Here is a 57671-nt window from a genome sequence, read left to right as displayed (position 1 = left end):
TTGAGGCTGGGCACCATCACGAGAAAAAGGGTTTTTTCGGCTGGTTCAACCGGGGGTTCTCGCGCACCGCAAAAAGCTATGAAAGCATGGTCGCGCGTATTCTCAAACGCGCCGCACGTTACCTGGTGATCTATGTGGCCATCATTGCCGCTGTGGCGGTGGTATACCTGCGTTTGCCCACATCCTTCCTGCCCAATGAAGACCAGGGCAACCTGCTGGTGAACGTGCAGTTGCCGCCGGGCGCAACTTACGAGCGCACGCTTTCGGTGATGGAAAAAGTCGAGGGTTTCATGCTCAAGCAGCCGGAAGTCGAAAGCATGGTCGGCGTGCTTGGCTTCAGCTTTTCCGGCCAGGGCCAGAATGCCGCGCTGGCGTTCGTGACGCTCAAGGACTGGAACGAGCGCGACGGCGAAGCGCATTCGGCCTCAGCGATAGCAGGACGGGCTTTCGGCGCCCTCATGGGTGTGCGTGATGCCTTCATCTTTCCGCTCAGCCCCCCACCCATTCCCGAACTGGGCACGGCCTCGGGCTTCAGCTTCCGCCTGCAGGACCGCGGCGGTGCGGGACATGATGCGCTTATCAACGCACGCAACCAGCTTTTGGGCATGGTTGCCAAGAGTCCGGTGCTCACACAAGTACGGCCCGATGGCCTGGAAGATGCGCCGCAGCTGCAGCTCGACATTGACCGCGACAAAGCCAATGCGCTGGGCGTGCCGTTTGACGCGATCAACGCGGTCCTGTCCACCTCGCTGGGTTCCAGCTATGTGAACGACTTCCCCAACCAGGGACGCCTGCAGCGCGTGGTGGTCCAGGCCGACGCGCCTTCGCGCATGCAGCCCGACGACCTGCTCCGGCTCAACGCCATCAACAGCCGCGGCCTGCCGGTTCCGTTGTCGTCGTTTGCCAGCACGCGGTGGATCAAGGGTGCCATGCAAACGGTGCGTTACAACGGCTACCCGGCCGTGCGTATCAGCGGCAGCGCTGCGCCAGGCTACAGCTCGGGCGCAGCGATGGCCGAGATGGAAAAACTCGCAGCGCAACTGCCGCAGGGCTTCGGTTTCGAATGGACGGGCCAGTCGCGCGAGGAAAAACTCGCAGGCGCGCAGGCCATGCTGCTCTACGGCTTTGCCATCCTCGCGGTGTTCCTGTGCCTTGCCGCCCTGTACGAAAGCTGGAGCATTCCGCTCGCGGTGATCCTGGTGGTGCCGCTAGGCGTGATCGGTGTGTTGCTGGCAACGCTGCTGCGCAGTTATTCGAATGACGTGTACTTCCAGGTGGGGCTGATCACCATCATCGGCCTGTCGGCGAAGAACGCGATTCTGATCATCGAGTTCGCCAAGGACCTGCAGGCGCAGGGTAAAGGTGTCATCGAGTCGGCGCTGGCCGCCGCGCATCTACGGTTCCGTCCCATCGTCATGACGTCGCTGGCCTTCGGCCTGGGCGTGCTGCCGCTGGTACTGGCTTCCGGCGCCGGCTCCGCGAGCCAGCGCGCCATCGGCACCGGCGTGATCGGCGGCATGATCACCGGCACGATCCTGGCGGTGATTTTCGTTCCGGTGTTCTTTGTGGTCGTGCGCGGCCTCTTCAAGGGCAGCGAGCGGCAAAACAGGATGTATTCGGAGCATGCCAAAGCAGCAGGCATCACCGGAGAAGAAGGAAGTGAGGGTAAAGCCCATGAATAAATCCAGCATGAAACCCAGGTTTCCGCAGCTTTTGGCGGTTGGTGCTGCGGCACTGCTGGCCGGCTGCTCGATGATCCCGAAGTATGAGCGCCCGGCTGCGCCTGTTGCAGACCAGTGGCCGGCTGTTTCCGGTTTCACCACCGGTTCCGCGAAGGCGCAGCCTGCTGCTACCGCACCGGCTCCGACTGTCGCTGCGGCCGACATCGAGTGGCAGGCTTTTTTCAGCGACCCCAAACTGCGGCAGCTGATCGAGGCCTCGCTGCGCAACAACCGCGACCTGCGCATTGCCGTGCTCAATATTGAGCAAGCCAGGGCCCAGTACCGGATCCAGCGTGCCGACCAGTTCCCCACGATCAATGCCGGCATCACCGGTTCGCGCCAGCCCAATGCCAACGGTAACGGCAGCATCACGAGCTCCTACACCGGCGGTTTGTTGATGCCGTCCTATGAGCTCGACTTTTTCGGCCGGGTCTCCAGCCTGAAGGAAGCGGCATTGGCGCAGTACCTGGCTACGGAAGAAGGTCGCAAGACGGCACAGATCAGCCTGATTGCGTCGGTGGCCAACACCTACCTCAGCCTGCTGGCCGACGAAGAACTGCTGGCCATCACGCAGCAGACGCTGGCTACACGGGAAGAGTCCTTCAAGCTCAGCAAGCTGCGCTTTGACAACGGCGTTGCTTCCGAGCTGGATTTCCGCCAGGCCGAGTCATTGACCGAAGCCGCCCGTGCATCGCTGGCCCAACTGGTGCGCCAGCGTGCGCTGGACCAGAACGCCCTGACCCTGCTGATCGGCCAGCCCCTCAGCGGTGACCTGGCGGTGGCCTTGCCTGCCGGCAAAGGCCTGGCCGACGCACCCATGATGGTGGACGTGCCGGCGGGGTTGCCGTCTGATTTGCTGGAACGCCGCCCTGACATCCGCCAGGCTGAGCAACAGCTGCTGTCTGCCAACGCCGACATCGGCGCTGCCCGTGCGGCTTTTTTCCCGCGCATCTCGCTCACGGCTTCTGCCGGCAGCGCCAGCTCGCACCTGTCGGGCCTGTTCAAGAGCGGATCCTACGGCTGGACGCTGGCGCCGCAGCTGATCCTTCCGCTTTTTGATGCAGGCCGTAACCGTGCCGGGCTGGATTCGGCCAACGCCGGGCGTGACATTGCCATCGCCCAGTACGAAAAGTCCATCCAGACAGCTTTCCGTGAAGTCGCCGATGCGCTGGCGGGCCGCGACACCCTGGGCGAGCAACTGCGTGCCCAGCAGGCGCAGGCCAATGCCGAGGCGACGCGTTTCAAGCTGGCTGATCTGCGCTACCAGAACGGTGTGGCCAGCTACCTGGACCAGCTCGATGCGCAGCGTTCGCTGTTCGCCGCACGTCAGGCAGTGGTGCAAACCCGGCTGGCCCAGCTGCAAAGCCAGGTCACGCTGTACAAGACCCTGGGTGGCGGCTGGAAAGAGCCGCCTGAGGAAGCCTTGAGCCTGAAGGCGTCCACCCAGCTCAGCCGCTGAGCGGGTGCGCGGCGCCTGAGGGCGTCTGCGGGGATCAGACACGCGTGCTACAAGATTGATAGCTGCTTGCGCACATGGTTATTGGGCTGGCAGCTATTTTTGTATGAATTCTCACAAAAAGCAGGACAGCCGGTTTTCTTCCGGCACCCAAAATTCAGGTGATTTGTGCCTGCAAGCCAATCATCGTGGGCGCAAGCAGCTATCAAAACAATAGCAACCCTGCGGACACTCGCCATGGCGTCAGAAGGCGCCGCCACTTCGCCGCCGGAATTGCATGAAGGCTTGAGCCAGGCACTGGCTCCAGCCGTGCCGCGATGCACGGCTTGAATCGCGGTACCTGCCCGTGCCCGGTGGCTGCCGCGTCCTGTCGCCTCGCTCGTTCAATTGTGAGCAAGTGTTCCCTATGTATCCCCCTGACTTCCGCGCCACCCATGGCTTCGTGAAGGCACGTTAATTGCTGAAGGGTTACTCCCTACGGGGCCGCACCTGACGCGGCGGTATATTCGCGCCGACTGACAGGCAAACGGGGGCTCCTCTCACGAGAGGGTCCCCGTTCCATCAACCATGGCGGGCCACAAGCCCGCCAATTTTCTATTCGGGAGTGCAACAGGCATGAACTCAAACTGGACGATGAAGGCGCTGACAAGCGCCGTGCTGCTGGCCTTGGCCGGCCTGGCTGGCCTGGCGGCTGCGGCCACGGTGCCCGCGGGCGTGAAGCTGCACGAGACGCAGGAACTGGTCCGCAACAATGGCTCCGAGCCTGAAACCCTGGATGCGGCACTGGCGACTGGTGTTCCGGCCAACAACGTGATCCGCGACATGTTCGAAGGGCTGGCTGCTGCCGACCAAAACGGCAAGATCGTCCCTGCCGTAGCGGAGAGCTGGAAGCAGGTCGACCCTCTGACCTGGGTCTTCAAGCTGCGCAAGAACGCCAAATGGTCCAACGGCGACCCGGTGACGGCTGAAGATTTCATCTACAGCATGCGCCGCTTCGTCGATCCGGCGACCGCCTCCAAATACGCTTCCACCTACGGCGTCTTCCTGCTCAATGCCAAAGAAATCATTGAAGGCAAGAAGCCCGTCACCGAACTCGGCGTCAAGGCCATCGATCCCTATACCCTGGAGATCAAGACGCCTTTCCCGGTCGGTTTTCTGCCCGAGGTCGTCTCCAATCCCCAGCTCGCGCCCTTGCATAAAGCCACGATCGAGAAATTCGGCAAAGACTGGACCCGGCCCGCCAACATGGTGAACAACGGCGCCTTCTCGCTGAAAGACTGGCAGGTCAACAGCAAGATCATCCTGGTCAAGAACCCGTCGTACTGGGACGCGAAGAATGTCCAGCTCACCAAACTCACCTATCTCTCTGTCGAAGACGGCAATGCCGATGTGAAGCTCTATGAGTCGGGCGAGAACGACTGGGTCTACCAGCTCCCGCCCGGCACCTTCGACAAGTACAAGGCGCAATACCCCAAGGAAATCCGCAACACCGACATGCTGGGCCTGCGCTATTACTCGCTCAACAATGCAGACCCGGCACTCAAGGACATCCGTGTGCGCAAGGCGCTGTCGATGGCGCTGGACCGCGACATCCTCGCGCAGCGCGTGACGGCCGACGGCCAGACCCCTGCTTACGGCGTGATCGTCAAAGGCACCTCGGGCGCCGACGTCACCTCTTACGATTGGGCCAAATGGCCCGCCGACAAGCGCATCGCCGAAGCCAAAAAGCTGCTGAAGGAGGCCAACCTTCCGGCCGGCACCAAGCTGAAGTTCTCCTACAACACCAGCGACTATCACAAGAAAATGGCCATCTTCGCGGCCTCGGAGTGGAAAACCAAGCTGGGCCTGGACGTTGAACTCGAAGCGATGGAGTTCAAGGTGCTCATCAAGAAGCGCACCGACAAGGATTACCAGATCGCCCGCAACGGCTGGATCGCCGACTACAACGACGCCACCACCTGGCTCACGCTGGTGCAGTGCGATTCTGACCAGAACTACCACAACAGCTGCAACCGCAAGGCCTCCGCGCTGATCGACGAAGGCAACCAGTCGATGGACCCGGCCAAGCGCAAGGTGCTGCTGACGCAAGCCGCAAAGATGATCATGGAAGACTATCCCATCATCCCTTTGCTGCAATACACCGTACCGCGGCTGGTCAAGCCTTATGTGGGTGGCTACTCGACCACCAACGCGCTGGACCGCTACCGCGGCAAGGACCTGTACATCGTCAAGCATTGATGTCCGTCCGGGCAGGTGCCCTGTGTGCCTGCCTGTCCTTGATCTGCTTTTCACCGCCTTTCAATGTTTTTTCTGATGCCTCGCAGGTCTTTCAGGGCTAAGCTGTGCCTGGCCGACGCGCTCAGGCGCTCACACTGACATAGACCTAGCCCGGAGATATTCCCCATGTGGTCCTACACCTTCAGGCGCATCCTGGCGACGATTCCCACCTTGCTGGCCGTCGTCACCGTCTGCTATCTCCTGCTGCACGGCACGCCCGGCGGGCCTTTCGACGACGAACGCAAGGTGTCCGCTGCGGTGCTGGCCAACCTGCAGGCCAAGTACCACCTCGATCTGCCACTGTGGCAACAATACCTGTATTACCTCAACAGCCTGCTGCACGGCGACCTGGGCGCTTCGTTCCGTTATGCCGACTGGTCTGTCAATGAACTGGTGGCCAACGCGCTGCCGGTGTCCGCGGCGATAGGTGGGGGTGCCATCGTCATCTCCTTCTTTCTGGGTGTGTTCCTGGGCACGGTGGCCGCCGTGCGCCAGAACAGCGCGGTCGACTACCTCGTGATGCTGCTCGGCAACGCCGGGCATGTGTTTCCCTCGTTTGTGATCGGCCCAGTCCTGATTCTGGTGTTCGCCGTCTGGCTGAAGTGGGCGCCGGCCGGGGGCTGGAATGATTTCGCCCCGCGTTTCATGATCCTGCCCATGCTGCTGCTGATTTTCATCAACGTGGCCACCATCGCGCGCGTCATGCGCGGCAGCCTGATTGAGGTGTTGCACAGCAACTTCATCCGCACCGCGCGCGCCAAGGGCCTGCCCATGCGCGTCGTCATCCTGCGCCACGCCCTTAAGCCCGCGCTGCTGCCGGTGGTGTCTGTCATGGGCCCCCTGGCGATCTCATCGATCACGTCGGCTATCGTGACCGAGTCGGTGTTCTCCCTGCCGGGCATCGGCAAGCTGATCGTCAATGGCGCCGCCAACCGCGACTACACCCTGGTACTGGGCCTCGTTGTACTGGTGACCGTGATTGCCGTCACGCTGAACCTGCTGGTGGACCTGGCCTACGCCTTGCTCGACCCGAAGATCCGGTACTGAGCAGAGGCCTGCATGTTGTTCGAACAAAAAACCAGACAAGACCAGCTCGCTGCGGCTGTCGGCCAGACGCTGGCCGACGCCGAGATCCACGGCCGCAGCCCCTGGGCAGATGCGCGCGTGCGCTTCATGCGCAACAAGGCCGCGGTGTTCAGCCTGTACCTGCTGGCATTCATCACGCTTTGCTGCATCGTCGGGCCCTGGTTGCTGCCGCATGCCTTCGATGCGGCCGACTGGGACGCGATGAGCCTGCCGCCCACGCTCAAGAATGCGCATTTTTTCGGTACCGACGAGTCGGGCCGCGACCTGCTGGTGCGCAGCCTGGTGGGCGGCCGCGTCTCGCTGCTGGTGGGTTTCCTGGCGACGCTGTCGGCCGTGACGCTGGGCATTGTGTGGGGTGCGACGGCGGGCTTCATAGGCGGCAGGGTAGATGCCTTCATGATGCGCGTCGTCGACATGATGTATGCCGTGCCTTACCTGTTGATCGCCATCCTGATGGTGACCATATTGGGGCGGGCTTTTTACCTGGTGGTGATCACCATCACGGTGTTCTCCTGGATGAACATGGCACGCGTGGTGCGCGGCCAGACGCTGTCGCTGCGCTCCAAGGAGTTCATTGAAGCGGCCCGTGCGCTGGGCGTGCCCACGCGGCGCATCATCTTCCAGCACATTGTTCCCAATCTTCTGGGCATCGTCGCGATCTACACCACGGTCACCGTGCCGGCCGTGATCCTGGTCGAGTCCGTGCTGTCATTCCTGGGGCTGGGCATCCAGGAGCCCATGACAAGCTGGGGCGTGCTGATCCACGACGGTGCATCCGTCATGGAGGTCTCGCCCTGGATGCTGCTGTTTCCGGCGGGGATGCTCTCGCTGACGCTGTACTGCTTCAATTACATCGGGGACGGCCTGCGTGATGCGCTCGACCCCAAAGACCGCTGAGCCGCACCATGAGCCTGATTGAAGTCAATAACCTCGGGGTTCAGTTCCAGACCCAGGACGGGCTGATCTACGCCGTCAACGGCATCAACTTTTCGCTGGAGCGCGGCCAGACCCTGGGCATCGTCGGCGAGAGCGGTTCTGGCAAGAGTCAGAGCGTGCTGGCCATGATGGGGCTGCTCGCGGGCAATGGCAAAGCCACCGGCCAGGCCTTGTACAAGGGCCAGGATCTGCTGGCCATGAAGCCGGCCGAGCTCAACAAGATACGCGGCAACCGCGTCGCGATGATCTTCCAGGACCCGATGACTTCGCTGAACCCTTACCTGACGGTAGAGCGGCAGATGACTGAAGTGCTGCAGTTCCACAAGGGCCTGGACCGGAAGTCCGCCCGCGCCAGGTCGGTGCAACTGCTCGATGCGGTCAAGATCCCGGAAGCTGCCCGCCGTATCACCATGTACCCGCACGAGTTTTCGGGCGGCATGCGCCAGCGCGTGATGATCGCCATGGCCTTGCTCTGTGAGCCCGAAGTGCTGATCGCCGACGAGCCCACCACGGCGCTGGACGTGACGGTGCAGGCGCAGATCATCGCCTTGCTGCGCGACCTGCAGCGCGACTTTGGCACCGCAATTGTCATGATCACGCACGACCTGGGCGTGGTGGCCGGTCTGTGCGATGAAGTCATGGTGCTGTACGGTGGGCGGGTGATGGAGCAGGGCAGTGCCAACAGCATTTTTTATGGTGCCTCCCATCCGTATACCGTGGGCCTTCTGGGCGCCATACCGCGCCTGGACGCGGATGAGGAAGCGCTTGTGGCCATCCCCGGTGCACCGCCCAACATGGCGCGGCTTCCCAAGGGCTGCCCGTTCAGCGAACGCTGTACGCTGGCCAGTGACCAATGCCGTGACGTGATGCCCGCGTTGCTGCCGGCCACGCACAACCCGGCGGTGCTGAGGGCTTGCCACAAATCCAGCGAGGCTGTGTCTGAACTTGCGGCCAAGGGAGCCGTCCATGCGTGATGCATCTCAACCCATTTTGTCGGTGCGCGACCTGAAAGTGCACTTCAGGATCAAAAGCGGCGCCTGGCCCTGGTCGCCCGCCCGCACCCTGAAGGCCGTGGACGGCATTTCCTTCGACATCCATGCGGGCGAAACGCTGGGCGTGGTGGGTGAGTCGGGCTGCGGAAAATCCACCTTGGCGCGTGCCGTGCTGAACCTGATTCCTGCCACCGCCGGCAACATTGTGTGGATGGGGCAGGAAATGACCGGCGCCTCCCCCCGGGCCTGGCTGGGCGTCAGGTCAGACATCCAGATGATCTTCCAGGACCCGCTGGCTTCGCTGGACCCGCGCATGACCATCGCGCAAATCATTGCCGAACCTTTGCGCACGCATCGGCCGCGCATGCCCGAGGCCGAAGTGATGCAGCGCGTTAAAACCATGATGAGCCGCGTCGGCCTGATGCCGCAGCAGATCAACCGCTACCCGCATGAATTTTCAGGCGGCCAGTGCCAGCGCATCGGCATCGCCCGGGCGCTGATCCTGGAGCCCAAGCTCATCATCTGCGACGAGCCGGTGTCGGCGCTGGATGTCTCGATCCAGGCGCAGATCATCAACCTGCTCAAGGCCCTGCAAAAGTCCATGGGCCTGGCGCTGATCTTCATCGCGCATGACCTGGCGGTTGTCAAACACATCAGCGACCGCATCCTGGTGATGTACCTGGGGCATGAAATGGAAGTGGCGAAAAAGAAAGCGTTGTATGCCGCGCCGCGCCATCCCTACACGCAGGCGTTGCTCTCGGCGATCCCGATTCCCGATCCGGCGCTGGAGCGAAAGAAGGTGATTCAGTTGCTGCAAGGCGACCTGCCGTCGCCCATGTCGCCGCCCTCGGGATGCGTGTTTCGAACGCGCTGCCCGCAGGCCATTGCGCGTTGTGCCGAAGAGGTGCCCGAGCTTCGCCGCCTGGACGACCAGACAGAAGCGGCTTGCCTGCTGGTTTGAGGGGTTTTATGGCTGCAGCCTAATAAGGGAAGGCGCGAGCAGCTATCAAAACAATAGCAATAAGGTTCAGGCCCGAAGAACGCAGAGGTACGCGGCGAACACCGCGGCGAGCCACACGGTTTCTACCAGCATCAACGCCATGGGCCGCCAGCCCAGCCGCACCAGTTCCTCGAACGAGGTTTTAATGCCCAGCGCCGAAATGGCGATCACCAGGCAAACCCGGGAGACATGGCTCAGCGCGTTTGTGAGCTGCTGTGTGACCACGCCCGCGCTATTCAGCAGTACCAGCGCCATGAACCCCATCAGAAAAAAAGGCAGCAAAGGTGCACGCCGGCCGGCATTGCCTGGTGTGCTGATCTGGCGCCGCCAGTAATATGCAAGCACCGCTACCACCGGCACCAGCAGCGTGACACGGAACAGCTTGACGATCACCGCCACATCGCCGGCATCATGGGAAATCATCAGGCCTGCACCCACCACTTGCGCCACGTCATGGATCGTGCCGCCCAGAAAGATGCCGGCGCTGGTTTCGTCCAGGCCCAGCACCTTGACCAGCAAGGGGTAGACCACCATTGCCAGCGTCGACAAGCCTGTTACGCCGACCACGGTGAGCAGCGTGTGGCGCTCGTTCTCCTCGGTTTTCGGCATGACGGCCGCAACCGCCAGTGCCGCCGACGCGCCGCAGATGGACACGGCTGCACCGCAGAGCAGGCCGAAGTCGGTGGCAAGGCCCAGGCGCCGCGCCAGCCAGGCGCCCAGTGCAATGGTGCTGGCAACCCCCAGCAGGGCGGTGGCCAGCGGACCGATGCCGAGCTGGCCGATTTGCGCCAGCGTGATGCGCGCGCCCAGCAGGGCCACACCGATGCGCAGCAGGGTTTTGGCGCAGAACTCAATGCCGGGTCGGCAGCGTTCGTCCTGGTGCAGGAAGTGAAAGGCCAGACCGAACAGCAGGGCGTACAGCAGTTGTGGGCCGCCGTAATGTTCAGAGACAAAGGTAGCGGCCAGCATGATGAGCAGCGGCGAGGCGATGCCCGGCCAGAGGCTGCGGGTGCGTTGGAGCCAAAGGTATGCGTTGCTGGGCATGGTGATGCAAACCGGAAGGAAAAAGGCAGGCAAGGGCCGCCGCAGAGGGCGGATGAAATCGAATGGGGGAGAGGAAAGGGGCTGGGGGTGATGCGAAGGGCAAGGGCGCAGAGGTAAAACCCTCAGGCCGCCAATGCGGCAAACCCCTGCTGCAAGTCGCTCACCAGGTCGGCCGGGTCTTCCAGCCCGATGTGCAAGCGCACGATCTGGCCGTGGCCCGACCAGTCGGTCACGCTGCGGGCACCGCGCATGTTGGTCAGCGTGACCAGGCTTTCATAGCCGCCCCACGAAGCGCCCAGGCCGAACAGCCGAAGGCCGTCGATCAGCCGCTCGGCGGCGGTCTGGTCGAAGGCGGGCTGAAGCTCGAAGGACAACAGGCCGTTGGTGCCCTTGCAGTCGCGTTGCCAGATGGCGTGGCCTGGATGGCCGGGCAGGGCCGGGCAGAACACGGTCGCCACTTCACTGCGTGTTTGCAGCCAGGCAGCCACCTTCAGGGCGCCGCGTTCATGCAGGGCCAGGCGCGCGGCCATGCTGCGTGTGCCGCGCAGCACCAGGTAGGCATCGTCGGGGCTTACCGTCATGCCGAAGGCATCGCTGCGTTCGTTCAGCGCCTGCCAGGCGGCTTGCGTGGTGGCTACGGTGCCCATCATCACGTCGGAGTGGCCCGACAGGTATTTGGTGGCCGCCATGATGGACACGTCGGCGCCCAGCGCCAGCGGCCGGTACTGGTAGCCGGAGCCCCAGGTGTTGTCGGCCACCAGCAGCAGGCCGCGTGCACGGGCGATGCCGGCCAGGCGCGGCAGGTCGCACATTTCATACACCAGCGAACCCGGGCATTCGGCATAAATCATGCGCGTGCCGGCCTCGATTTTTTCTTCCACGTCGCTGCCGTCGGCCGCGAAGAAAGTGCAGCGGATGTTGTAGGGCGTGAGGAAGGACTCCACCAGCTTGCGCGCCGGTTCGTAGACGCTGTCCGACATCAGCAGGTGGTCACCGGGCTTGAGGTAGGACAACAGCGTCATCGCGATGGCGGCCAGGCCTGTGGGAAAGAGCCGGGTGCGCCAGGCGCCTTCCAGCTCGCTGACCATGTCTTCCAGTGCGTAGTTGGTCGGGTTGCCGCGCGCCCCGTAGGTGAACACGCGCTCATCGCCGCGGCGCAGGCGCATCTCGCGCTGGTGCGCTGTGTTGTCAAACAGCACGGTGCTGGCGCGCACCACGGCCGGGTTGACCGGCCGGCCTCCGTCATAGGCCGGCTGCTTGCCGGCGTGGACCAGGCGGGTCAGGGGTGACGCACTGGGTGCGGTGGCCGGTGGTGTTTTTTTGCTCATGTCGGGGCGGTTTGATGAATCCGGGGTCAGTCTAGCTTGGCGCCCGAGAGCTTGACGACGCGCGACCAGCGGGCAATGTCCGCCTTGAGCTGCGCGGCAAAAGCCGCCGACGTGTTGCCCACCACTTCGCTGCCGCCGTCGGTGATCAGCTTGCTGACTTCCGGCGACTTGAGCGAGCGCACGATGCTGTCGTGCAGGTAAGCCACGCGTTCGGGTGGCGTGCCCGCCGGTGCGAAGAAACCGTACCAGTCTTCAAAGGTCGTGTTCTTGTAGCCCAGCTCTTCCAGTGTCGGTACCTTGGTGAACACGCCGATGCGGCGCGGGCTGGTGACGGCCAGGGCGCGCATCTTGCCGTTCTGGATGAAACTGGACACCGAGGCGGTGGAAGTGATGAGCACGTCCACCTGGCCGCCCAGCAGGTCGGTGATGGCCGGCGCCGCGCCCTTGTAGGGCACGTGGGTCATGCTGATGGCGCTGTCTTTTTCCAGAACCACGCCGACGAGGTGCGAGAGTGTGCCATTGCCGGGCGTGGCATAGGTAACTCGACCGCCTGCGACTTTGGTCTGCGCGGCGAGGTCGGCAAAACTTTTCAGGGGCGAGTTGCTGGCCACTACCAGCACCAGCGGTGCGGCATTGATCTGGGTGATGGGCAGGAAGTTTTTCAGCGGGTCAAAACCCGGCGAGGCATACAGCGAGGGATTGACGGCCATCAGCGAGACCTGGCCCGTGAGGACGGTGTAGCCGTCGGGCTTGGCATCGGCCACGGCCTTGGCGCCTATGTTGCCGCCGGCGCCGCCGCGGTTGTCAACGATGGCGGTCTGGCCGGTGATGTCGGACAGGCGGCTGGTCACGAAGCGCGTGGTGGCGTCATTGCCGCCGCCGGCCGGAAAGGGCGACACAAACTTGATGGCCTGGTTCGGGAAGCCGCCGACCTGGGGCATGGGTTGGGCTGTGGCGGCGCCGTGCACGGCGAGGAGGGCGCAGCACAGTGAGGCGGCGGTGAATTTCAGCTGGACAAGCATGGGGGCTCCTGAAGGGATGGATGCAAAAAAGAGAAGAAGATGGGGTGGCCGGGCCGCAGACTCAGGCGTGTGTGTGGGCTGCTGTGGCATCGGGCAGCTGAAACGCCTTCAGTTCAAGCGCGTCCAGTTGGCCGATCAGGTTCACTTCCCAGGCCAGGTACTGGCGGGCAGCTTCCTTGTTGCCGTCGTGCCGGTCATGCACGAAGAACAGGTAGTCGATGCAGTCGCTGTCGGCCGGAATGTTGTCAGTGGCCTGCAGCGCAAAGCCGGCGGCGCGCCAGGCGTCGAGGCCGCCTTCGAGCAGGCTGGCTTTCAGGCCCAACGCCTGGAGGTCAACGGCCGCGCAGGCGGCCGCAGCGGGCTCGTCGGCAACCAGCACCACCGGGCGGTGTTCACCGGCCAGAGCCTGTGCCAGGCGTGGGCGGATGGACCAGCGTGTACCCGCGATATGGTTTTGGCGAAACTGCATGCTGGGACGCAGGTCGATGGCGACCACGGTGCCATCGGCCAGCCCGGCCGACAGGGCCTGCGCGGTGGTGGCGGGCAGCGCGGGCAGGGCCACGGGCGCCGTGGCGGGCAGCGCCAGGCCACTGGCCAGGCCCTGGTCCAGCACGCTGGCGTCGTGGCCCAGCTGGCGCAGCCAGCTGGCGACCGTCAGCGCGCGTATGCCGTCCGTATCAAACAGCACCAGCCGGGCCTGGCGCACGCCCACATACTGGTCGGTGGCCTGGATCAGCTGGCCGCCCGGCGTGTGCTGCGCGCCGGGCAGGCTGCCGCGTGCAAATTCTTCGGGGCTGCGGACATCGCACAAAAAGAGCGTGCGCTGCGCGTCGCCGGCCCAGCCGCGTACAGTCTGTGCGTTGACGACAGGGACATCGAAACGCTTTGCCAGCGCCTGGGCTGCCGCGCGCATGCCGGCGGGCTCTGTGGGCTGGGCCGAGTCCTTGTAGCGGCGCGTGCCGCCGTGCTCGAGTTTGAAGTCTGCCAGGTACCAGCCCTGGGTACCGTTTTCCAGCGCCGATACGGGGTTGCGCAAGCCGAGGTTGATCAGCGTTTGCGCGCCGATGATACTGCGCGTGCGGCCTGCGCAGTTGATCACGATGTGCGTGCTTTCGCTGGGGACCAGGTCGCGGATGCGCAGGGCCAGCTCGCCGTTCGGGCAACTGATCGCCGTCGGGATGTTCATCTTGCGGAACTCCGAAAACGGCCGACCGTCGAGCACCACCACGTCGTCTTGCCGCTCCAGCATGGCTGCAAGTTCAGTCGCACTGACGCGGGGCGTGTGATAGACCTGCTCGGCCAGTTCGCCGAAAGTTTTGGACGGCACGTTGACGCCGGCAAACAACGGGAAGCCAGCGACTTGCCAGCCGGCTGTGCCGCCCTGCAGCACCTGCACATCGCTGTAGCCGAGTGCACTGAAGCGGCGCGCGGCCAAAGGCGCTGCGCCGCTGCCGTCGTCGTCATACACCACCAGCCGCACACTGCGGCGCGGCGCCAGGCGCGGTGCGTCCAGCTCAAGCCGGCTGTAGGGCAGAGGGATGCCGTAAAACAAATGCGACTGGCCGTACTGGCCGTGCTCGCGCACATCAAACAGGGCGATTTCCGCGCCGTCGTGCAGCCAGGCTTTCAGCGTGGCCGCGTCTACAAAACGTGTCATGGGATAGGGGCGTGTAGGTTCGGAAATTCAGGGAAGGGGGTAAGGGCGCGCGGGTGTTCAGCGGCGCGTCTGCACGCCGATGCCCATGGTTTCGTACGTACCTTTTTCCAGGTCGTAGCCGGTGCGCGTGTTCAGCGTTTCAAGCGCGCGGCCATACATGTGCAAGTGGCGTATCACCTGGCCGGCCGGAATCTCCACCGAATGGATGTCTTCGGGCATCAGGGCGATGCCCGTGCCGGGCTCGACCACGACGGAGTTGACCTCTTTGAGCTGCGCCTTGCCCGGCACTGAGCCATCGTCCTGGCGTTCGTACACGCGGTTGATCTCGGAGCCTTCCACGGCACTGATGCAGGCCCAGGTCGTATGGTTGTGCGGCACGATGCGTTTGCCGGGACGCATCACGTTGAGGTAAAGCGCGAAGCTCTGGTCGGCGTCTTCAGCGATCAGGTAGCGCGCCTGCAGTTCGGGGCTTTCGGGCGCAGCGAAATCCGTAGAGTTCCACAGCTCCTTCTGGCCGGCCAGCTGGTTCAGGACCGCGAGCACTTTGGCCAGCGACTGGCGATTTGCTTCGCCGCTCCCAACAATAATCTTAATGTTTTGAATGGCGGCGCCAACTACCTGGTTGCGCTCGGCTGCTGCGGTCATGGGCATCTTCCTGAGTGAGGTTTTGGGTTTACTTGGCCTAATATAGTCAACTCGTATTTCTGAAACAACTCAGAAATAGAGATAAATACATTAGCATTTGTAATAAGTAGATATTTGCAAAACGCCTGGAAATGAAAACCCTTGATCTGGAATTGCTGCGAGCGCTGGTGGCCATCGACGAGCAGGACAGCTTTGCCAGCGCCGCCGTGCAGCTGGGCAAAACACAGTCGGCGGTGACGCAGCAAATGCAGCGGCTGGAAGACCAGATCGGCCACCCGCTGTTTGAAAAGCATGGGCGCCAGAAGCGCCTGACGCCGCATGGGTTAAAGCTGCTCGGTTATGCGCGCCACCTGCTGGCCATCAATGACGATGCCTTGCGCAGCCTGCAGCAAGGCAACCTGGAGGGTGTACTGCGCATAGGCGCGCCGCACGACGTGGCCGACACCATGCTGCCGACGCTGCTGGCACAGGTGGCGCGTGCTTCGCCGCTGTTGCAGCTAGACATCCATGTGGGGCGCAGCCCTTTCCTGATGGAATCCCTCAAGCGCGGCGAGATCGACATGACTATCTCCAACCGCAACGACCCGGCACTCGACGGCGTGGTGCTGCGTACCTCACCCACGGTATGGTTGTGCTCAGCCAGCTACGTACATGACCGCGCCAAGCCGGTGCCGCTGATCCTGGTGGAGGGCCCCAGCGTATTTCACAGGCTGGCACGCGAGGCGCTGGACGCTGCCGGAATTCCCTGGTCGCCGAGCTATACCGCTTCCAGCCTGATCGGCATCAAGGCTGCACTGCGTGCGGGTTTGGGTGTGACTGCGCGCGGCATCGAGATGGCGGGCAGCGACCTGCGCGTGCTGGGCGAAAACGATGGACTGCCGCGCTTGCCTGAGCTTGATTACTACCTGTTCGTTCGAAAGAATGTCATTAACCCGGTGACACGCAAGGTGTTCGAGATGCTGAAATCCAACCTCGGTTTGATTCGCAGCGCGGCGGACCCGGCTATCCCTGCCGCGCGTGCTGATCGGGAAATTTAAGCAGCGTCGGGAAAAATAAACGGCCAGAATTCCGGCGGAAAACGTATCCACGATGCACTGCAGACTTTTTAATTACTTTGCTAAAAATAATCGCGTGTGAATTTTCGGTGTCGCGAGATCACAAAAAATAAACGCGCGAAAAACGTTGGACGCGAGCCACATGTAGCGGTTGTATCTGCGTGGTAACACGGTGCATGCGTCATCCGCGGTGTACGCTCGCCGGACGCTGACGATGCCCACGAGGAGGTGGGGTTGTCTCGCGTATCCGATCAATGCAAGGAGAGTTCATGTCAGTTTCAACATTCCCCATCAAGCGGCGCACGCTGCTTGCTGGTTCCGCAGCCACCCTGGCGCTTGGCGCTGCGCCCGCATGGGCTGCCTACCCCGACAAGCCCATCAAGATCATCGTTCCCTGGGCAACGGGCGGTAGCACCGATGCCATTACCCGCGTGCTGGCACAGCGGCTGAGCGAAGGGCTGAAGCAACCCGTGATCGTCGACAACAAGCCGGGTGGCGCGGGCCACGTCGGAATTGACCAGGCCGCCAAGTCGGCACCCGATGGCTATACGCTGGCGATCGTGGAGTTGTCGCACGTGTACGCGCCCGCAGTTGTTGCCAACCTGCCTTACGACATGCTGCGCGACTTCACGCCGATCACGCTGGTGGGTACGTCGCCCATGGTGCTGTTTACCGGCGTGGGCCCCGAGAACAGCGACTTCAAGACTTTCCTGAAAACTTCTTCGACCACCAAGGGTGGGCCCCCTGCCATGGCGAACAGCGGCACAGGGTCTATCAGCCACCTGGTGGGTGAGCTGTTTTCCCAGGAAACCAAAATCAAGTTCAACATGGTGCCTTACCGCGGCGGCGCGCCGGCGATGGTTGACCTGGCTGCCGGCCAGGTGTCCTCTTACTTCGCCACGCTGGCGACCGGCTCCAGTCTCATGGCCGCCGGAAAGGTCAAGGCGCTGGCGGTGACGGGCCGCAAGCGTTCGGACGTCCCCATCCTGCGCTCCTTGCCGACGATGACTGAGCTCGGCTTGAAGAACATGGATGTGGCGCAGTGGTGGGCGCTTGTTGCGCCAGCGACCACGCCGCTTGAAGTCACCGAGCGGCTTCGCCTCGAACTCCTGAGTGCGATGTCGGATTTCAAGGTGGTGGAACGTATGTCTGCTTTGGGCGTGGAAATGAAAGGTACTTCACGCGACCAGTTGCGTGGATTCCTTCGGGCGGAGTCGGAGCGCTGGCGCACCCTGGCGCGTAACGTGGGACTGAAGCCGCAATAACTTCAGTTGCTTCAACGGATTCGGCTCATCACTGAGTCGATGAGTACCAGCGCCGGCGAGTCCAGCCGGCGCTGTGGTGCTATAGCTGCAGGCCCAGCCAGCGTCGTGCGGCTGCGTTCAGCGACTCCTGCAGACCCGTTGTCAGCAAAGTGATGTGGCCGGGTGCGTCGCCTTGCCGCAACTGCCCGGCGGCTTCGAGCAAACGGCGGGTCTGCCGCGCGACCGGCTCGCCGGTCTCGATCAGGCGGACGTCGGTGCCCACCATTTTCTGCAGTGTGTCCCACGCGAAGGCGTAATGCGTGCAGCCCAGCACCAGAGTATCGACCTGCCCGGCTTGGCCGCCGAAGGGTCCGATCGCTTGCGTGTATCCACGGCATAAAGCACTGATCTGCGCAACATCATGGTTCTGGATCGCATCGGCCAGCCCGTCGCACGGCTGCAGGATGAACTCGGCCTGGCCTTTCAGCGAATCGTGCAGGGCGCGCAGCTTGGCGCTTGCCACCGTGCCGCGCGTCGCCATGACGCCGATGCGGCCTGTCCTGCTCAACGCGACGGCCGGTTTGAGTGCCGGCTCGACGCCGACCAGCGGCAAGTCCGGGTGCTCGGTTCGTACGAGGTGAACGGCGGCCGCCGTCGCGGTATTGCACGCAATCACCAGTGCCTTGATCGCATGCTCTTCGCGCAATTTGCGCACGACGGCACGCGTGCGCTCAATGACAAAAGCGTCGCCGCGCTCGCCATAAGGCGCGAAGCCCGCGTCGGCCAGGTAGACGAAGGACTCCACGGGCAATTCGGCCCGCAATGCCTTGAAGACGCTAAGGCCACCCACGCCGCTGTCGAACACGCCGACCGGCCGGTCGGCGCCGGCATGGCCTCCGCTCACGCGGCTGCGACGGGAATGTTTTTGAACTCGCCGGTGGCGATTTTCTTTTGCCACTCGGCTGGGCCGGTGATGTGCGCGCTGGTGCCGCCCGCATCCACCGCCACGGTCACCGGCATGTCAACCACGTCGAACTCATAGATCGCTTCCATGCCCAGGTCGGCAAAGCCCACGACCTTGGCTGTCTTGATGGCCTTGCTGACCAGGTAGGCGGCGCCGCCGACGGCCATCAGGTAAGCGCTCTTGTGCTTCTTGATGGCTTCGATGGCAACCGGGCCGCGCTCGGACTTGCCGATCATCGAGATCAGGCCGGTCTCAGCCAGCATCATTTCAGTGAAACCGTCCATGCGGGTGGCGGTGGTCGGGCCGGCAGGTCCTACGGCTTCATCACGCACCGGATCAACCGGGCCGACGTAATAGATGACGCGGTTGGTGAAATCAACCGGCAGCTTTTCGCCCTTGCCCAGCATGTCCTGGATACGCTTGTGCGCTGCGTCACGGCCGGTTAGCATCTTGCCGTTGAGCAGCAGGGTCTGGCCGGGCTTCCAGCTGGCAACTTCTTCTTTGGTCAGCGTATTGAGATCGACCTTCTTGCTCTTCTTGTAGTCGGGCGTCCAGTTCACGTTGGGCCAGAGGTCCAGTGAAGGCGGGTCCAGATAGACCGGGCCGCTGCCGTCCATCACGAAGTGCGCGTGGCGTGTGGCAGCGCAGTTGGGAATCATCGCGACGGGCTTGCTGGCGGCGTGCGTCGGGTACATCTTGATCTTGATGTCCAGCACGGTGGTCAGGCCGCCCAGGCCCTGCGCGCCTATGCCCAGCGCGTTGACCTTCTCAAACAGTTCAAGGCGCAGCTCTTCGGTCTTGGTCATCTTGGCGCCCGAAGACGATTTGGCTTGCAGCTCATACATGTCCAGGTCGTCCATCAGGCTTTCCTTGGCCATCAGCACGGCTTTTTCGGCGGTGCCGCCAATGCCGATGCCCAGCATGCCGGGCGGGCACCAGCCGGCGCCCATGGTGGGCACGGTTTTGAGCACCCAGTCGACCACCGAATCGCCGGGGTTGAGCATGACCATCTTGCTTTTGTTTTCGCTGCCGCCGCCTTTGGCCGCCACGGTCACGTCGATCTTGTTGCCGGGCACCAGCTCGGTGAAGATCACGGCCGGTGTGTTGTCCTTGGTGTTCTTGCGGTCGAACTGCGGGTCGGCCACCACCGAGGCGCGCAGGGTGTTGTCAGGGTGGTTGTAGCCGCGCCGCACGCCTTCGTTGATGGCGTCGTCCAGGCTGCCGGTAAAGCCTTCCCAGCGAACGTCCATGCCGACTTTAAGGAACACGTTGACGATGCCGGTGTCCTGGCAGATCGGGCGCTGGCCGGTCGCGCTCATCTTGCTGTTGGTGAGGATCTGTGCAATCGCATCCCTGGCGGCCGGGCTTTGCTCGCGCTCATAGGCTCGCGCCAGGTGGGCGATGTAGTCGGTGGGGTGGTAGTAGCTGATGTACTGCAGGGCAGCGGCTACGGATTCGATGAGGTCGGCTTGCTTGATCGTGGTCATGGTGGGTCGTCGTTATGAGGGCGTTTCGGGGAAATTTCGGGCAAACCCCGCAATTATCCGCCCTTGGCGGGCAACTCGGGCATGTCGGGCGAGAGGATCCAAAACCCTTCAGATGAGAATCTTTCTCGTCTGCAGTCATACTAGGACTCTTAACCATCTTTTTTGACGCGCAGGATATTTCCATGACGACAAGCAGCACGCGCACGGAGCGCGATACCTTTGGCCCTATCGAGGTGCCGGCCAACAAACTCTGGGGTGCGCAGACGCAGCGCTCGTTGCAGAATTTCGACATCTCGGGCGAGCAGCAGCCACGTGAAATCATCAAGGCGCTGGCGCAGGTCAAGCGCTCATCGGCCAGGGTCAACCATGCGTTGGGCCTTCAGGACGAGAAAAAAACCAAAGCCATCGTGGCCGCAGCCGACGAGGTGATCGCGGGCGGGCATGCGGACGAATTCCCCCTGGTGGTATGGCAGACGGGCTCCGGCACGCAGACCAACATGAATGTCAATGAAGTGCTGGCCAACCGCGCCAGCGAAATTCTGGGCGGCGAGCGCGGCGAGGGCCGCCTGGTGCACCCCAATGACGATGTCAACCGCAGCCAGTCGTCCAACGATGTGTTTCCTACCGCCATGCATGTTGCCGCTGTAGAGGCCATGACCCACAAGCTCCTGCCAGCGATTGCGAAGTTGCGCGCGACGCTGGCGCAAAAAGCCAAAGACTTCGACAGCATCGTGAAGATTGGACGTACCCATCTGCAGGATGCGACACCACTCACCCTGGGCCAGGAGTTCTCGGGTTATGTCGCGCAGCTTGACCACGGCGAAAAGCATGTGCGTGCCGCCTTGCCGCACCTGTATGAACTGGCGCTCGGCGGTACTGCCGTTGGTACGGGGCTGAATGCACCGAAGGGGTATGCGGAGCAAGTGGCGGCCGAACTGGCCACGCTGACAGGCCTGCCTTTTGTGACCGCACCCAACAAGTTCGAAGCGCTGGCCTCGGTCGACGGCCTGGTGCATGCGCACGGCGCCCTCAAAACACTGGCAGCCAGCATGATGAAGATTGCCAACGACGTGCGCTGGCTGGCCAGCGGCCCGCGCAGCGGCATCGGCGAGCTCAGCATTCCCGAGAACGAACCTGGCTCGTCCATCATGCCGGGCAAGGTCAACCCGACGCAGAGCGAAGCCGTGACCATGTTGGCGGCGCAGGTGTTCGGCAACGACGTGGCCATCAACTTCGGCGGTGCCTCGGGCAACTTCGAGCTCAATGTGTTCCGGCCCATGGTGGCGCACAACTTTTTGCAAAGCGTGCGCCTGCTGGCCGATGGCATGGTGAGCTTTAACGACCACTGCGCCGTCGGCATTGAGCCGAATCGCGAACGCATCGCCGAGCTGGTTGACCGCTCGCTGATGCTGGTGACGGCACTGAACACGCACATCGGCTATGACAAGGCCGCCTTCATCGCCAAAAAGGCGCACAAGGAAGGCAGCAGCCTGCGCGATGCGGCGCTGGCCTCGGGCCATGTCACGGGCGAGCAGTTTGATGCCTGGGTGCGGCCTCAAAACATGGTGGGCTGACGCCGGCCGCAACCCGGTTCGGCGGTGGTTGGCTGAGGGTTTGAAGAGGCAAAGGGTTTACCCTATGATTGCTTCTGTAGATGCTCACGCAACAAAGGAAACTCATGACCGCTTTCGCCCTGTATCTGAAAATTGCCCAACCCGCCGTCAGGGCGCGCGCACGCCTTATGCTGCGTGAGTTGCTTGCTGCTACGCCTCTGCATATTTTTATCAGCGCGCTGCGGCCCCGCTAATTGTTGCCGGGCGGTTTGCGCCGCCATCGATAGACCGCGTGACGCGGTTGCTTTTCTCTCTCTCGTTTTTTTTCAGTGCCTCCCAGGCCCGGTGCAACGCCGGGCGTTTGCTGACCCTCGAATTGCGTGTTCAGGCTCAGCTCGGCCATTACCCGCACACCCTCATCTTGTGAATTGAATCCGTCGCAGAAACCGGGGGGTAACGCTGCATGATTCTTTCAATCAGCTTTCGTTTTTTTCGCGTTGCGTAAAGTTTTTTCCAAACTTGATCGCGATCAAGCGGGCTTCGAAATGCGCGCTCTCACAATCCGCCCACAACAACAGCATCAGCGATTGCAAACGCAATTTCCACGGCATACAACGACAGGAGACTTTCATGACACACGCCAATACGGCCACCCCCGCGCCATCGAACGCTCATCGCTGGATACAGCTTCTCTTGGGCATCGTCTGCATGGCGATGATTGCCAACCTGCAATATGGCTGGACCCTTTTTGTCAATCCGATTGCCGACAAGTACGGCTGGAGCAAGGCCGCCATCCAGGTTGCTTTCACGATTTTTGTGTTGACTGAAACCTGGCTCGTGCCGATTGAAGGCTATCTCGTCGACCGTTTCGGGCCACGTCCGGTGGTCATGGTCGGCGGCATTCTTTGCGGCGTGGGCTGGGTTATTAATTCCTTTGCCGATTCACTGATGCTGCTCTACATCGCTGCTGCGATCAGTGGCGTTGGCGCGGGTGCGGTGTACGGTACCTGTGTCGGCAATGCCTTGAAGTGGTTTCCGGATCGCCGAGGCCTGGCTGCGGGTCTCACGGCTGCAGGTTTTGGCGCGGGCTCCGCGCTCACTATTCTTCCGATCTCGGCCATGATCAAGGGCAGCGGCTACCAGTCTGCCTTCCTGTACTTCGGGATCATTCAGGGCGTGATCGTATTTGTCGTGTCGTTCCTGTTGACGCGGGCACCGGCGAACCTGGCCAAGAGCGGCTCGATCTCCACGATCAATGTGCAGCAGAGCCGGCGCGACTACACACCGTCCGAAGTCCTGCGTTCACCGGTGTTCTGGGTGATGTACGTCATGTTCGTGATGGTGGCGGCCGGCGGGCTGATGGCTACGGCCCAGCTCGGACCTATCGCCAAGGATTTCAACGTCGGCGACGTGCCCGTCAGCATCATGGGTCTGGCGCTGCCGGCGCTCACATTTGCCCTGGCCATTGACCGCGTGCTTAACGGGCTCACCCGTCCGTTCTTTGGTTGGGTGTCGGACCAGATCGGCCGTGAAAAAACGATGCTGATCGCCTTTGGCATCGAGTCGGTGGGCATCCTGGCTCTCTACCAGTTTGGCCACAACCCGGTTGCCTTCGTGGTACTGACGGGCATGGTGTTCTTCGCCTGGGGCGAGATCTACAGTCTCTTTCCATCAACCTGCGCCGATACCTTTGGCTCCAAGTACGCCGCATCCAACGCCGGCCTGCTGTACACCGCCAAGGGCACGGCGTCGCTGCTGGTTCCGCTGTCCAGCGTGCTCACGGCGATGACGGGCAACTGGCACGCCGTGTTCATTGTCGGCAGCGTCATGAACGCGATTGCTGCCCTGATGGCGTGGTATGTGCTGCGCCCGATGCGGCGCGCCGAGATGGAAAAGGCTGTGCTGCCGGCGGCCGCCTCCGGCAAGGCTGCCAGCTTCGGTCATCTTCCGCAGTCCGCGCAATAAATAGAGTAGAGGTCAGGGCTTGCGGTCCGATGCCTTCAGTGGCGCTTGGCCGCAATGGCTGACATCACGGCTGAGCCATGAGCTGCGGCCTCCGCTGTGTGGGAGTACCTGCCTGCCAGGCTGCGTCTCTGGGACAATGGCGGGATGCTCAAGTTTGTCTACCGCACACTGAACCAGTTCATCAATTCGCAGTCGCTTTCGGGCGTGGTGCTGGCGCTGGCCGCTGTGGCGGCGCTGGTACTGAGCAACTCGCCATGGAGTGAGACTTACAACCGGTTTGTGCAACTGCCAGGCGAACTGCGGGTGGGCGGTGATCTGCTGGTGCTTTCCAAGTCGCTACTGCATTGGGTCAATGACCTGTGGATGGCGGTGTTTTTCTTTCTGGTGGGCCTGGAGATCAAGCGCGAATTGATCGAGGGCGAGCTGGCCTCGCGTGCACAGGCGCTGTTGCCGGCGGGCGCTGCGTTGGGCGGCATGGTGGCGCCGGCGCTCATCTACATGGCGATCAATGCCGGCGACCCGGTCGCGATGCGCGGCTGGGCGATTCCGGCCGCCACCGACATTGCCTTTGCGCTGGGCATCCTGGTGCTGCTGGGCAGCCGCGTGCCGGCATCGCTCAAGGTGTTTTTGACGGCTGTCGCCATCATTGATGACCTGGGCGCCATCCTGATCATTGCGTTTTTCTACACCGAGGGTTTGTCGGTGATGGCGTTGGTGGCCGCCGCGATCGGTGGGTTGCTCTTGCTGGCCTTTAACCGGGCGAAGGTGATGGTTGTAGGGCCCTACGTGGCAGTGGGCCTGGTGATCTGGCTTTTCGTCTACAAGTCGGGCATTCATGCAACGCTGGCGGGCGTCATTACCGCGCTGGCGATTCCCCTTTCAGACGGCAAAGGCGGCTCGCCGTTGAAAACCGCTGAGCACGCGCTGCACCCCTGGGTGGCTTTTGCGGTGTTACCGATGTTTGCGTTTGCCAATGCGGGAGTGTCGCTTCAGGGGGTGACCGTCGGAACGCTTCTTCAGAGCGTGCCCTTGGGTATCACGGCAGGCCTGCTGGTGGGCAAGGCGGTCGGCGTGTTTGGGGCTTCCTGGCTGCTGATTCGCTTTGTCGGTGCACGCCTGCCCGCCGGCGCTGGCTGGAGCCAGTTTTTTGGTGTCTGCCTGCTGTGCGGCGTGGGCTTTACCATGAGCCTTTTCATCGGTGCGCTCGCATTTGCCGGCCAGGATGCGGCATACGAGACGCAACTAAAGCTGGGTGTGCTGTGCGGTTCGTTGTTGTCAGGGGTGCTGGGTGCGGTGATGCTGATGCGCGCCAGCACCCCAAAAAAGGCGCCGGACTAGCTGTCCGGCGTGGCTCGCTTAGTGCTTTTGCGCGGCGATGGCGGACATGATCTTGTCGGTGTAGGCGATCGCAATCGCCGACAACAGGAAGGTGATGTGGATCACCGTTTGCGCAATCAGGACCCTGTCGGTGTAATTGTCGGCGTTAATGAAGGTCTTCAGCAAGTGGATGGAGCTGATGCCGATGATGGCCGTTGCGAGCTTCACTTTCAATACCGAGGCGTTCACGTGGCTCAACCATTCGGGCTGGTCCCGATGGCCTTCGAGGTTCATGCGGCTCACAAAGGTTTCGTAGCCGCCCACGATCACCATGATCAGCAGGTTCGAGATCATGACCACGTCGATCAGCGCCAGCACTACCAGCATGATGACCGTCTCGTTGAGCGACACGATGGGCGTGGAGGTCTTGTAGCCGATGCTGGTGATCAGCGACTGCAGTGCGGTCTGGCTGCCGAAGGCGGCTTCAATCAGGTGCCACAACTCCACCAGAAAGTGCAGCACGTACACGGCCTGAGCGGCGATCAACCCGAGGTACAGCGGCAATTGCAGCCAGCGGCTGGCAAAAATCAGGTTGGGCAAGGGGCGCAGGGGCGAAATTTTGGCGGGGGTGGGGGATTGGGTGGATTCAGTCATGATGGCGTAAGCTGGGGGTTTGCGGCATTGTAGGGGGAGCGCAGGTACCCCCTGAATTGCAGAAGTTGTAAGGTTCAAGCCAGTCAGTGGCTTGTAAGTGCGGCAGAAGACAGTACCACGCATTCAGTGACAAACAGGAGACAAAACCAATGAGCGCCCCTTCATCCGCGATCGAATCCACCCTGGTTGAAAATCGCATCTTTCCGCCGACACCAGCCACCGTAAAGGCCGCGCGTATTTCGGGTATGCCGGCTTACCAGGCGCTGTGCACCGAAGCCGAGAAGGACTTTGAAGGGTTTTGGGCTCGCCTGGCGCGCGAAAACCTGAGCTGGAAGAAGCCATTCACCCAGACACTGGATGAGTCCAATGCTCCGTTCTACAAGTGGTTTGCCGATGGTGAACTCAACGCTTCCTACAACTGTCTGGACCGCCATCTGGGCACACCGGTCGAAAACAAAAAAGCCATCATCTTTGAAAGCGACGACGGCAAGGTCACCAACGTCACTTACAAAGAATTGCATGCCAGGGTCAGTCAGTTTGCGAGCGCGCTGAAAGGCGCCGGCATCAAAAAGGGCGACCGCGTCATCATCTACATGCCAATGACGGTCGAAGGCGTGGTGGCCATGCAGGCTTGCGCGCGCATAGGCGCCACGCATTCGGTGGTTTTCGGCGGCTTCTCGGCCAAGAGCCTTCAGGAGCGTATTCAGGACGCCGGCGCCGTGGCCGTTATTACCGCCAATTACCAGTTGCGTGGCGGCAAAGAGCTGCCGCTCAAAGCCATCGTCGATGAAGGCATCGCCATGGGCGGCTGCGAGTCGATCAAGAACGTGATCGTCTACCAGCGCACCGCCACTGCCTGCAACATGGTGGCCGGCCGCGACAGCCTGATGCACGAGATCACCGCCAAGGCGGCACCGGTGTGTGAGCCCGAGTTCGTCGGCGCAGAGCACCCGCTTTTTATCCTTTACACCTCGGGCTCGACCGGCAAGCCCAAGGGCGTGCAGCACAGTACCGGCGGCTACCTGCTGTGGGCCAAACTCACCATGGACTGGACCTTCGACATCCAGCCCGCCGACGTGTTCTGGTGCACCGCCGACATCGGCTGGATCACCGGCCACACCTACGTGGCCTACGGCCCGCTGGCTGCCGGCGCAACGCAGATCATCTTTGAAGGCATACCGACCTTCCCGAATGCGGGCCGCTTCTGGCAGATGATCGAAAAACACAAGGTCACGATTTTCTACACGGCGCCTACGGCCATCCGTTCATTGATCAAGGCCGCCGAGGCTGACGAGAAGGTGCATCCGGCCCGCTCAGACTTGAGCAGCCTGCGCATCCTGGGCTCTGTTGGCGAGCCGATCAATCCCGAAGCCTGGATGTGGTACTACAAGAACGTGGGTGGCGAGCGTTGCCCCATCGTCGATACCTTCTGGCAAACCGAAACCGGTGGCCACATGATCACGCCGCTGCCCGGCGCTACGCCGCTGGTGCCCGGCAGCTGCACGCTGCCATTGCCCGGCATCATGACCGCCATCGTCGACGAAACCGGCAAGGATCTCCCTAATGGCGCAGGCGGCATGCTGGTCGTCAAGCGGCCCTGGCCCTCCATGATCCGCACGATCTGGAACGATCCGGACCGTTTCAAGAAAAGCTATTTCCCCGAAGAAATGGGCGGCACGATTTACCTGGCCGGCGACGGGGCAGTGCGCAATGTCGACAACGGCTACTTCCGCATCACCGGCCGCATCGATGACGTGCTGAATGTGTCGGGCCATCGCATGGGCACCATGGAAATCGAATCGGCACTGGTAGCGCACTCTACGCTGGTGGCCGAGGCCGCCGTGGTGGGGCGGCCCGATGACTTGACGGGCGAAGCCATTGTGGCCTTTGTAGTGCTCAAGCGTTCACGCCCGACGGGTGAGGAAGCCAAGGCGATTGCCAAGGAGCTGCGCGACTGGGTGGGCAAAGAAATCGGCCCGATCGCCAAGCCCAAGGACATCCGCTTTGGCGACAACCTGCCCAAGACCCGAAGCGGCAAGATCATGCGCCGCCTGCTGCGCGGCATCGCCAAGGGCGAGACCATCACCCAGGACACCTCGACGCTTGAAAACCCTGCCATTCTCGATCAGCTGTCTGAAAAGCAGTGATCGAGAACGTGGCGTAGCCGCGTCAGCGAAGCTGGGGCAGGGTTGGGGGACACTCATATCGCGAAGCGATGTGACGTGGCCACAAAACCCTGCCATTCTCGATCAGCTGTCTGAAAAGCAGTGATTTGAAGCGGCATAAAAAAAGCCCGTCAATGACGGGCTTTTTTTGGGCCAGAAGCCCTCGGTTATTTCTGGGTCAGGATCCAGGCAACCAGCTTTTTGGCTTCGTCTGGGCTTACCTGGGCGTTGGCTGGCATGGGCACCGGGCCCCAGACGCCTGAACCACCCTTGATGACTTTGGCGGCCAGCTTGTCTGCTGCGTCTTTTTGCCCTGCATATTTGGCTGCGACATCCTTGTAGGAGGGTCCAACCAGTTTTTTGTCAACGGCGTGGCAAGCCATGCAGTTTTTTGCGGTTGCCAGTTGCTGATCCGCCAGTGCAGGGGTTGATACTGCAAAAACTGCAGCCATGGAAGCGATGACCGAAAGAATGCGTTTCATGGATTGTCCTCGTGGGGAGTTGTGGATTCGGTTACAGTCAATTAACGTCATTGTAGTGGTGCCGGTTGACCCGGGTTTCAAGGGTTGACCCGGCCAAACCACCACACATTCAGAGGAGTTACAGATGTTTTTTCTATTGGTTGGAATTGCTGCATTGGCACTGAAGTATCTCGAAATCGGTCCCGTTGCTACATTGAGCTGGTGGATTGTGCTTTCTCCATTCGCGCTTGCAGCCCTCTGGTGGTGGTGGGCGGATGCATCGGGCTATACCAAGCGTAAGGAAGTGGACAAGATGGACAAACGCAGGCAAGACCGCATCGACAAGCAGCGTGAAGCCATGGGCATGCTTTCGGCGAAGAAAAAGAAATAGCTGATACAGCGCAACTAGCTAAGACGCCAGTCAAGTTACCCGGTTTTCGCAACTGGCAGCTGGCCCCAAAGCAAAGAGCCCGTGAAGTCTGTAACTTCACGGGCTCTTTGCGTTTCAGCGGATCAAATCAATAGTCGTCCAGCACCGCACCCTTGCTGGCACTTGATGCATTGAAAGCGAACTTGGCCTGGACGCCCCGGGTATAGCGTGGCGCAGGGGCTTTCCAGCCGACCTTGCGTTTAGCCAATTCGGCGTCACTGATATTCAGTTGCAACAGGAGTTGCTTCGAATCAATGGTGATCGAATCGCCTTCATTAATGAAGGCGATATTGCCGCCAGCCGCAGCTTCAGGCGCCACGTGGCCGACCACCATGCCCCAGGTGCCGCCCGAGAAGCGGCCGTCTGTGATCAGGCCCACGCTTTCGCCGAGGCCGGCACCGATCAGCGCGCCGGTGGGGGCCAGCATTTCAGGCATGCCGGGGCCTCCTTTGGGCCCGAGGTAACGCAGCACCATGACATCGCCGGCCTTGATCTTGCCGGCCAGGATGGCTGCCAGCGCGGACTGTTCGTCATCAAACACCCGGGCCGGGCCGGTCATGACGGGGTTCTTCAGGCCGGTGATTTTGGCTACGCAGCCTTCGGGCGAGAGATTGCCCTTCAGGATGGCCAGGTGGCCCTGCGCATACATCGGATTGTTGATGGGGCGGATCACGTCCTGGTCGGCGCGCGGCACCTCGGGTACATCCTTGAGCGTCTCTGCGATGGTCTGGCCGGAGATCGTCAGGCAGTCGCCATGCAGCAGGCCGGCGGCCAGCAGCGTTTTCATCACTTGTGGAATGCCGCCGGCGCGATGCAGGTCCACGGCAAGGTATTTGCCCGACGGCTTCAGGTCGCACAGCACTGGCGTACGCTGGCGTACGCGTTCGAAGTCATCAATGGTCCATTCGACGCCGGCTGTGTGGGCGATGGCCAGGAAATGCAGCACGGCATTGGTGGAGCCACCGGTGGCCATGATCACGGCTACGGCATTTTCAATCGCCTTTTTTGTGACGATGTCGCGCGGCTTGATGTCCTTCTTGATGGCTTCGACGAGCACTTTGGCCGACTCTTTGGCCGAATTCATTTTTTCGTCATGCGGGTTGGCCATGGTGCTGGAGTAGGGCAGTGAGATGCCCAGGGCCTCGAAAGCGCTGGACATGGTGTTGGCCGTGTACATGCCGCCGCAGCTGCCGGTGCCCGGAATGGCGCGGCGCTCGATTTGCAGCAGGTCTTCGTCGCTCATGCGCCCGGCGGCGTTTTCGCCCACGGCTTCAAAGACGCTGACGATGTTGAGGTCTTTGCCCTTGTAGGTGCCCGGCAGGATGGTGCCGCCATAGACGTAGATCGCCGGCACGTTGGCGCGCAGCATGCCCATCAGGCCGCCCGGCATGTTCTTGTCGCAGCCACCAACCACCAGCACGCCGTCCATCCACTGGCCCTGCACGCAGGTCTCGATGCAGTCGGAGATCACTTCGCGGCTCACGAGGGAGTACTTCATGCCCTCGGTGCCCATGGCCATGCCGTCGGAAATCGTGGGTGTGCCGAATACCTGCGCGTTGCCGCCAGCTTCCTCGATACCGGCAATTGCCGCGTCGGCCAGTTTTTGCAGGCCGCTGTTGCAGGGCGTGATCGTGCTGTGCCCATTGGCCACGCCGATCATGGGTTTTTTGAAATCGTCGGCCTCGTAGCCCATGGCGTAGTACATGGAGCGGTTCGGCGCGCGCGATTTACCCTCGGTGATGTTCCTGCTGCGTGGGTTGGCAACGATGTTGACGGTTTTGGTTTCCATGGGTGTCTCGTGGTGTTGGCTACTGTGGCTTGCCCGCGTTTGACCTTGGGCATTCATCGGGAGAAACAGAGTATGCGTGCTTTGATTGATTCTTTCCAATCCATTATTAATCATCTATTAATATGTATGGCATATGAAAGATATTCTCGGCACCACGGGCATGGCTTCCCGTAAACCGCCCTTGATCGAGCTTCGCCTGTGGCGTCAGTTTCTGGCAGTGGCCGAGGAACTTCATTTCGGCCGCGCTGCCAAAAGCCTCAACATGACCCAGCCGCCGCTCACGCAGGCCATTGCGCAGCTGGAGGCGCATTTGGGCCTCAGATTGTTCGACCGCACCAAGCGTAGCGTGCAGCTCACGACGGCAGGTGCTGCCTTGGTGCCCGAAGCGCGTGACCTGCTGACACGTGCCTTGGCTCTTCCGGCATATGCGCGCGCCAGCGCGGACGGCGAGGCCGGGCGCTTGCGGCTGGCTTTTGTGTCTACGGTCGGTTTTGAGTTGTTGCCGCGTTGGGTGCAGGCCTTTCGCGAGCAATACCCCAAGGTGCAGCTGGAATTGATAGAGGCGACCGGCGACGTGCAGCTGCAGGCTTTTGAGCGCGGAGAGATCGACGCGGGCTTCATGTTGCATTCCCCTGGTTTCGCGCCGCCAGGCCTGGCCTGCCGGCACATCAGCCAGGACCCGTTGGTGGTGGCGCTACCCGGGCAGCACTCGCTGGCAAGCAAGGCGACGCTAGCGCTCCCTGATCTGCTGGGCGAGCCTTTAGTGATCTTTCCGCGGCGAATCGTTCCGTCACTTTACGACGCGATTTTTGCGATGTATCACGCCGCAGGGCAATTGCCGCAGGTTGCCCAGGAAGCCATCCAGATGCAGACCATCGTGAACCTGGTATCCGCCGGGCTCGGCGTGGCCTGGGTTCCCGAGAGCGTGCGGCAGTTTCAGCGCCCTGGCGTGGTGTATCGCAGCCTGCCTGGTGGCAGGCCTTCCATGCGTAGTGGTGCACGGGGTGCTTCGGCCGTGGTGCCTGGCTGTGAGACCAGTCTGGTCTGGCCGCGGGCCAGCGCCAACCCGGCGCTTGCCCGCTTTATCACCTTTATCGGCGCATAGACCGCTCGAAGGCTTCTTCCCGTTCGCGTTGCCGGCGCGCCGCCACCGCACTTTGCTGCTGCTGCTTTTCCGCTGGGGTGAGTTCGCGCTGCTCCATTCTTCGTTGGGCTATTTCGCCGGCACTGCTGCAGCGGGCGCCGTGGGTGGCTTCGCAATTGGCAATGATCTGTTTGTCGGAGGCTTGCGCCTGGGTTTGGGCACCGCCTTTGCGCAGGCCGCCCAGTGCCGAGGGCATGGCCTGGCGCGATCCGCCGCTGGATCGGTCAGCAGCAGCCGCCCGCGCATTCGCTGCAGCGTTTTCCGCCGCCCAATCCTTGGGGGCTGCGGCGGCTCCTCCATTGCCATAAAGCACGCCGGGCACGCCTGTTACAGGTGTGCCGTCAGTGGATGCTGGTGCCGCGGCAGGGGCGGGTGCGCGGACAATGAGCTTTTCATTGCCACCGCCGCCGGTCGCACAGGGCGTTTGTGAAAACACCTTTTTGCCGGCTGAATCAAGGCATTGGTAGACCTGTGCCGCAGCGGGTTGGATGCACAACAAACCCAAGCCTGAAACAACGGTAAAACAGAATAAATGACGCATGGTGTGATCCTGTACGGCGTTGCTCCCAGTTTAAGCGAGCGGGCTCACTGTAAGCCCTTTCCTACGAGCCTCGCATGCAAAAATACGGCCCATGCTTATTCATCCGCAAATCAATCCGGTTGCCCTGCAGTTGGGTCCCCTGGCCATCCATTGGTATGGCCTGACATATCTGGCGGCTTTTGGCCTCTTCTTCTTCCTGGCTACGCGGCGCCTTCGCCACGAGCCCTATGCGTCCATCACCGGCCCCGGCGCCTGGTCGCGCAGGGACATTGAGGACATCCTGTTCCTGGGTGTCATGGGTGTGGTGGTCGGTGGGCGGCTCGGCTACTGCCTTTTTTACAAGCCCGGTTACTACCTGTCGCACCCGCTTGAAATCTTTTTTGTGTGGCAGGGCGGCATGAGCTTTCACGGCGGGATGCTGGGTGTGCTGGCCTCGCAATGGTGGTTTGCCCGTTCGCGCCAGCGGCCTTGGCTGCAGGTCATGGACTTCGTCGCGCCTTGCGTACCGACCGGGTTGGCGGCGGGGCGCGTTGGCAACTTCATTAACGGTGAGCTCTGGGGACGCTTCAGCGACCCTGCTTTGCCCTGGGGCATGGTATTTCCGGGCAGCGGCGCCATGCAGCCGCGTCACCCCTCACAAATCTATCAATTCCTGATGGAGGGCTTGTTGCTGTTCGTGCTGCTCTGGTTGTACGCGCGCAAGCCGCGTAAGGTGGGGCAGGTCTCCGGGGCCTTCCTGGTCGGCTACGGCGTGTTTCGTTTCATCGCCGAGTTTTTCCGTGAGCCAGACGACTTCCTCGGCATCCTCGCCCTGGGCATGAGCATGGGCCAATGGCTTTGCGTGCCCATGATCGCAGCGGGTGCCTGGCTCTGGGTGTGGGCTTCCCGGCAGGGTCAACCCCAAAAATCCATCGCAGGCAGCTATTGACTTGTGGCGATAGCTCCGGGCGTCAGGACTGTCTGGTGCCCTGAGCCTCTCGCTTCGGGGCGCTAGGGTTTCTCCCTGTCGTTTTCAGGCACAACTCACTTGTCTGACTGCTTTTTAACTCTCATAATTATGTGTAATTACTTGAAATTACCGCTGGAATTCTGAAAACTCCAGACGCTGCCGGGGCAGTTGTATGGAAGCAGGTGGATTTTTCGGGACGTGCCGGGCCACCGCAGTTGCCGGGTTCGGTGGATGTGTCGTGTATTTGGGTTCATTGCGTCAGCCGGTCAAAAGGGGTCTGTCATGCGTCTGGTCCAGAGTTCATTGCATCAGGAGGTCGCCAATACCCTGCGCGAGCAGATTTTTGCCGGCCAGCTGGCGCCCGGGAGTTTTCTGGACGAGGTGGCGCTATGCGAACGGCTGGAAATCTCCCGCACGCCACTGCGCGAGGCGCTCAAGGTACTGACCTCGGAAGGGCTTCTGCGCCACGAACCCCGGCGTGGTTGCTTTGTCAATGAGGTGACCGAGCAAGACCTGGACGACATTTTCCCGGTCATCGCCTTGCTGGAGGGGCGCTGCGCCTATGAGGCGGCACGCAATGCCACCGACGCCGATCTGGCTGCGCTCACTACTTTGCATGAGCGGCTTAACAGTCACGCCAAAGCCGGCCGGATCAATGACTATTACGCGACCAATTTCGCCATTCACGAGGCCATCATCCTGTTGGCCAACAACCGCTGGCTCGCGCAGGCGATTGCGGACCTGCGAAAAATATTGAAGCTTGCCCGGCTCCAGCAGTTGCACGCGCCGGGCCGGCTGGCGCAAAGTCTTTCAGAGCACATGACGGTGTTTGCGGCCCTCAAAAGCCGTGACAGCGAAGGTGCCGATGCTGCCATGCGCACGCACCTGACGCGCCAGCGCGAAGCGCTGCGTGACCTTTCCCGCAGCCAGCGCTCCAGGGTGGCCTCATGAGCGCCGCAGACTGGCTCAGCCGCAATGTTTCGCGGCTCACGGCAGGCGAGAAAGGCCTTACAGAAAAAACGGCCGCAGGGCAAACAGACCGTGCGCAAGCAGCTACAAAAAAGATAGCAGCTAGCGTCGAATTGCCCGCACGAAGCACGCATGAACGGCTTCTGGCAACTTTGAGCCATAAGGACGAAGCGCTGTCGCCGCGTGTACTTCGCCGCACCTTGCAGGAGTTGCAGGCCATCATTGATCCCCGCGTCAGTGAGGTGGAAGGCGGCCGGCGCGCCATGGCCATCGCGGCCTGGTACCAGGGCGCCACCCCGGCTCGCCGGCGCGACCTGTGGATGCTGATGAGTGAGCAGTTCGTCGCCAATCCGCAGAAGGTCAAGGCCGCGCAGGCGCAGTTTGCGGCTGCCGTGGGTACACCCGAAGAGGCCGTGGCCGAGGTGCGTTACCGCCGTGCCACTGTCTCGCCGCGCCGGCGTCTGCTGCAGCGCTTCAGCGTCTATCCGGGCGGCATCCAGTTCCTGGTCGAGATGCGTGCCGACATGCAGCCCAGCCTCAAGGCCGACAAGCGTCTGCTGGCGCTGGATGTCGAAATGGAATACATGTTCTCGACATGGTTCGATGTCGGTTTCCTTGACCTGCGCCGCATCACCTGGGATTCACCGGCGTCACTGATTGAAAAGCTGATCAAGTACGAAGCGGTCCATGACATCAAGGGATGGGCCGACGTCAAAAACCGGCTTGACAGTGACCGTCGCTGCTATGGCTTCTTCCACCCGCGTCTTCCAGAAGTGCCGCTGATTTTTGTCGAGGTCGCGATGGTCGAGACGATTGCGGGCGACATCATGCCTTTGCTTGATGAGCTGGCAGCGCCCTCGGACCTGAGCCGTGCGACCACTGCGATTTTCTACTCCATCAGCAATACGCAGGCCGGCCTGCGCGGCGTGAGCTTTGGCGATTCACTGATCAAGCGCGTGGTGGAGACCCTGAAAGAGGAGTTTCCCAAGCTCAAGACCTTTGCCACCCTTTCACCGATTCCGGGGTTTCGCAGCTGGCTGGGCAAGAACGCGGCGGCCATGCTGGAAACGCTGGGAGACAAGGAGCTTGCCGCCCTGGGCCGGGCGGTGGGGTTTGAGCCGCCCACTGCGGGGCACCTGCTGACCGCCGCAGAGAATCCGCTGGCTCTCAACGAAAAGTCGCCGGTGCGAAAGATGCTGCTGCACTGCGCCGCCCATTACCTGGGCCGGGCCCTGGAAGAGGGCAAGCCGCTGGATCCGGTGGCACGCTTTCATCTGGGCAACGGGGCGCGCGTAGAGCGCATCAACTGGGCAGGCGACCCGACGCCCAAAGGGCTCAGGCAATCGTACGGCCTGATGGTGAATTACCTCTATGACCTCAAGCGCCTGGACAAGCACCGCGCCTTGCTGGCCCAAGGAAAGGTGGCTGTGTCCGGCGCTATTGAATCGCTTTTGTAGTTTTTGCAGTTGCAGACGAGCAGTAGACAGATGTAGACAGATAAAAACGAAGGAGACAGACATGAGACCCGTTCACCTGATGGGAAGGTTGGCGCTTGCGTCGCTGGCCGCCGTGTTTTTGCTGGGACATTCCGCCCAGGCCCGCGTCACGCGGATCGTGATTGACGAAACCGTTCCCCTGGCGGCAGACCTGTCAGGTGGTGTTGCCTTTGAACAGGTTGCCGGCCGCGCGTTCGGCGAGCTGGACCCCAAGGCGCCTGGCAATGCCATCATCCAGGACATTGAACTGGGCAAAGAGGCCGATGGCAAGGTGCGTTACGTGGCCACCTTTGTGTTGACCAAGCCGGTTGATTCGTCCAGGGCCAGCGGCCTGATGTGGCATGAGGTGCCCAACCGTGGTTTGCGCCGGCCCAATGTGGTGCAGGAGCGTGCGCTGGGTGACATCGACCTCACCAGCGCCTGGCAGGGCGACAACGCCGGCGCCACCATGGTGCGGGCCACTGCTGCGGTCGAGCTTCCCCACTGGCTCAAGGTGCCGGTGGCAAGGAATGCCGATGGCTCACCCGTCACCGGTGAGGTGTTTGGCCGCATCGTCAATCGCACCGGCCCGGGTTCGCAGCCGCTGATCGTGCAAACAAATCCTGTTCCGTACAAGCCAGTGAGCCTGGACACGCGCCAGTCGCGCCTGGTGTCGCGCACGGCTGAATCCACCCGTGGCGATGTGACCGGCGAGACAGTGATTCCTTCCACCGACTGGGCCTGGGCCAAATGCGATGCGGCCAATCCTTTTCCCGGCATACCTGATGCCACGCAGATTTGCCTGAAGAACGGCTTCGATGCCAGCAAGCTTTACCAGGTGGTGTTCAAGGCCGCCGACCCCTACCTGCTGGGCGTGGGCTTTGCCGCCTGGCGCGATATGGGGGTGTTCTTCAAGACGGCCAGGGCCGATGACGCCGGCACACCGAACCCGGTGGCTGGGGTGGTGACCCACAGCATTGGCCGGGGCGTCTCGCAGTCCGGTAACTTTCTGCGCGGCTGGCTGCACCTGGGCTTTAACCGGGACGAAGCCGGGCGCCAGGTGCATGACGGCCTCTGGCCCATCATTGCGGGCCGGCGCATCGCGCTGAACTTCCGCTGGGCCCAGCCCGATGGCGTGCTGGAGCTGTACCAGGCCGGCAGTGAAGGGCCGCAGTGGTGGGCACGCGCGGCCGACCCGGTGCGCGGTGGGCCGCCTGCCGGTATTCTTGATCGTTGCGAAGCCAGCAAGACCTGCCCGAAAATCGTTGAGCACTTTGGCTCGGCCGAGGTTTGGGCCCTGAAACTTACGCCGGAATGGGTGGGTACCGATGCCAGGGCCGACCTGCCTCTGCCTGCCAACGTGCGGCGCTATTACATTGCCAGCTCCAGCCACGGCGGCGGGGCAGGGGGCTTTGACACCAGCCTGCCGGGCGTGGGCCTTCCAACGGCAGGCGCCAGTTGTCCGGGCAACAATTTCGGCATGGGTGTGTTACCCGCCAACCCGGTGCCGCATACCGAAACCGTGAACGCGCTGCGCGCGCACTTTCGCAACTGGGTGATGCGTGGCGCCGAGCCACCGCCCAGCCGCTGGCCTACCCTGGCGCCGCGTGCCGGCGAGCCGCGCGGCTCGCTGGCGCTGGCCACCAAGGAAGGCATCGGCTTTCCCACGCTGCCGCAGTTGCGCCCCACCGTGCCCGAGCCGGACTTCATCATGCCGGTGCTTGACTATGACTGGGGCCCCGCGTTCAACCCTGCCGATGGCTCGGGCGTGGCATCCAATGCGCCGCCGCCCATCCGCCGGGTGCTGCCCATGCTGGCGCCGCGTGTGGACGCCGACGGCAATGAGCTGGGCGGCGTGCCGGTAGTGCTGCTCGAAGCGCCGCTGGGCACCTACCTGGGCTGGAACATCACGACGGGCGGCGCCCGGCCGTTCCATCAGGGACAAATCTGCAATTACGTGGGCGGCATGGTGCCCTTTGCCCGCACGGCGCAGGAGCGCAGTGCCAACGGCGACCCGCGCCTGTCGCTGCAGGAGCGCTACGGTTCGCACGAGGGCTATGTGGTCGCCGTGCGCAAGGCCGCCGACAAAGCCCAGGCCCAGGGTTTCCTGCTGGCCGAAGACGCGGTGCGCTTAATCAAGGCTGCCGAAGCCAGCGCGGTGCTGCGTTGAAGGCGATTTTTAACGAATATCATCCCGTAGTAAAACTTATCAAAGGAGACAAACCATGATTTCATTTAACCGGCGCGACGTCCTGCGCATCGCTGCGGCCAGCGCTGCAACCGCATCACCCCTGCTGCATGCGCAGTCAGCCTGGCCCACCAAGCCGGTGACGATGATCGTGCCGTTTCCAGCCGGCGGCGGTACCGATGCGTTCGCACGGCCGCTGTCGGCGCAGTTCGCCAAACTCACAGGCAAGCAGCTCATCATCGACAACCGCGGCGGAGCCGGCGGCACCTTGGGCGCGAGCATCGCCGCCAAGGCGCAGCCCGACGGCTATACGCTGTTCATGGGTGCCGTGCATCACACGATTGCGCCGTCGATGTATCCCAAGCTGGACTACGACATCGAGAAAGATTTTGTGCCGCTGGCCCTGATGGCCAATGTGCCGCAGGTGCTGGTGGTCAATCCCCGCAACATGCCGTTCGCAGACTTCAAGGCTTACATCGCGGCCGTGCGCAAGGCACCCGGCAGATACAACTACGGCTCCGCCGGTGCGGGTACTTCGCACCATCTGGCCGGGGAGCTCTTCAAGCAGCAAACCAAGACCTTCATCACGCACATCCCTTATCGCGGCGCGGGCCCTGCGCTGCAGGACTTGATTGGCGGCAACGTCGACATGATGTTTGACGGCCTGGGCTCTTCCGCCAACCACATCAAGGGCGGCCGCATCAAGGCGCTGATGGTGTCGGGCACGAAACGCAACCCGGCCTTCCCGGACGTGCCCTGCGCCGGCGAACTCGGCCTGCCCGACTACACCGTGACCACCTGGTACGGCATCTGGTCGCCCAAGGGCACACCAGCCGACGTGCAGGCACGCATCGTGGAAGACCTGCGCAAGGCCGCCACCAGCGACGAGCTCAAAGCCATCTGGGCCAACAACGGCGCGGACTTCGGCAACCTCACGCCCCAGCAGTTCGGCACGTTTGTGAGCAACGAGGTCAAACGCTGGTCGGCGGTGGTGAAAGCCTCCGGCGCCAAACTCGACTGACCCCTTGATGACCGGTGTCGTTTTACTGGAAGTGAAAGGCCCCGTTGCCTTTGTGACGCTGTCCCATCCCGGCAAGCTCAACGCCATGTCTCGCGCCATGTGGCGCGAGTTGCGCGCGGCGTTTGAGCGCATCCAGCAAAGCGCAGCGTTGTGTTGCGTGCTGGTGCGGGGAGAGGGCGGGCAGTTTTGCGCGGGCGGCGACATCTCCGAATACGCCGGCTTTCGCTTTGAAGAAGCGGGCCTGCGCGCGTTTCATGAAGACGATGTATGGGGCGGCTTGCAGGCCATGCTGGACTGCGACGTCCCCATCGTCGCGCAGATCGAAGGCAACTGCATGGGCGCCGGCGTTGAGATCGCCAGCTGCTGCGATATCCGCATTGCCGGCGATACGGCAAAGTTCGGTGCGCCCATCGCGAAGCTCGGCTTCCCGATGGCGCCGCGCGAGGCTGCGCTGGTGATGCGTGCCGCCGGAGAGCTGACCGCTCGGGAGATGTTGCTTTCGGCTGCCGTTCTGGGGGCCGCCGAGATGAAGCAGCGCGGCTTTCTCAACCAGGTTGCGCCAGGCCAGGACGTCGAGGCCCTGGTCATGGCGTGCGTGGATCGCACCTGTGCCCTTGCGCCTGGCGCCGCGCGCCTGAATAAACAGGCATTCAGGGCTCTGGCGCCCACTGGATCAGCGCAACCAGCTACTGATTTGATAGCAACAGCCTACCGTTATGCCCCTTCTGCCGAGCACCGCGAAGGTATTGCCGCTTTCACTGAAAAACGCCTGCCCCGGTTTGATCGCCGGGCGGCCGACATTCCAACCATAGCCAGCCTGACCCATGAAAAACCATAACCTGTTTGCAGCGCTTCGAGCCGCATTTCCTTCTTCGCTCAATGAAGTCGCCGTCGAAACTGACAACGGCCTCTGCTATTCGTGGCGCGACCTCGAACGCGGCACTGCGATGATGGCCAACCTGCTGGCCTCGCTGGGGTTACCTGAAGGGGCCAGGGTGGCGGTGCAGGTCGAGAAGTCGGTGGAAGCCATGATGCTTTACCTGGCGACGCTGCGCGCCGGCTATGTGTTTTTGCCGCTCAACACTGCCTACCAAAGCGCCGAGATCGAATACTTCATCGACAACGCGGAGCCGTCCGTGATGGTCTGCAGCAGCAAGAATTTTGGCTGGGTCAGCAAGATCGCCTTCAAGGCCGGCACGCAGAACGTGTTCACACTGGACGATGACCGCACAGGCTCGCTGCTGGACCGTGCGGCGCATTGCAGCGACCAGCATGAAGTGGTGACACGGCGGGCGGACGACCTGGCCGCCATCCTCTACACCAGTGGTACCACCGGCCGCAGCAAGGGCGCCATGCTTTCGCACGGAAACATGTTGAGCAATGCGCTGGTGCTCAAAGATGCCTGGGGCTGGAAAAAAGGCGATGTGCTGATCCATGCCCTGCCGATTTTTCATGTGCACGGACTCTTTGTTGCCATTCACGGTGCGCTCATCAACGGCAGCAAGATGATCTGGCTGGCCAAATTCGACCCCAAGCTGGTGGTGAAAAGGCTGCCCCAAGCCACGGTGTTCATGGGCGTTCCCACGCTGTATGTGCGCCTGCTGGCCGAGCCGGGGCTGACCCGCGAAGCCTGCCGCAACATGCGGCTCTTTGTGGCGGGGTCGGCGCCTTTGCTGATCGAGACCTTCAACGAGTGGAAAGAGCGCACCGGCCACACCATTCTGGAACGCTACGGCATGTCGGAAACCGTGATGCTCACGTCCAACCCTTACAAGGGTGCCGAGCGGCGCGGCGGTACGGTGGGCTTTGCGTTACCCGGTGTCAGCCTGCGAGTGCAGGACGAAGGCGGCGAGTCATTGCCGGCCGGTGAGATCGGCGGCATCCAGGTCAAGGGCCCGAATATTTTCAAGGGCTATTGGCGCATGCCGGAGAAGACAAAAGAAGAGTTCACCGCAGACGGCTACTTCAAGACCGGCGACGTGGGCAAGATCGACGAGCGCGGCTACATCGTCATCGTGGGCCGCAGCAAAGACCTCATCATCAGCGGCGGTTACAACGTCTATCCCGCCGAAATTGAAGGCTACATCAACGACATGCCCGGCGTGGCCGAAAGCGCGCTGGTCGGTGTGCCGCACCCGGATTTCGGCGAGGTCGGCGTGGCCGTCGTGATCGCCAAGCCGGGCGTCGTGCTCGAGGGAAGCAGGATTGTGGGCGAACTGAAATCGAAGCTGGCCAACTTCAAGATTCCCAAGCACTGCTTTGTGGTCAACGAGTTGCCGCGCAACACCATGGGCAAGGTACAGAAGAATTTGCTGCGTGAGCAGTACAAGGGATTGTTTACCCGGGCCGCGGCTTAAGAACAGGTTCTAAGGCGCAAAGTCGTCGACCTGGATCACCTTGTCGGCGGCGCGCAAATAAGCCAACGCCAGGTTCGGGCGGCTTGAGGCTTGCGCGGCGTGCTCCATGGACTGATTGCTGCGCACGGCCTTGTTCAGCGCCACGGTTTCTTCGCCGAGCTGCGTTGCCAGATCGAGCGCATCCATCAGGTCGCGCAGCCCACCGCTTGTTGGCATAGCCAAATCGGGGCACAGACGCCTCACGACAGCGGACTTGGTTCGCAGAAGTTTGGCAAGTTCCAGCAGCTGAACGTCCCGAAGCGGTGCCAGGCGCGTGCTGCGGTTCAGCACCAGTGCACCCACTACACGCCTTAGCGGCGAAGGAAAGTTGGCGTAGAGGGCCTCCAGCGTGTTGCCGGCTTCATCGAGCTGCACGCGAATGGCCGCCTGTGCGACCGGCAGCATGGTCGTATCCTTGTCGAAGGCATAGCGCCAAAGGCAGGCGCTGGCCATGTAGAGATGGGCCAGCACATCGCCCAGCCTTGCCGACAGCAACTCCATGCGCTTGAGCTTGCCGCCCAGCAAGCCCATGGCCAGGTCGCAGGTCAATGCGTACTGGCTGCTCAGGCGGGCGATCAGCCGGGCTTCTTTTTCGAGGCCCAGGGGTGGCGTGCCTTGCATGGGCGCACCGGCGATGCTGTGCCAGAAGTTACGCAGCACGTGTCCGCCATGGCCGATCAGCGCTTCCCCCAGCGCCTGCGCATCGTTGCCCTGCACGGCTTGCATTTCCTTCATCACGTAGGGGTGGCAGCGCACCGCGCCTTGTCCAAAAATGATCAGGGAACGGGTGAGGATGTTGGCGCCCTCGACGGTGATGGCGATGGGCGCACCGCGGTAGGCCACCGACAGCAGGTTGGACGGGCCCTGGATGATGCCTTTCCCGCCCAGAATGTCCATGCCGTGGCTGACGGCGCGCCGCCCAGCTTCGGTCAGGTGCACTTTCAGGATGGCGCTGGCCACGCTGGGCTGCTCTCCTTTGTCGAGCACGGCAGCGGTGTAGCGGCGTGCGGCGTCCGTCGCATAGAGCTCGCAGGCCATCTCCGCAATCACGCCGGCAATGGCGTCGAAGCGGCCGATGGGAAGCCCGAACTGCTCCCGCACCTGGCCGTAACCGTTGGCGACGAAAAGAGCCGTTTGCTGCATGGCCGAGCCCAGCGCAGGCAATGAGATGGCGCGTCCTGCGGCCAGGCATTCCATCAGCATGCGCCAGCCCTGGCCGACCTGCTGCTCGCCGCCGATGATCCAGTCCATGGGGATGAAGACTTCACGGCCTTCGATGGGGCCATTCATGAAGGCGGCGTCCATCGGCCGGTGCCGCCTGCCGATCTGCATGCCCGGTTGCGGCACGGGAATCAGCGCGCAGGTGATGCCCAGGTTGCGCTGGCCTTCGGGCAGGGTTTCGTCCACCGCGTTGAAGGCCAGGCCGACCACGGTGGCGATGGGCGCCAGCGTGATGTAGCGCTTGGAGAAATCCACACTGAAGCCGCGCACCATGACGCCGTCGATCTCGCGCTCGGTGACAACGCCGCGGTCAGGGATGGACGCGGCATCGGAGCCCGCATAAGGCGAGGTCAGTCCGAAGCAGGGCAGGTCGCGGCCATCGGCCAGGCGTGGCAGGTAGTGCTCTTTTTGTGCCGCTGTGCCATAGCGCAGCAGCAGTTCGGCGGGGCCCAGCGAATTGGGCACCATGACGGTCACGGCGGCAGAAATATTGAGTGTGGCGATACGCGTCACTACCGTGGCATGGGCGTAGTGGCTGAACCCGAGGCCACCCCATTCCTCGGGAATGATCATTCCGAAGAAGCGCCTGCCGCGCATGAAAGCCCAGACCTCGGCTGGCAGGTCGCCGGCCTGGTCGATGGCGAAATCGTCCAGCAGTGCGCACAATGCCGTGACCTCGTTGTCCAGGAAGGCCTGCTCTTTGGCGCTCAGTACATTGGGTCCAGCGGCCAGCAGGGCATCAAAATGGGGTGTTCCCGAGAACAGCCGGCCTTCGAACCCGACCGTGCCCGCCTCCAGCGCTGCCCGCTCGGTGTCGCCCATGGCGGGCAGCGCGCGGGCAAAGGGCTTCATGGCGGCTTGGCCTAACCATTGGGTAAGTCCCATGGGTTTCTCCTGAGCTGAAAGTAAGGGAATTGCCCTTAGCGTATGCAGCGCGAGCCATTTGGGCAGCCGTCCTTGGGCGTATCTGGCTGTAGGCGAATTGGCCCAGATGCCGGGCTGCCGTGGAGGCAGGCCCCGGGGAGAAAAAGTTCCCGCGGCTTTAGGGCCTGTCATCATATAAATCGCCCCTGTGTGGCACCCGGAAAAGGTCGCAATCTAGGCGCGAAATGAAGCCGGGGTAGGCCCCCGGTGAGGCTTCGCAACGACGAGTGCGGCCTTTTCCGGGTGCCACCCGTAGGGCTGGGGCTGCAAGGGGCGCCTCGCGTTGTTGCAGCCCTTGACCGGGGGATACCCCGGTCGGCGGCCTGCGCCTAGCGCTGCGCCCCTTGCAGCCCCAGCGCGGGGGCGATTTATATGATGACAGGCTCTAGCCCTCTTATACAATTGCTCCGGTCTGATTTTTGCTTGAGTTTCCTGGTTTTTACTTCCAAGTTTTAAGAGGAGTTACGGACATTATGAAAAAGCATCTTGGCTATCTGGCGATTTCAACCATCCTGGCAGCTATGCTGGCCGGTTGCGGTAAAAAAGAGGAGGCGCCTGTCGCGGCCACTCCGGCTCCCGCAGCCAGCGCACCCGCCGCTGCCCCCGCCGAAGAAAAGGTGCTCAATGTCTACAACTGGCCTGACTATGTCGCCAAGGACATGATCGCCAACTTCGAAAAAGAAACCGGCATCAAGGTCAACTACCAGACCTTCGAGAACAACGAAGCCCTGCATGCCAAGCTGGTGGCAGGCAACACCGGCTACGACATCGTGGTGCCCGGCGCTGTATTCGCCAAGCCGCAAATCGACGGCGGCCTGCTCTCCAAGCTCGACAAGTCCAAGGTCGCCAACTACGGCAACCTCGACCCCGCCATCATGGAAAAGCTGGGCACCATCGACCCGGGTAACGCCTACCTCGTCCCCTGGGCCTGGAGCTTCACCACGGTCGGCATCAACAAGGCCAAGGTGACCAAGGCGCTGGGCTCCACCCCCATGCCTGAAAACGCATGGGACCTGGTGTTCAACCCGGTCTACACCGCCAAGCTCAAATCCTGCGGTATTGCCTACCTCGACTCGCCAACCGAAGTGCTGCCGCCCGCCATGCATTACCTGGGAAAAAACGCCTATTCGAACGACCCGGCCGACCACAAGGCTGCGGCCGAAATGCTGGCCAAGGTGCGTCCGCACATCCGCATGTTCTCCAGCACCATGATTGACGACCTGGCCGGCGGCAAGGCCTGCGTGGCACTGGCCTGGGCCGGCGACATCAACATCGCCCGTGCCCGAGCCCTTGAAAACAAGAGCGGCAATGACGTCGAGGCCCTGTTGCCCAGCACCGGCGGCCTGATCTTCTTTGACACGCTGGCCATTCCGAAGGATGCCAAGCACCCGAACAACGCGCTGGCCTTCATCAACTACTCGCTGCGTCCCGAGGTATCTGCATCTCTGACCAACGAGCTGGGTTACGCCACCGCCAACAAGGCCAGCCTGGCCAACGTCAAGCCAGAGATCGCCAAGGACAAGGCGGTATTTCCCGATGCGGACAATCTGAAGAAAATGGTGTCTCCGGCCAGCTTCAGCAACGAAGCGCGTGAATCCATGAGCAATGTGTTCACGGCCTTCAAAAAAGGCAAGTGACGTTTTACTGATCTCTGGCAAGCGCTGATTTCAGTGTGAATCCGGCTGTGCATGCAATGCTTTGTGTGCGCAGCTTTTTTCTTGGTGAGAACCCCTGTTCATGAATCTACCCCTCCCGGCCGGTGACGGATTTTTGCGGACTGAGCAGCTGGTCAAGCGCTTTGATGGCGTGGCGGCGGTGGACGATGTGTCCCTGTCGATTCACAAGGGCGAAATCTTCGCGCTGCTCGGGAGCTCGGGTTGCGGCAAGTCGACCTTGCTGCGCATGCTGGCGGGTTTTGAAAAACCGACCGAAGGCTCGGTGATCCTGGACGGTGTGGACATCGCCTCTTTTCCGCCTTACGAACGGCCCATCAACATGATGTTCCAGTCGTACGCGCTCTTTCCCCATCTGACGGTGTGGGACAACATTGCCTTCGGACTCAAGCGCGAAGGCATGCCCAAGGGTGAGATCGAGGCGCGTGTGCAGGAGATGCTCAAGCTGGTCCAGCTGGAGACCTTTGCCAAACGCAAGCCGCACCAGCTCTCAGGCGGCCAGCAGCAACGTGTGGCCCTGGCGCGCAGCCTGGCCAAGCGGCCCCAGTTGCTGCTGCTCGATGAGCCGCTGGGCGCGCTCGACAAGAAGCTGCGCGAACGCACCCAGTTCGAACTGGTCAACATTCTTGAATCCGTGGGCGTCACCTGCGTGATGGTGACCCACGACCAGGAAGAGGCCATGGCCATGGCTTCCCGCATTGCCGTCATGAGCCACGGCCGCGTCCTGCAGGTCGGCACGCCAAAGGAAATTTACGAGCACCCCAATTGCCGGTTTGTGGCCGACTTCATCGGCAACGTCAACATGTTTGAAGGCGAGCTCACGCTGGACGAGGCGGACCGCTGTGAAGTCACGACGGAGCAGGGCGTGGTGAACGTGGGCCACGGCATCAGCGGCACGCTGGGGATGTCGGTGGCCATCGCGGTGCGGCCGGAGAAGATTCACATTGCCAAGACCCGTCCTGAGGTGAACGTCAACCTGTTCACCGGCAAGGTGCGGGAGATCGCTTACTTCGGCAGCTACAACACCTTCATTGTGGAAATGCCGGGCGGTCGCAGGGTGAAAATCACCGAGACCAACACCACGCGCCACGAGAGCTCCCTGATCACCTGGGAAGACGCGGTGTTCTTCTGGTGGGACGATTCGGCGCCCGTGGTGCTGACTCAATAAGCTGCTGCTGCGACGCCAAGCTATCTCACTACCGCGATGAAAATTCATTCCTGGCTTCAACTCAACCTGGGGCGGCGCTTCGTGATCGGCGTGCCTTATGTCTGGTTGCTGCTGTTCTTTGTGTTGCCTTTCCTGATCCTGTTGCGGATCAGTGTCACGGACATGGGCAATGGCGTGGATCCCTTCGCGCCGCTGATCGAGACGGTGCAGGGGTCCTGGCACGTCATGCTGCGCTACAACAACTATGCGTCCATCTTCATCGACAAGGCGGCCGATACGGCAGGCGGTTTTGGCAACACCATCTACATGGAGGCTTACAAGACCTCGCTGAAGTACGCCTTGCTCACCACGCTGTCTTGCCTGGTGATCGGCTATCCGTTTGCCTACTTCATCGCGCGCTCGCGGCCGGCGATTCGCCCGGCCTTGCTGATGATGGTCATGTTGCCGTTCTGGACGTCTTTCCTGCTGCGGGTCTATGCGTGGAAGGGCATCCTGGCCGATCAGGGCGTGCTCAATAACCTGCTGCTATCGCTGGGCATCATCCAGGAGCCGATGGTGATGCTCTACACCGACGTTTCCATGCTGGTCGGTATGACCTATGTGTACTGCCCCTTCATGATCCTGCCGCTTTACGCCAACCTGGTGAAGATGGATTTTCGTCTGCTGGAGGCTGCCCATGATCTGGGCGCCAGCGCCTGGAAGGCTTTCTGGCTGATCACTGTTCCACTCAGCAAGTCCGGGATCATCGCCGGTTCGATGCTGGTTTTCATCCCCAGCGTCGGCGAGTTCGTGATTCCGTCGCTGCTTGGGGGCGCTGAAAATATCATGATCGGCCGCGTGGTGTGGGACGAGATGTTCAGCAGCAACAACTGGCCGCGCGCATCCGCGCTGGCTGTCGTGATGATCCTCCTGATCCTGGTGCCGCTGGCGTTTTACTACCGCTCCAGCAGCGACCGCGATGCGCAAGGACGGCATTGACATGAAAAACGTGTTGAGACCAATCCTCCGGTTTTTTGAGAACAACGTCGGCCGGATCTGGATGGGCCTGGTATACCTGTTCCTGTACATTCCGCTCATCTTTCTCATCGTCTTTTCTTTCAACAGTACCCGGCAAGACGGTGTTTTCACCGGCTTTTCAACGCGCTGGTATGAGGCGCTGCTGTCGGACTCCCGGTTGGTGGAAGGATTTTTTCTGTCGCTCAAGGTGGCGCTGATCACCGGCACGCTGTCGGTGGTGCTCGGCAGCTTCGCTGCCTTTGTACTGGTTCGCTATTTGCGCTTTACCGGGCGTACGCTGTTCTACGGGTTGGTCAATGCGCCCCTGGTCATGCCCGAGGTCATCATCGGTCTGGCCCTGCTGCTGCTGATGGTGGCGGTGCAGCGCGCCATCGGCTGGCCGGACCGGGGTTTCATCACCATCGTGACGGGGCACACCTTGCTCGGCATGGCCTACGCCACGGTGGTCATCCAGTCGCGGCTCAGCGAAATGGACCGCACCCTGGAAGAAGCCGCCATGGACCTGGGTTGCCGGCCTGTGCAGGTGTTCTTTCTGGTGACTTTGCCCAGCATTGCGCCGGCGTTGGTATCGGCCTGGCTGCTCACCTTCACACTGTCGTTTGACGACGTCGTGATCTCCGAATTCTTGTCGGGGCCCGGCGTGACGACCTTGCCGCAGGTGATCTTCAGCTACGCCCGCCGCGGTGTGAACCCGTCGATTTACGCAGCGGCCACGATTTTGATCACGGTGGTGTCGTTGGGCATCATTGCCTACAGCATCTCCGTGATGCGCCGGCAAAAACGGCTGGACCGCGAAATCAGTGCGGCGGCTCGACCGGAACAGGCTTTCCCGGACCCCGCCCGGGCAAAGTAGCCAGCACGACGCCGGTCAGCGCGATGGCAAAAGCACCGATCTGGGTGCCATTGAGATTTTCTCCCAGAACAATGACGCCGACCGCTGCGGCGCTGACCGGCAGTAATACGGTGAAAACGCCGGCCTGGTTCGCCGGAATCTTCCTGAGCCCGGTCATCCAGAGCCAGACCGTCCATACGCTGGCCGCGAGCGAATAAAACAGCAGCAACAGCCAGGCGGAGGGCGCCACCTTGCCAAAGTCAAATCCCCAGGCCATCCAGAGGCCGAAAGGGGTGACGAGGGCAAAGCCCCAGAGGTTGATCAGTGCGGTGATGCGTTTGGGGCTGAGTACGCCGGTCAGCTTCTTGCCGATCACGGCGTAGGCCGCCTCGCATAAAACCGCGCCCACCAGCAGCAAATTGCCCAGCCAGGCATTTCTGTGTGCCAAATCGGCCTCCGGGCCAATGCTGACGGGCGCAACCAGCTCATTTTTTGATAGCGAAACAAGGCCAATGCCGACCACTGCGCAGGCTATAGCGCCCCATACGCGCGCACCGATGCGTTCCCGCAGGAAGAGCCAGCTCATCAGCGCAACGGCTGCCGGAATGGACGCCATGATCACACCGGCCGCAACCGCGCTGGTCATGCTCACGCCAAACAGCATGCAGATGGAAAACAGGAAATTGCCCAGAAAGGATTCGAGGAACAGCAGTCGGCCGGTTTGCCGGCTCATGGGGACTTCGCCTGCCGGTTTTTTCAGCCAGTGCAGCATGGCGCTGCCACCGATGCCAAAACGCAGCCAGGCCAGCAAAAAGACGGGGAAGGCGATGACGAGGGGTTTGGAAAGCGCTACGTAGCTGCCAACGAGCGACATGCTGAGCGCCAGGCAGGCGTAAGCCACGATTCGGTTCATTAAACTGGAGACTCCTGTGGTGCGGGCCAGTGCGGGGCCTGCGTTTGTACCGGCCGGGAACGGCCTGGCAGAGGTTGAAATCATGCCTTAATTTCAGTGGGGCATTGCCGGTTACACGCAGCCTGGACAGCCCACAATCCGATGACGACTCTCTGGCGACGACACTCAAACAATGCCTCAATCTCCTGTCCGTTATGTTTTTGTTTACGGCACCCTGCGCAAGGGTGAGCAGCGCGACATCAACCATTTGCAGCCGCCACCCCGCTGGATAGGGCGCGCCAGCGTGGCAGGCGTGATGCACCATCTGGGTAGCTATCCGGGCCTGACGCTGACCGGACCGGGAACCGTGCAGGGAGAGGTGTATGCGGTGGCGCCCGAGCTGGAGCGTGTGCTGGATGAAATCGAGGAGGTCTGGCCGCAGCAGACCGGTGAATACACCAAGCGCGAAGTGGCGGTGCAACTTGAGCCGGTATCCGGGTCTGGTCAACCGGAGCGCGCGCGGGAACTGGTGTGTTTCCTCTATGAGATCGCCCCCGAACGGATTCACGGCAAACCGGTGATTACGCTGGGCGACTGGGTGTTGCATCGAACCGGCGGCGCCAGCTGAGTCGTTCGCAAAGGGCTTCAGGACCCTGAGAGGAGGCAGGGGCTGATGTGCGCGCTGACCACCGATGCAAGCCGCCCTTCACATTTCATCATTCAATAAATTGATTCCGTAATGTGGAATCAACAAATGCTGCAGTGCAAAATTATTTCTCAATATGAGAGATAGAATTTTATATTACGATAAGTTAAATAAATATCGTTGATTTTATTGAATTTTATTTTTGTCTTATATAAGACATAAGAGCTTCATAAGGTCTTGTAGAAGACTTAAAGTTGATCCATCGAATTCGCCATTTCTTTTTTTCAACCTACGGAGCCCACCATGCCGCAAACCCTGACCGAACAATTGAGCCGCGACCAGCAAATTTCCGCCCTGGAAAAAGACTGGGCCACCAACCCGCGCTGGAAAGGCATCAAGCGCGGCTACAGCGCCGCCGACGTGGTGCGCCTGCGCGGATCCTTCCCGATCGAGCACACGCTGGCCCGCCGCGGCGCCGAAAAACTGTGGGATCTGCTGCACAACGAGCCCTACGTCAACTGCCTCGGTGCCCTGACAGGCGGCCAGGCCATGCAGCAGGTCAAGGCCGGCGTCAAAGCCATCTATCTGTCGGGCTGGCAAGTTGCTGCCGACAACAACAGCTACTCCGCCATGTACCCGGACCAGTCCCTGTACCCGGTGGACTCGGTGCCCAAGGTCGTTGAAACCATCAACAACACCTTCCGCCGTGCGGACGAAATCCAGCACTCCAAAGGCATTGATGCCGGCGACAAAGACTACATCGACTACTTCGCACCCATCGTGGCGGATGCCGAAGCCGGTTTCGGCGGTGTTCTGAATGCCTTCGAACTGATGAAGGCCATGATCAAGTCCGGCGCCGGCGGCGTGCACTGGGAAGACCAATTGGCTTCCGTCAAGAAGTGCGGCCACATGGGCGGCAAGGTCTTGCTGCCCACCCGCGAGTCCTGCCAGAAGCTGATTGCCGCGCGTATGGCGGCCGACGTCTGCGGCGTGCCCACGCTGGTGATTGCCCGTACCGATGCCGAAGCCGCCGATTTGCTGACTTCCGACTACGACGAGATCGACAAACCTTTCCTGACGGGTGAGCGTACCGCCGAAGGCTTCTACAAGACGCGCAAGGGTCTGGAGCAGGCTGTCGCCCGCGCTAACGCCTATGCCCACTACGCCGACCTGGTGTGGTGCGAAACCGGCACGCCTGACCTCGACTTCGCAAAGAAATTCGCCGATGCCGTGCACAAGGTTCACCCAGGCAAGATGCTGGCCTACAACTGCTCGCCGTCTTTCAATTGGAAGAAAAACCTCGACGATGCCACCATCGCCAAGTTCCAGCGCGAGCTCGGCGCCATGGGATACAAGTACCAGTTCATCACGTTGGCTGGCATTCACTCCATGTGGTACAACATGTACGACCTGTCGCAAGACTACGTCAAGCGCGGCATGACGGCTTACATCGAGAAGGTGCAGGAGCCCGAATTCGCAGCACGTGACCGCGGCTACACCTTTGTGTCGCACCAGCAGGAAGTTGGCACTGGGTACTTCGATGAAGTGACCACCGCCATTCAGGGCGGCAAATCCAGCGTGACCGCACTGACCGGCTCTACCGAAGAAGAGCAGTTCCACTGATCTCACCTGACCGACGATTACCCAGACGCTTGCGCCCTTGAAGCGCAGCTTTTCAGCCTGGACAGGACCTAGGGCCTGTCCGGGCTTTTTTACGGGCGTTTTTTAGCGTAGAGTGCAGTTTGTTACATAAAACACAAGATGTGCATCATTAACAGGAGGAGGTTGCCGTGTCGGAATTAACCGTGGGTTTCAAGCGTGTTCCCTGTCCCGATTGCAATGGCACCGGCGAACTGCGCATTGAAAGCGAAAACATCAATGAGCATTTTGAAGTCGAAAAACAAACGGTGATTACCGAATGTCCGCGTTGCCTTGGCCTGGGATTTTTGCCGCCGGCTTCGCCTCAATAGGACTTTGTGGCGCGAGGCGAACAGGTGGCCGGCGAGCCATCTGCAAGCTGCCGTAAAATAGCCGCATGCAATCAATCAAGCTGGAAACAGGAAGGATCGTTCGGGTTATGACACCGCGAACTACGCCCTCGTCCGTTTTCTGGAGTCATCCAGGGCGCTAGTCCGCACCCCTTGGTGATTGTTAGCTACTGATTTCATAGCTTAAATCCATATCCCCCTATCAAAGCGCGGCAGGTTCCGCGCTTTTTTGTTTTTTCTGATTTCAGCCTGCTTATAGAAGTTATTCCCATGATTCAAATCACGCTCCCCGATGCTTCCAAGCGCGAATACCCCCAGGCCATTACGGTGGCCGAAGTCGCTGCCTCAATCGGCACCGGCCTGGCCAAAGCGGCCCTAGGCGGCAAAGTTGACGGCAAAGTGGTCGACACCAGCTATCTGATTGATAAGGACAGCTCGGTTTCCATCATCACAGCCAAGGACGCCGATGGACTGGACATGATCCGTCACTCGACAGCCCACTTGCTGGCCTACGCCGTCAAGGAACTGTTCCCGGATGCGCAGGTCACCATAGGCCCGGTGATTGAAAACGGGTTTTTCTACGATTTCTCCTACAAGCGCCCCTTCACGCCGGAAGACCTGGTGGCGATCGAAAAGCGCATGACCGAGCTTGCCGCCAGGGACGAGCCGGTGACCCGCCGTGTGCTGCCACGCGATGAAGCCGTGGCGCATTTCAAGAGCATAGGCGAGCATTACAAGGCGGAAATCATTGCGAGCATTCCCGCCAATGAGGATGTGTCGCTCTACCGCGAAGGTGCTTTTGAAGACCTGTGCCGCGGCCCCCACGTGCCCAGCACGGGCAAGCTGAAGTTCTTCAAGCTCATGAAGGTGGCCGGTGCCTACTGGCGCGGCGATCACCGCAATGAAATGCTGCAGCGCGTTTACGGCACGGCCTGGGCCACGAAGGACGAACTCCAGCAGTACCTCACGATGCTGGAGGAGGCTGAAAAGCGCGACCACCGCAAGCTCGGCAAGGAACTGGACCTGTTTCACATCGACGACCATGCGCCCGGCCTGGTGTTCTGGCACCCCAAAGGCTGGACGGTCTGGCAGGGCGTCGAGCAGTACATGCGCAAGGTCTACCAGGACAACGGCTACCAGGAGGTCAAGGGCCCCCAGATCATCGACAAGACGCTGTGGGAAAAAACCGGCCATTGGGACAAGTACCGTGACAACATGTTCACGACCGAGAGCGAAAAGCGCGAATATGCGCTCAAGCCCATGAACTGCCCCGGCCATATCCTGATCTTCAAGCAGGGCATTAAAAGCTACCGCGACCTGCCGCTGCGCTACGGCGAGTTCGGCCAGTGCCACCGCAACGAGCCTTCGGGCGGGTTGCACGGCATCATGCGCGTGCGCGGCTTCACGCAGGACGACGGCCATATCTTCTGCACCGAAGATCAGATCCTGAAGGAATGCGTGGACTACACGACCTTGCTGCAGAAGGTGTACACAGATTTCGGCTTCAAGAACATCATCTACAAGGTCGCCACGCGCCCCGAGGCTCGCATCGGCTCGGACGAAAGCTGGGACAAGGCTGAGCATGCGCTGATGGAAAGCCTGCGCGCGTCCGGCTGCGAATTTGAAATCGCCCCCGGCGACGGCGCTTTTTACGGCCCGAAGATCGAATACACGCTCAAAGACGCCATCGGCCGCCAGTGGCAATGCGGCACCATGCAGGTCGATTTCTCCATGCCGGAGCGGCTGGATGCCGAATATGTGGGCGAAGACGGTAACCGTCACCGGCCTGTAATGCTGCACCGCGCGATTGTGGGCAGCCTGGAGCGTTTTATCGGGATTTTGATCGAGGAACACGCCGGCGCGCTACCAGTCTGGCTGGCCCCCGAGCAGGTTTCGGTCCTCAATATCACCGATTCCCAGGCTGAATATGCCCGGGAAGTTGCCAAAACACTGCAAAATCAAGGGCTTAGGGTCAATCTGGACCTGCGCAACGAGAAAATTACGTATAAAATACGGGAGCACTCGATGAAAAAGCTGCCGTATATCCTTGTCGTAGGCGACAAGGAGAAAGCGGCAGGTGCCGTTGCAGTGCGCGCCCGGGGTAACAAAGACCTTGGAGTGATGCCTCTTGAAGCCTTCGCTGAAACGATCGCTTCCGACATCGCGGAAAAAGCCTGATTTTTAACAAAATTGTTGATGAATTTGGCCTGTCGTCCTTACAGGACGGGCGCAAGCAGCTATAGCTTTTATAGCAAGAGTTAAAGGATAGAACCATCGCTACTGAATTTCGTGACCGCCGTCACCGTGAAGAACGCAAGCATCGCTTGAACCGTGAAATCATGGCCCCTGAAGTACGTCTGAGCGGGCCAGACAATGAGCCGCTGGGCATTGTCAGCATCACCGAGGCTTTGCGCCTTGCGGGTGAGGCCGATGTGGACCTCGTCGAAATCTCCCCCACAGCGGTTCCACCGGTGTGCCGGTTGATGGATTACGGCAAGTTCAAGTACGCCGAGCAGAAGAAGGCGGCGGAAGCGAAGTCCAAGCAAAAAGTGATCGAGATCAAGGAAATCAAATTCCGGCCCGGCACTGACGATGGGGACTACAACATCAAACTGCGCAATATCAAGCGCTTTTTGGAAGAAGGCGACAAATGCAAGATTACCTTGCGTTTTCGTGGTCGCGAAATCACGCACCAGGAACTGGGCTTGGCCCTGCTGGCGCGTATTCGTGATGAGTTGGCCGATTTGATTGTGGTGGAGCAGTTCCCCAAGCTTGAAGGCAGGCAGATGGTCATGATGATCGCGCCGGGCCGTAAAAAGCCGGGTGCTGCCAAACCGGCAGCCGAGACGGCCCCGGCACCGTCCGCAGCCTGAGGCTGGCGAGCAGAGGGTAAAGATAAGGGGCGCTTTGCGGCGTTCCGGTGAAAGCAGGTGCAAGCCGGCTTTCCAAAAGCAGAAGGGTCAAACCTTTTGCGAGCAGCGGGAAGTCGCAAGATTTCCCGCTTAACAAGTGTCTCGGGGCCATCAAGTCTGCGGAAGGTTCGCAGCGCCTCACGAGCACAAATGAAAAGGAGCATTTACATGCCCAAAATGAAGACCAAGAGCGGCGCTAAAAAGCGTTTCCGCGTTCGTCCGGGTGGTACCGTCAAGCGCGGCCAAGCCTTCAAACGTCACATCCTGACCAAGAAGACCACCAAAAACAAACGCCATCTGCGTGGTGCGGTGACTGTTCATGAGACCAATATGGGTCACATGGCACAGATGCTCCCAGGCCAGGGCATTTAATTAACGACGAACAAGGAGTACACACATGCCTCGCGTCAAACGTGGTGTAACGGCTCGCGCCCGCCACAAAAAAGTTTTAGCCCTTGCAAAAGGTTTCCGCGGCCGCCGCGGCAATGTCTTCCGTATCGCCAAAGAAGCGGTAATGAAGGCTGGGCAATATGCCTACCGTGACCGCCGTACCAAGAAACGCGTGTTCCGCCAGTTGTGGATCGCCCGTATCAACGCTGCAAGCCGTTCCTTCGGCTTGACCTACAGCCAGTTTGCTAACGGCCTGAAGAAAGCCGGTATCGAGATCGACCGCAAGGTTCTGTCCGACATGGCCATTCATGACAGCGCTGCTTTCGGCGCCATCGTTGAACAGGTGAAAGCCAAGCTGGCTGCCTGATTTTCAAGCCGGGCAGTGTTGGTGCTATTAAATCAATAGCTGCTTGCGCACGAAAATAAAGGGCTGGGGCTTGAAAAGGCTCTGGCCCTTTTTCATGGCCCTTACTGCAGTACTCACGGAACAGAAGTGCTGCTGAAAGCGCCTTCGCTGTTTTGTATTTCGAACAAGAGAACGTATGACTCAACCCGATGCCCTCCAAGAACTGGTTAGCAGCGCCCAGGCCAGTTTTACGCAGGCGAACACGCCCGCCGACCTGGAAAACGCCAAGGCGCAGTTCCTGGGAAAAACCGGCCGCGTCACGGAGTTGATGAAAGGCATGGCAGCGCTCAGCGTCGAAGAGAAGAAGTCCCGTGGCGCCGCTATCAACCTCGCCAAACAGGCGATTGAAACCGCGTTGACCGAGCGCCGGCAGGCGCTGGCCGACGCCGAACTGCAAAAGCAGCTCAAGGCGGAAGCGCTCGACGTGAGCCTGCCCGGCCGTCAGCGCACGCAGGGCGGCTTGCATCCGGTGTCACTGACGCTGGAGCGCATTGAAGGTATTTTTGGCTCGATGGGTTTCGATGTGGCCCAAGGCCCTGAAATCGAGACGGACTGGTTCAATTTCACTGCGCTCAATACGCCCGAAGACCATCCAGCGCGTTCGATGCATGACACGTTTTATGTCGAGGGCGGCACCGAGGCCGCGCCCAATCTCCTGCGCACCCACACCAGCCCCATGCAGATCCGCTATGCGGTCCAGCATGTCAAGAAGCACCGCGCGCTCATCGACGCAGGCGGCCGTATGCCCGAGATACGCGTCATCGCACCGGGTCGCACCTACCGTGTCGACAGCGATGCCACGCACTCGCCCATGTTTCACCAGTGCGAAGGCCTGTGGATAGGCGAGAACGTAAGCTTCAAGGATCTCAAATTCGTCTTCACTGATTTCTGCCGTACTTTCTTCGAAAGCGATGACCTGGTGCTGCGCTTTCGCCCCAGCTTTTTCCCGTTCACGGAACCCAGCGCCGAGATCGACATCCAGTTCCAGACCGGCCCGCTCGCCGGCCGCTGGCTGGAAGTGGCCGGCTCTGGCCAGGTGCACCCGAATGTGGTGCGCAACATGGGGCTGGACCCCGAGAAATACATCGGCTTTGCCTTCGGCATGGGCCCTGACCGCCTGACCATGCTGCGCTACGGCGTCAACGACCTGCGTCTCTTCTTCGACGGCGACATCCGCTTCCTCTCCCAGTTTCAGTCCTGAAATAACAAGAACAAGAAAACAAGGTTAGACCATGCAATTCCCAGAATCCTGGTTGCGCGAATTCTGCAACCCGCCTTTGACGACCCAGCAGCTCGCCGACACACTCACCATGGCCGGCCTGGAGGTCGAAGAACTCAAGCCGGTGGCACCTCCGTTCACCAGGATTGTTGTTGGTGAAATCAAGGAAGCCGTCCAACACCCGGATGCCGATCGCCTGCGCGTCTGCCAGGTCGACGTGGGGCAGGGCAGCCTGCTCAACATCGTTTGCGGTGCGCCCAACGCCCGCGTCGGCATCAAGGTGCCATGTGCCCTGGTCGGCGCCGAGTTGCCTCCCGGTGAAGACGGCAAGCCCTTCCTGATCAAGGTCGGCAAACTGCGCGGCGTGGAAAGCCAGGGCATGCTGTGCTCGGCGCGCGAACTCAAGCTCTCTGAAGACCACGGCGGCCTGCTCGAACTGGTGGCCGATGCGCCGCTGGGCCAGGACATCCGCGAGCATTTGAAGCTCGACGACACCCTGTTCACCCTCAAGCTCACGCCCAACCTGGCGCATTGCCTGAGCGTCTACGGTGTTGCGCGCGAAGTCGCTGCGCTCACGGGTGCACCGCTGAAGACGCCGGCCATTCCCGCCGTGGCTGCCGCCGACACCGCGAAACTGCCGGTGAAGATCAGCGCGCCCGATTTGTGCGGCCGCTTTTCCGGCCGCGTGGTGCGCAACGTCAATACGAAAGCTGCCACACCACAATGGATGGTCGATCGCCTGGTGCGCTGCGGCCAGCGCAGCGTGACGGCGCTGGTGGACATCTCCAACTACGTGATGTTCGAGCTGGGCCGTCCCTCGCACATCTTTGACCTCGAAAAAATCCATGGCGGGCTCGATGTCCGCTGGGGCAAGTCCGGCGAGACGCTCAAGCTGCTTAACGGCAATACCGTGACGGTTGACGAAAAGGTCGGCGTGATTGCCGACAACGCGCAGGTGGAGTCGCTGGCCGGCATCATGGGCGGCGATGCGACCGCCGTCTCGGACGACACGAAACATGTCTACGTCGAAGCCGCCTTCTGGTGGCCCAAGGCCATCGCTGGTCGCTCGCGCCGTTATAACTTCTCGACCGACGCAGGCCACCGTTTTGAGCGAGGCGTTGATCCCGGGCAGACCGTCGAGCACATCGAGCGCATCACCCAACTGATCATCGATATCTGCGGCACACCGGAAACGGTGTGCGGCCCCATGGATGACCAGCAGGTTAACGTTCCCAAAGCGGTGCCAGTCACTTTGCGGGTGGCGCGTGCAGCCAAGGTGATCGGCATGCCGCTCACACAGGCTCAATGCCTCGATGCGCTCCAGCGCCTCGGCCTGCCGGTGACGCAGGGCGAGGGCACGTTGACCGTGACACCACCCAGCTACCGCTTTGATCTGCAGATTGAAGAAGATCTCATTGAAGAAGTGGTGCGCATGGTGGGCTACAACCAGCT

The 57671-nt window shown here is 61.4% G+C and carries 48 protein-coding genes (2 of these 48 only partly in view); 35 read left to right on the top strand and 13 right to left on the bottom strand.

Going from position 1 to position 57671, the window contains the following annotated elements; translation table 11 throughout:
- From AC1DVV_RS09920 to oppF, 7 genes are all read left to right on the top strand, one after another.
- Positions 1-1682: the 3' portion of an efflux RND transporter permease subunit gene (locus AC1DVV_RS09920; protein ID WP_457280304.1), read on the top strand. It extends 1498 nt beyond the left edge of the window; only the last 1682 of its 3180 coding nucleotides appear in the window; its start codon lies off the left edge, out of view; its stop codon occupies positions 1680-1682.
- Complete coding sequence (locus AC1DVV_RS09915) at positions 1675-3180, top strand: efflux transporter outer membrane subunit (RefSeq protein ID WP_457280305.1); 1506 nt, start codon at positions 1675-1677, stop codon at positions 3178-3180. Before AC1DVV_RS09920 ends, AC1DVV_RS09915 begins: the two co-directional genes overlap by 8 nt.
- A gap of 612 nt (positions 3181-3792) precedes the next feature.
- Entirely contained in the window at positions 3793-5415 is a 1623-nt protein-coding gene (locus AC1DVV_RS09910) for a peptide ABC transporter substrate-binding protein (RefSeq protein WP_477701941.1), read from the top strand.
- A 165-nt stretch (positions 5416-5580) separates the two neighbouring features.
- Complete coding sequence (gene oppB, locus AC1DVV_RS09905) at positions 5581-6501, top strand: oligopeptide ABC transporter permease OppB (RefSeq protein ID WP_477701940.1); 921 nt, start codon at positions 5581-5583, stop codon at positions 6499-6501.
- A gap of 12 nt (positions 6502-6513) precedes the next feature.
- Entirely contained in the window at positions 6514-7437 is a 924-nt protein-coding gene (locus AC1DVV_RS09900) for an ABC transporter permease subunit (RefSeq protein WP_457280308.1), read from the top strand.
- 8 nt (positions 7438-7445) lie between these two features.
- Complete coding sequence (locus tag AC1DVV_RS09895) at positions 7446-8450, top strand: oligopeptide/dipeptide ABC transporter ATP-binding protein (RefSeq protein WP_477701939.1); 1005 nt, start codon at positions 7446-7448, stop codon at positions 8448-8450.
- Positions 8443-9429: a murein tripeptide/oligopeptide ABC transporter ATP binding protein OppF gene (oppF, locus tag AC1DVV_RS09890; protein WP_477701938.1), complete on the top strand. Its 987-nt coding sequence runs from the start codon at positions 8443-8445 to the stop codon at positions 9427-9429. The genes AC1DVV_RS09895 and oppF overlap by 8 nt, the downstream gene beginning before the upstream one ends.
- A gap of 66 nt (positions 9430-9495) precedes the next feature.
- Here oppF and AC1DVV_RS09885 read toward each other — a convergent pair whose 3' ends face one another.
- The 5 genes from AC1DVV_RS09885 to AC1DVV_RS09865 all read right to left on the bottom strand — a co-directional run bounded on the left by AC1DVV_RS09885 (position 9496) and on the right by AC1DVV_RS09865 (position 15164).
- Positions 9496-10512, bottom strand: a complete 1017-nt coding sequence (locus AC1DVV_RS09885) for a YeiH family protein (protein ID WP_477701937.1) — start codon at positions 10510-10512, stop codon at positions 9496-9498.
- A gap of 122 nt (positions 10513-10634) precedes the next feature.
- Entirely contained in the window at positions 10635-11840 is a 1206-nt protein-coding gene (gene metC, locus AC1DVV_RS09880) for a cystathionine beta-lyase (protein WP_457280312.1), read from the bottom strand.
- Positions 11841-11866: 26 nt separating this feature from the next.
- Positions 11867-12862 (bottom strand): Bug family tripartite tricarboxylate transporter substrate binding protein, encoded by a 996-nt coding sequence (locus AC1DVV_RS09875; RefSeq protein ID WP_477701935.1) that lies wholly within the window; start codon positions 12860-12862, stop codon positions 11867-11869.
- A 61-nt stretch (positions 12863-12923) separates the two neighbouring features.
- Positions 12924-14519: a rhodanese-like domain-containing protein gene (locus AC1DVV_RS09870; RefSeq protein ID WP_477701934.1), complete on the bottom strand. Its 1596-nt coding sequence runs from the start codon at positions 14517-14519 to the stop codon at positions 12924-12926.
- Between the two features lie 57 nt (positions 14520-14576).
- Complete coding sequence (locus AC1DVV_RS09865; protein ID WP_477701933.1) at positions 14577-15164, bottom strand: cysteine dioxygenase family protein; 588 nt, start codon at positions 15162-15164, stop codon at positions 14577-14579.
- A 131-nt stretch (positions 15165-15295) separates the two neighbouring features.
- Here AC1DVV_RS09865 and AC1DVV_RS09860 point away from each other — a divergent pair, with 131 nt between their 5' ends.
- Together AC1DVV_RS09860 and AC1DVV_RS09855 are read left to right on the top strand one after the other, a co-directional pair.
- Entirely contained in the window at positions 15296-16201 is a 906-nt protein-coding gene (locus tag AC1DVV_RS09860; protein ID WP_457280316.1) for a LysR substrate-binding domain-containing protein, read from the top strand.
- Between the two features lie 287 nt (positions 16202-16488).
- Positions 16489-17484 carry a Bug family tripartite tricarboxylate transporter substrate binding protein gene (locus tag AC1DVV_RS09855; protein WP_477701932.1) on the top strand — a complete coding sequence of 332 codons (996 nt, stop codon included), beginning with the start codon at positions 16489-16491 and terminating at the stop codon, positions 17482-17484.
- Positions 17485-17563: 79 nt separating this feature from the next.
- On the opposite strand, the gene murI is transcribed toward AC1DVV_RS09855, so the two are convergent.
- Positions 17564-18367, bottom strand: coding sequence for a glutamate racemase (murI, locus tag AC1DVV_RS09850; protein ID WP_477701931.1), 804 nt, complete (start codon positions 18365-18367; stop codon positions 17564-17566).
- Entirely contained in the window at positions 18364-19914 is a 1551-nt protein-coding gene (locus AC1DVV_RS09845) for a fumarate hydratase (protein WP_477665742.1), read from the bottom strand. The genes murI and AC1DVV_RS09845 overlap by 4 nt, the downstream gene beginning before the upstream one ends.
- Before the next feature lie 182 nt (positions 19915-20096).
- On the opposite strand from AC1DVV_RS09845, the gene fumC reads away from it, so the two are divergent.
- The 3 genes from fumC to nhaA all read left to right on the top strand — a co-directional run bounded on the left by fumC (position 20097) and on the right by nhaA (position 24770).
- A complete protein-coding gene (gene fumC, locus AC1DVV_RS09840; protein ID WP_457280320.1) occupies positions 20097-21488 on the top strand; it encodes a class II fumarate hydratase in 1392 nt (463 codons plus the stop codon).
- Between the two features lie 609 nt (positions 21489-22097).
- The gene (oxlT, locus tag AC1DVV_RS09835; RefSeq protein ID WP_457280322.1) at positions 22098-23432 is read left to right on the top strand and encodes an oxalate/formate MFS antiporter; all 1335 of its coding nucleotides are present in this window, start codon (positions 22098-22100) and stop codon (positions 23430-23432) included.
- Between the two features lie 144 nt (positions 23433-23576).
- Positions 23577-24770 carry a Na+/H+ antiporter NhaA gene (nhaA, locus tag AC1DVV_RS09830; protein ID WP_457280323.1) on the top strand — a complete coding sequence of 398 codons (1194 nt, stop codon included), beginning with the start codon at positions 23577-23579 and terminating at the stop codon, positions 24768-24770.
- 18 nt (positions 24771-24788) lie between these two features.
- Here nhaA and AC1DVV_RS09825 read toward each other — a convergent pair whose 3' ends face one another.
- Positions 24789-25403, bottom strand: a complete 615-nt coding sequence (locus AC1DVV_RS09825) for a YqhA family protein (protein WP_457280324.1) — start codon at positions 25401-25403, stop codon at positions 24789-24791.
- Positions 25404-25552: 149 nt separating this feature from the next.
- On the opposite strand from AC1DVV_RS09825, the gene acs reads away from it, so the two are divergent.
- Positions 25553-27550, top strand: coding sequence for an acetate--CoA ligase (gene acs, locus AC1DVV_RS09820; protein WP_457280325.1), 1998 nt, complete (start codon positions 25553-25555; stop codon positions 27548-27550).
- Between the two features lie 185 nt (positions 27551-27735).
- Here the strand turns inward: acs and AC1DVV_RS09815 are convergent, their stop codons facing one another.
- Positions 27736-28050 (bottom strand): c-type cytochrome, encoded by a 315-nt coding sequence (locus tag AC1DVV_RS09815; RefSeq protein ID WP_477701929.1) that lies wholly within the window; start codon positions 28048-28050, stop codon positions 27736-27738.
- Positions 28051-28174: 124 nt separating this feature from the next.
- On the opposite strand from AC1DVV_RS09815, the gene AC1DVV_RS09810 reads away from it, so the two are divergent.
- A complete protein-coding gene (locus AC1DVV_RS09810) occupies positions 28175-28420 on the top strand; it encodes a TIGR04438 family Trp-rich protein (protein WP_457280327.1) in 246 nt (81 codons plus the stop codon).
- Positions 28421-28547: 127 nt separating this feature from the next.
- Here the strand turns inward: AC1DVV_RS09810 and ilvD are convergent, their stop codons facing one another.
- The gene (gene ilvD / locus AC1DVV_RS09805; protein ID WP_457280328.1) at positions 28548-30248 is read right to left on the bottom strand and encodes a dihydroxy-acid dehydratase; all 1701 of its coding nucleotides are present in this window, start codon (positions 30246-30248) and stop codon (positions 28548-28550) included.
- A 133-nt stretch (positions 30249-30381) separates the two neighbouring features.
- Here ilvD and AC1DVV_RS09800 point away from each other — a divergent pair, with 133 nt between their 5' ends.
- A complete protein-coding gene (locus tag AC1DVV_RS09800; RefSeq protein ID WP_457280329.1) occupies positions 30382-31353 on the top strand; it encodes a LysR family transcriptional regulator in 972 nt (323 codons plus the stop codon).
- Here the strand turns inward: AC1DVV_RS09800 and AC1DVV_RS09795 are convergent.
- On the bottom strand, positions 31340-31933 hold the full coding sequence (locus tag AC1DVV_RS09795) for a DUF4124 domain-containing protein (RefSeq protein ID WP_457280330.1): 594 nt from the start codon (positions 31931-31933) through the stop codon (positions 31340-31342). The genes AC1DVV_RS09800 and AC1DVV_RS09795 overlap by 14 nt on opposite strands.
- A 91-nt stretch (positions 31934-32024) precedes the next feature.
- On the opposite strand from AC1DVV_RS09795, the gene lgt reads away from it, so the two are divergent.
- From lgt to AC1DVV_RS09760, 7 genes are all read left to right on the top strand, one after another.
- Positions 32025-32861, top strand: a complete 837-nt coding sequence (lgt, locus tag AC1DVV_RS09790) for a prolipoprotein diacylglyceryl transferase (protein WP_457280331.1) — start codon at positions 32025-32027, stop codon at positions 32859-32861.
- Positions 32862-33164: 303 nt separating this feature from the next.
- Positions 33165-33833, top strand: a complete 669-nt coding sequence (locus tag AC1DVV_RS09785) for a GntR family transcriptional regulator (RefSeq protein WP_457280332.1) — start codon at positions 33165-33167, stop codon at positions 33831-33833.
- Positions 33830-35308 (top strand): malonyl-CoA decarboxylase domain-containing protein, encoded by a 1479-nt coding sequence (locus AC1DVV_RS09780; protein ID WP_457280333.1) that lies wholly within the window; start codon positions 33830-33832, stop codon positions 35306-35308. The genes AC1DVV_RS09785 and AC1DVV_RS09780 overlap by 4 nt, the downstream gene beginning before the upstream one ends.
- 61 nt (positions 35309-35369) lie before the next feature.
- Complete coding sequence (locus AC1DVV_RS09775) at positions 35370-37496, top strand: alpha/beta hydrolase domain-containing protein (RefSeq protein ID WP_457280334.1); 2127 nt, start codon at positions 35370-35372, stop codon at positions 37494-37496.
- A gap of 55 nt (positions 37497-37551) precedes the next feature.
- Positions 37552-38535: a Bug family tripartite tricarboxylate transporter substrate binding protein gene (locus AC1DVV_RS09770; RefSeq protein ID WP_457280335.1), complete on the top strand. Its 984-nt coding sequence runs from the start codon at positions 37552-37554 to the stop codon at positions 38533-38535.
- Positions 38536-38542: 7 nt separating this feature from the next.
- On the top strand, positions 38543-39373 hold the full coding sequence (locus AC1DVV_RS09765) for an enoyl-CoA hydratase/isomerase family protein (RefSeq protein WP_457280336.1): 831 nt from the start codon (positions 38543-38545) through the stop codon (positions 39371-39373).
- Complete coding sequence (locus AC1DVV_RS09760; protein ID WP_477665746.1) at positions 39360-40892, top strand: malonate--CoA ligase; 1533 nt, start codon at positions 39360-39362, stop codon at positions 40890-40892. The genes AC1DVV_RS09765 and AC1DVV_RS09760 overlap by 14 nt, the downstream gene beginning before the upstream one ends.
- A 9-nt stretch (positions 40893-40901) precedes the next feature.
- Here AC1DVV_RS09760 and AC1DVV_RS09755 read toward each other — a convergent pair whose 3' ends face one another.
- Positions 40902-43037, bottom strand: coding sequence for an acyl-CoA dehydrogenase (locus AC1DVV_RS09755; protein WP_477707186.1), 2136 nt, complete (start codon positions 43035-43037; stop codon positions 40902-40904).
- 512 nt (positions 43038-43549) lie between these two features.
- Here AC1DVV_RS09755 and AC1DVV_RS09750 point away from each other — a divergent pair.
- The 4 genes from AC1DVV_RS09750 to AC1DVV_RS09735 all read left to right on the top strand — a co-directional run bounded on the left by AC1DVV_RS09750 (position 43550) and on the right by AC1DVV_RS09735 (position 47787).
- Positions 43550-44713, top strand: coding sequence for an extracellular solute-binding protein (locus tag AC1DVV_RS09750; RefSeq protein WP_457280339.1), 1164 nt, complete (start codon positions 43550-43552; stop codon positions 44711-44713).
- Between the two features lie 100 nt (positions 44714-44813).
- Positions 44814-45917, top strand: a complete 1104-nt coding sequence (locus AC1DVV_RS09745; protein WP_457280340.1) for an ABC transporter ATP-binding protein — start codon at positions 44814-44816, stop codon at positions 45915-45917.
- A 36-nt stretch (positions 45918-45953) separates the two neighbouring features.
- Complete coding sequence (locus AC1DVV_RS09740; protein WP_457280341.1) at positions 45954-46895, top strand: ABC transporter permease; 942 nt, start codon at positions 45954-45956, stop codon at positions 46893-46895.
- Between the two features lie 61 nt (positions 46896-46956).
- Positions 46957-47787: an ABC transporter permease gene (locus tag AC1DVV_RS09735; protein ID WP_457280967.1), complete on the top strand. Its 831-nt coding sequence runs from the start codon at positions 46957-46959 to the stop codon at positions 47785-47787.
- Here AC1DVV_RS09735 and AC1DVV_RS09730 read toward each other — a convergent pair.
- Entirely contained in the window at positions 47732-48679 is a 948-nt protein-coding gene (locus tag AC1DVV_RS09730) for a DMT family transporter (RefSeq protein ID WP_457280342.1), read from the bottom strand. The two genes, AC1DVV_RS09735 and AC1DVV_RS09730, sit on opposite strands and share 56 nt — an antisense overlap.
- Positions 48680-48851: 172 nt before the next feature.
- On the opposite strand from AC1DVV_RS09730, the gene AC1DVV_RS09725 reads away from it, so the two are divergent.
- The 9 genes from AC1DVV_RS09725 to pheT form a co-directional block, all read left to right on the top strand.
- Positions 48852-49286, top strand: coding sequence for a gamma-glutamylcyclotransferase family protein (locus AC1DVV_RS09725; RefSeq protein ID WP_457280343.1), 435 nt, complete (start codon positions 48852-48854; stop codon positions 49284-49286).
- A gap of 321 nt (positions 49287-49607) precedes the next feature.
- Complete coding sequence (gene aceA, locus AC1DVV_RS09720; RefSeq protein WP_457280344.1) at positions 49608-50927, top strand: isocitrate lyase; 1320 nt, start codon at positions 49608-49610, stop codon at positions 50925-50927.
- Positions 50928-51094: 167 nt separating this feature from the next.
- Entirely contained in the window at positions 51095-51274 is a 180-nt protein-coding gene (locus AC1DVV_RS09715; protein WP_431095808.1) for a hypothetical protein, read from the top strand.
- Between the two features lie 288 nt (positions 51275-51562).
- On the top strand, positions 51563-53470 hold the full coding sequence (gene thrS, locus AC1DVV_RS09710; RefSeq protein WP_477702535.1) for a threonine--tRNA ligase: 1908 nt from the start codon (positions 51563-51565) through the stop codon (positions 53468-53470).
- Positions 53471-53565: 95 nt separating this feature from the next.
- The gene (gene infC, locus AC1DVV_RS09705) at positions 53566-54165 is read left to right on the top strand and encodes a translation initiation factor IF-3 (RefSeq protein ID WP_457280968.1); all 600 of its coding nucleotides are present in this window, start codon (positions 53566-53568) and stop codon (positions 54163-54165) included.
- Between the two features lie 207 nt (positions 54166-54372).
- Entirely contained in the window at positions 54373-54576 is a 204-nt protein-coding gene (rpmI, locus tag AC1DVV_RS09700) for a 50S ribosomal protein L35 (RefSeq protein WP_007870723.1), read from the top strand.
- Between the two features lie 25 nt (positions 54577-54601).
- Positions 54602-54961: a 50S ribosomal protein L20 gene (gene rplT / locus AC1DVV_RS09695; protein ID WP_348046678.1), complete on the top strand. Its 360-nt coding sequence runs from the start codon at positions 54602-54604 to the stop codon at positions 54959-54961.
- A 175-nt stretch (positions 54962-55136) separates the two neighbouring features.
- Positions 55137-56201, top strand: a complete 1065-nt coding sequence (gene pheS / locus AC1DVV_RS09690) for a phenylalanine--tRNA ligase subunit alpha (protein ID WP_457280346.1) — start codon at positions 55137-55139, stop codon at positions 56199-56201.
- 31 nt (positions 56202-56232) lie between these two features.
- A protein-coding gene (gene pheT, locus AC1DVV_RS09685) for a phenylalanine--tRNA ligase subunit beta (protein WP_457280347.1) crosses the window boundary here: on the top strand, positions 56233-57671 show its 5' portion. 988 nt of this gene lie beyond the right edge of the window; the window shows 1439 of its 2427 coding nt (coding positions 1-1439); it begins with the start codon at positions 56233-56235; its stop codon lies off the right edge, out of view.

The organism is Polaromonas sp. P3_B4 (assembly GCF_056402835.1).
This window is presented reverse-complemented; position numbering and strand designations above follow the sequence as displayed.

Coding starts and splice junctions, on each gene's coding strand:
- AC1DVV_RS09915 (WP_457280305.1), top strand. CDS start 1,675: ATGAATAAATCCAGCATGAAACCCAGGTTTCCGCAGCTTTTGGCGGTT.
- AC1DVV_RS09910 (WP_477701941.1), top strand. CDS start 3,793: ATGAACTCAAACTGGACGATGAAGGCGCTGACAAGCGCCGTGCTGCTG.
- oppB (WP_477701940.1), top strand. CDS start 5,581: ATGTGGTCCTACACCTTCAGGCGCATCCTGGCGACGATTCCCACCTTG.
- AC1DVV_RS09900 (WP_457280308.1), top strand. CDS start 6,514: ATGTTGTTCGAACAAAAAACCAGACAAGACCAGCTCGCTGCGGCTGTC.
- AC1DVV_RS09895 (WP_477701939.1), top strand. CDS start 7,446: ATGAGCCTGATTGAAGTCAATAACCTCGGGGTTCAGTTCCAGACCCAG.
- oppF (WP_477701938.1), top strand. CDS start 8,443: ATGCGTGATGCATCTCAACCCATTTTGTCGGTGCGCGACCTGAAAGTG.
- AC1DVV_RS09885 (WP_477701937.1), bottom strand. CDS start 10,512: ATGCCCAGCAACGCATACCTTTGGCTCCAACGCACCCGCAGCCTCTGG.
- metC (WP_457280312.1), bottom strand. CDS start 11,840: ATGAGCAAAAAAACACCACCGGCCACCGCACCCAGTGCGTCACCCCTG.
- AC1DVV_RS09875 (WP_477701935.1), bottom strand. CDS start 12,862: ATGCTTGTCCAGCTGAAATTCACCGCCGCCTCACTGTGCTGCGCCCTC.
- AC1DVV_RS09870 (WP_477701934.1), bottom strand. CDS start 14,519: ATGACACGTTTTGTAGACGCGGCCACGCTGAAAGCCTGGCTGCACGAC.
- AC1DVV_RS09865 (WP_477701933.1), bottom strand. CDS start 15,164: ATGACCGCAGCAGCCGAGCGCAACCAGGTAGTTGGCGCCGCCATTCAA.
- AC1DVV_RS09860 (WP_457280316.1), top strand. CDS start 15,296: ATGAAAACCCTTGATCTGGAATTGCTGCGAGCGCTGGTGGCCATCGAC.
- AC1DVV_RS09855 (WP_477701932.1), top strand. CDS start 16,489: ATGTCAGTTTCAACATTCCCCATCAAGCGGCGCACGCTGCTTGCTGGT.
- AC1DVV_RS09845 (WP_477665742.1), bottom strand. CDS start 19,914: ATGACCACGATCAAGCAAGCCGACCTCATCGAATCCGTAGCCGCTGCC.
- fumC (WP_457280320.1), top strand. CDS start 20,097: ATGACGACAAGCAGCACGCGCACGGAGCGCGATACCTTTGGCCCTATC.
- oxlT (WP_457280322.1), top strand. CDS start 22,098: ATGACACACGCCAATACGGCCACCCCCGCGCCATCGAACGCTCATCGC.
- nhaA (WP_457280323.1), top strand. CDS start 23,577: ATGCTCAAGTTTGTCTACCGCACACTGAACCAGTTCATCAATTCGCAG.
- AC1DVV_RS09825 (WP_457280324.1), bottom strand. CDS start 25,403: ATGACTGAATCCACCCAATCCCCCACCCCCGCCAAAATTTCGCCCCTG.
- acs (WP_457280325.1), top strand. CDS start 25,553: ATGAGCGCCCCTTCATCCGCGATCGAATCCACCCTGGTTGAAAATCGC.
- AC1DVV_RS09815 (WP_477701929.1), bottom strand. CDS start 28,050: ATGAAACGCATTCTTTCGGTCATCGCTTCCATGGCTGCAGTTTTTGCA.
- AC1DVV_RS09810 (WP_457280327.1), top strand. CDS start 28,175: ATGTTTTTTCTATTGGTTGGAATTGCTGCATTGGCACTGAAGTATCTC.
- ilvD (WP_457280328.1), bottom strand. CDS start 30,248: ATGGAAACCAAAACCGTCAACATCGTTGCCAACCCACGCAGCAGGAAC.
- AC1DVV_RS09800 (WP_457280329.1), top strand. CDS start 30,382: ATGAAAGATATTCTCGGCACCACGGGCATGGCTTCCCGTAAACCGCCC.
- AC1DVV_RS09795 (WP_457280330.1), bottom strand. CDS start 31,933: ATGCGTCATTTATTCTGTTTTACCGTTGTTTCAGGCTTGGGTTTGTTG.
- lgt (WP_457280331.1), top strand. CDS start 32,025: ATGCTTATTCATCCGCAAATCAATCCGGTTGCCCTGCAGTTGGGTCCC.
- AC1DVV_RS09785 (WP_457280332.1), top strand. CDS start 33,165: ATGCGTCTGGTCCAGAGTTCATTGCATCAGGAGGTCGCCAATACCCTG.
- AC1DVV_RS09780 (WP_457280333.1), top strand. CDS start 33,830: ATGAGCGCCGCAGACTGGCTCAGCCGCAATGTTTCGCGGCTCACGGCA.
- AC1DVV_RS09775 (WP_457280334.1), top strand. CDS start 35,370: ATGAGACCCGTTCACCTGATGGGAAGGTTGGCGCTTGCGTCGCTGGCC.
- AC1DVV_RS09770 (WP_457280335.1), top strand. CDS start 37,552: ATGATTTCATTTAACCGGCGCGACGTCCTGCGCATCGCTGCGGCCAGC.
- AC1DVV_RS09765 (WP_457280336.1), top strand. CDS start 38,543: ATGACCGGTGTCGTTTTACTGGAAGTGAAAGGCCCCGTTGCCTTTGTG.
- AC1DVV_RS09760 (WP_477665746.1), top strand. CDS start 39,360: ATGAAAAACCATAACCTGTTTGCAGCGCTTCGAGCCGCATTTCCTTCT.
- AC1DVV_RS09755 (WP_477707186.1), bottom strand. CDS start 43,037: ATGGGACTTACCCAATGGTTAGGCCAAGCCGCCATGAAGCCCTTTGCC.
- AC1DVV_RS09750 (WP_457280339.1), top strand. CDS start 43,550: ATGAAAAAGCATCTTGGCTATCTGGCGATTTCAACCATCCTGGCAGCT.
- AC1DVV_RS09745 (WP_457280340.1), top strand. CDS start 44,814: ATGAATCTACCCCTCCCGGCCGGTGACGGATTTTTGCGGACTGAGCAG.
- AC1DVV_RS09740 (WP_457280341.1), top strand. CDS start 45,954: ATGAAAATTCATTCCTGGCTTCAACTCAACCTGGGGCGGCGCTTCGTG.
- AC1DVV_RS09735 (WP_457280967.1), top strand. CDS start 46,957: ATGGGCCTGGTATACCTGTTCCTGTACATTCCGCTCATCTTTCTCATC.
- AC1DVV_RS09730 (WP_457280342.1), bottom strand. CDS start 48,679: ATGAACCGAATCGTGGCTTACGCCTGCCTGGCGCTCAGCATGTCGCTC.
- AC1DVV_RS09725 (WP_457280343.1), top strand. CDS start 48,852: ATGCCTCAATCTCCTGTCCGTTATGTTTTTGTTTACGGCACCCTGCGC.
- aceA (WP_457280344.1), top strand. CDS start 49,608: ATGCCGCAAACCCTGACCGAACAATTGAGCCGCGACCAGCAAATTTCC.
- thrS (WP_477702535.1), top strand. CDS start 51,563: ATGATTCAAATCACGCTCCCCGATGCTTCCAAGCGCGAATACCCCCAG.
- rpmI (WP_007870723.1), top strand. CDS start 54,373: ATGCCCAAAATGAAGACCAAGAGCGGCGCTAAAAAGCGTTTCCGCGTT.
- rplT (WP_348046678.1), top strand. CDS start 54,602: ATGCCTCGCGTCAAACGTGGTGTAACGGCTCGCGCCCGCCACAAAAAA.
- pheS (WP_457280346.1), top strand. CDS start 55,137: ATGACTCAACCCGATGCCCTCCAAGAACTGGTTAGCAGCGCCCAGGCC.